Below are 56,031 nucleotides of genomic sequence, written 5' to 3'. Positions count from 1 at the left end.
CGTTTGTCACTCTGAAAGTACCTGGCTTGTCGCGATCGGTAGCCGCGATCACGTTATCAACGCCAGACATCCCCCTCACGACCGGTAGTTGTAGATTCGGGTTGTCCAGATCGGGAGGATTTGGTGGTGTCACACCCGCAATATCTAATGCCAACGTAATGGTGGCAGAAGGTGAGAGAGCGTTCGGGATACCAGTCCGCTCCATTTCACTATGGATCTTGGCTTCCACGGGATCATCGGCACCGTCAAATATCTTGGCAAGATCTGCGTAGCCCAGATCAAAGTTCAAATTGGCATTAGCCCATGGCTGTTTGGGAGTCTCGAAAAAATTGGTTTCGTCATCGGATCTGGTTACTACTACAAAGACGTTATCCCCGGCCTCCGCGTTTGTGATAAAGGCGTTTTCGACGATAGCCGCAATACCGCCGTCGAAGTTCTCCCAATAGAGTGCTTCGCTGTAATTTGGATCCGTTTCTGGCACCAGCGGGGCCTTTGTTAGCGATGGCGCTTGCGGCAATACCAATGTCAGAATGGGAGTAGGAACGGACTCCTCGCCCAGGTTCCCCAACCAGTCATCCCAGCGATAAGTCAGATTAACGCGCCCATTCGTGAATTGAAGCAACTCGCTGCTAGGAATATCGAACTTACCATCAGCAGGAACCTTGTCATTATAGACTTCAACTCTTGGTGAACCTTGCGTAGCGGAGCTCAACCAGACGGTCAGTTCGTCGTCAGGACGACGCCCGAAATAATCAACATTGGCCGTGAAATTCATATCCGCATTAGAACTTATCCAGGTCCGATCGATATTCCGCAGCGGAAGCGGCGTGCCATTGACGAAAACCGGAACTGGCGTCGGCCTGATTTTTCTCGGAGGGTTTTTCGTATTGACCGGCGCAAGCTGATCTACCGTAAATTCCAGAGTATTGGAGTCTTCCTTGTTACCACCCCCGCCTTTATAAAGCTCAATCATGAGTTCCCAGACAGTCGGACCGGGGGAGGTCGCCTTTTCAGCAAACAATCCGGCATCCAACGGCAGTGGGATGGTGCCAACCGGCCGATCGGCAACCGGCCCAAGGTCTATGGAGACTGGGTAATCTTTCCAGTCCACCTGTCCTTTTTCCCGGTATTTAACATCAATACTGTCGTCATCCAATTCGTCTTGCGTTCGAGTGAAATTGATGGTCAAAGTACCCGAATCCATTACAGATTTTGCTATAAAACCATCCGCGAGCGTATCAACTGCAATATCCGCAAAAGGCCCAGCGGCTGCTGAAATACCAATGGAAACTGGCCGTTGTTTTTTAGGTACAAATGTAATTCCCATTATCGTCTCTCCATGCGAGGTCAGGCCGAAAGGGCCAGGCTTACCAGGTGTTACTCGATCGATTTTCACCAATCCTTTTTCTGATTCAGCAATGATTCTCCCGCCGCGATACAATTGACAGACCACAATAGCGGAGTCGTCGTCAACCAAAGAACTGATATGGTTTTGGAACGGAACTACATAATAGAAGCCGTTCTTTATATCTGTAGCGGATAGTGTTTTTTCCCAGCGACCATAAGCCTCTGCCACCTCCGGGCCACTTCCGTTAAGACTCCGATATCCTCTCCATACAATCCATGCGACATCTAAGGGCTGGGCAATACTATCAAGAGGGCGAATTCGCAGAGTGCCACCATTGGTCAATGGCGGGCTCGTATTGTTATTCCAATAACCCCAGAGTGTTGCGTTCACCGCCAAGGGCTCCGCAAAGATCAATAGCGCTGTGTGATCGATGGTCAGCCGACGCGGTGGCGACTCATCCGGATTACCGCCACCTCTCTTCCAAAACTTGTAATAAACTTGCGCAACACCGTTAGTTGCCATTTGTTGCGGCGTCAGAGGCACGTAAATAAAAGGATCAACAATCCCGACTGGATAGGTCTGGTCGAAAATCGTTGTCTCTATCGCATTCTGAACCCAAAAAACCATCAATTGGTCATCGGATCCAGTGTCATCCGGGCGAGGAATAACGATACGAGTACCTTTTAACAAAATATCTCTGGGGATATATCCGTCCAGATCATTGTCATCGACACCCTCGACTGAGAGTGGTGCGGCAAATATACCGTTCCGAGAACTATTTCTGGAGGTATCGACTGAACTCATGATTTCCATCCACCATACCAACTCAAGTTCCGTTTATAAAAACGATTGCTGATCCGCTGAGCGAATTAAGCGCCTCCCCCTAAGATTCGCCAACTGTCAGATCTGACAGGTGTCGCTACCGTCTGTCGGAAATGGGCGCCTATCCTTTCACCAGCAGCCAGGTCTTCACTTGACGCAACCAAAGAAAGTGGTGTTTCCTGAAACCGGTTTCAGACAAAAAGAAGAAAGCCGTGAATGACTTCTCCACTGCCCAGCGCAGCCGCGTGACCATGCTCGACGTCGCCGTACGCGCTGGGGTGTCCAAGGCCAGCGTCTCGCGTTTTATCGGCGATGACCGCGCCCTGCTCTCAGATGCCATTGCCCTGCGCATCGAGCGCGCGATTGCCGAACTCGGCTACCGCCCCAACCAGATGGCGCGCGGCCTGAAACGCGGACGTACGCGCCTGATCGGCATGCTCGTGGCCGATATCCGCAACCCCTATTCGATTGCCGTGATGCACGGGGTGGAAACCGCCTGCCGTGCGCACGGCTACAGCCTGGTGGTTTGCAACACCGACCGCGATGACGAGCAGGAGCGCCAGCATCTGGCGCTGTTGCGCTCGTACAACATCGAAGGGCTGATCGTGAACACGCTGGGCCATCACCGGGACGAACTGCACGAACTGCGCCGCGAGATGCCGCTGGTGCTGGTGGATCGCAAGGTCGACGGGCTCGACAGCGACATGGTCGGGTTGAACAACTCGCAAGCAGTAGAGATGGCGCTCGCGCATCTCGAACAACGCGGATATCGGGATCTTTTGCTGGTCACCGAACCGTATGACGGCACCAGCTCGCGGATCGAGCGGGTCAGCAGTTTTCAGGCGCAGATTACTCAGCGCGCGACCCTGACTGGGGCGGTGCTGGAAACCGGTGATGATCTGAACGCGCAACTTCAAAACTTTTTAAACACACCCGGTGATGGCCCGAAAGCGCTGTTTTGCGCCAATGGCGTGGCGGCGTTGGCGGCAACGCATGCGCTGCGCGCGCTGGGCGTGCGTCTATTTGAAGATGTCGGGTTGATTGCCTTGGATGATCTGGATTGGTATCCGTTGGTGGGCAGCGGGATCACCGCGCTGGCACAGCCGACGCAAGAGATTGGCGCGTGGGCGTTTGAGTGTCTGCTCAAGCGCTTGCGCGGGGATGATGAGGTGGCGCGGATGGTGGATTTTGCCCCTGTGCTGATTGAGCGGGGTTCGACCCGAGGGATTGACGGCGTCTGATCTGGCGCTTTCGCGAGCAGGCTCGCTCCCACAGGTTGATCCCATTCCATTGTGGGAGCGAGCCTGCTCGCGAAGGCCTGCAGAAGAACACTGCAGAACTACTTGATATTTTTTTGAACAAAAATGAAACCGGTTTCAGAGGTCAATAACAATGAATAAACCAGCCGTTTCCATCAGTCTGTCCAGCTACGGTGCCGAGCTTGTGCGCCAGCGTGGGCAGGATTCCTTTATTGAGATCCTCGCGGCCTCCGGCGCCAATCGTATCGAGTGGCGCGAAGAGTTGCTGACCCGGGAAGACCCCGCGCAACTGGCTCAGGCTACCCAGGCGCACGGCCTGCAAAGTATTTATTCCTCACCCACCGAACTCTGGCTCGCAGGGCAAGCGCAGCCAAATCCCGAACTGATTACCGCGCTGCAACAGGCCCAGGCATTCGGCTCGAAATGGCTGAAAGTGTCCCTCGGTTATTTCACCGACAACTCTGATTTGCAGGCACTGGCCGAGCGACTCAAGCAAAGCCCGGTGCAACTGCTGGTGGAGAACGATCAAACCTTACATGGCGGGCGCATCGAGCCGTTCCAGCGTTTCTTCGCCGCCGTCGAGCAGCACAACCTGCCGATCAAGATGACCTTCGACATTGGAAACTGGCACTGGCAGGACCAGTCTGCCGCCAGCGCCGCTCGCGCGCTGGGGCGTCATGTCGGTTACGTGCATTGCAAAGCCGTGGCGCGCCGCGCCGACGGCAAACTGGTTGCGGTGGCGCCGGCCGTCAGCGACCTGCATCTGTGGGAACAACTGCTGCGGCACATGGACCAAGGCGTTATGCGCGCCGCCGAATACCCGCTGCAAGGCGATGACCTGGTGCAACTGACCCGCGAACACGTCGCCGCCCTCGCCCGCCTCGGTCAATCGCGCCTGGAGCCAGCCCATGTCTGAGATCGATATCCTTTCTTTCGGAGAAACCATGGCAATGCTGGTCGCCGAGCAGACCGGCGATCTGGCCAAGGTCGAGCAGTTTCACAAACGGATTGCCGGGGCCGACAGCAACGTCGCGATCGGCTTGTCGCGCTTGGGTTTCAACGTCGCGTGGCTGAGCCGGGTCGGCAACGATTCACTCGGTCGCTTTGTGGTCGAGACGCTGGTCAAGGAAGGTCTGGATTGCAGCCACGTCGAGGTCGATAAAAACCATCCGACAGGCTTTCAGTTCAAATCGCGTAACGACGACGGCAGCGACCCGCAGGTGGAGTATTTCCGCCGTGGTTCGGCGGCCAGTCATCTGTCGCCGCACTCCATCAACGACAACCTGCTCAGCGCCCGCCATTTACACGCCACTGGTATTCCTCCAGCGCTATCCGCCTCGGCGCGGGAAATGTCCGTCGAACTGATGACCCGCATGCGCGCCGCCGGACGCAGCGTGTCGTTCGACCCGAATCTGCGCCCAAGCCTGTGGGCCAGCGAGGCCGAGATGATCCGCGAAATCAACCGCCTCGCCGCCCTCGCCCACTGGGTGCTGCCGGGGTTAAGCGAGGGCCGCTTGCTCAGCGGTTTCGACGACCCGGCCGACATTGCTGCGTTCTATCTGGATCAAGGTGCGGAGGCGGTGGCGATCAAGCTCGGGCCTGAGGGCGCTTATTACCGCACGCAGCTGGATCAGGGTTTTGTCGCTGGCGTGCCGGTGACCAAGGTGGTCGATACCGTAGGCGCCGGTGATGGCTTTGCGGTGGGGATGATCAGCGCCCTGCTCGAGCATCAGAGTTTTGCCGAGGCCGTGCAGCGAGCGAACTGGATTGGCAGTCGCGCGGTGCAGAGTCGCGGGGATATGGAGGGGTTGCCTTCCCGCTTGGAGTTGACCGCTGAATTCGCGAGCAGGCTCGCTCCCACAGGGGAACGCATTTCACATGTGGGAGCGAGCCTGCTCGCGAAGAGGCCCGCCTGATTACCGCAAATCAATGAACCTGCTGCGACAAAAACAACAAGCTCAGGAGTCACACCGATGAAAACTGCAACCCTCGCCACCCGCCGCTGGTGGTACATCATGCCGATTGTGTTCATCACATATAGCCTGGCCTATCTCGATCGCGCCAACTACGGTTTTGCCGCCGCGTCGGGCATGGCCGAAGACCTGATGATCACGCCGGGCCTGTCCTCGCTGCTCGGCGCGCTGTTCTTTCTCGGCTACTTTTTCTTCCAGGTGCCCGGCGCGATCTACGCGCAAAAGCACAGCGTGAAGAAGCTGATTTTCGTCAGCCTGATTCTCTGGGGCGGGCTCGCCACGCTGACTGGCGTGGTATCCAACGCCTATTGGCTGATCGTCATTCGCTTCATGCTCGGCGTGGTCGAAGCGGCGGTGATGCCGGCGATGCTGGTCTATCTGTGCCATTGGTTCACCCGTGCCGAACGCTCGCGGGCCAACACATTTCTGATCCTTGGCAACCCGGTGACCATGCTGTGGATGTCGGTGGTGTCGGGCTATCTGGTACAGCATTTCAGCTGGCGCTGGATGTTCATCATCGAAGGTCTGCCGGCGGTGTTGTGGGCGTTTATCTGGTGGCGTCTGGCCGATGATCGACCAGCTCAGGCCAAGTGGCTCAATGAGCAAGAAAAGCACGATCTGGAAAGCGCGCTGGCCGCTGAGCAGGTCGGGATCAAAGCCGTGAAGAACTACGCCGAGGCGTTCCGTTCGCCGAAGGTGATCATCCTGGCGCTGCAGTTTTTCTGCTGGAGCATCGGCGTCTACGGATTCGTTTTGTGGCTGCCATCGATCCTCAAGGCCGGCGCGCAAATGGACATGATCGAGGCTGGCTGGCTCTCGTCGCTGCCCTATCTGGCGGCGGTGCTGGGCATGCTCGCGGTGTCGTGGGGTTCGGACAAATTGCAGAAGCGCAAACGCTTCGTCTGGCCGCCGCTGCTGATCGCTTCGATTGCGTTTTATGGCTCGTATGCCTTGGGCGCCGAACATTTCTGGTGGTCGTACACGCTGCTGGTGATTGCCGGCGCCTGCATGTACGCGCCGTATGGGCCGTTTTTCGCCATCGTTCCCGAGATCCTGCCGGCCAACGTTGCCGGTGGCGCCATGGCGCTGATCAACAGCATGGGCGCGCTCGGCTCGTTCGGCGGTTCGTATCTGGTCGGCTACCTGAACAGCTCCACCGGCTCGCCCGGCGCTTCCTATTTATTGATGAGCGGCGCGTTGCTGTTGTCGGTGGTGTTGACCATTTTCCTCAAGCCCGGCGCCAGTGATCGCGTCGTCGCCAAAGCCGCCGCCACACCGCGTGTGCCGGCGCATTCCTGAAAGGATTTTTTGCCATGAAAAAAAAGGTCGTGCTGTACAAGAAACTTTCGCCCGCGCTAATGGCGCGCCTGCAAGAGCAGTTTGACGTAACGCTGATCGAAAGCCTCAACGCCGATGGCCTCATGCAGTTGCGCGATGCCCTGCCCCGCGCCCACGGTTTGCTAGGCGCCAGCCTGAAACTGGATGCGGCGTTGCTGGATCTGGCGCCGCAACTGGAGGCGATTGCCAGCGTCTCGGTGGGTGTCGACAACTACGACATCGAGTATCTGAATCGGCGCAAGATTCTGCTGACCAATACCCCCGACGTGCTCACCGAAACCACCGCCGACACCGGTTTCGCCCTGATCCTCGCTGCAGCGCGGCGTGTGGTTGAACTGGCGAACATGGTCCGTGGCGGGCAGTGGAGCCGCAACATCGGCCCGGCGCATTTCGGCACCGATGTGCACGGCAAGACGCTGGGCATCATCGGCATGGGCCGCATCGGCGAAGCGTTGGCCCAGCGTGGGCATTTCGGTTTCGGCATGCCGGTGATCTACCAAAGCCAGTCGCGCAAGCCGGCGGTCGAGGAGCGGTTCGCTGCGCAATATCGCAGCCTCGAAGAGTTGCTCCAGCAGGCCGATTTCATTTGCCTGACTTTGCCTCTGACGGCGCAGACCGAACGTTTGATCGGCGCGGAACAATTTGCGCTGATGCGGCCGGAGAGCATCTTCATCAATATCTCGCGCGGTAAGGTGGTCGATGAGGCGGCGATGATCGAGGCGTTGCGCAGCAAGCGCATTCGCGCGGCAGGCCTGGATGTGTTCGAGCGCGAGCCGTTGAATCATGATTCGCCATTGTTGCAGTTGAGCAATGTGGTGGCGACGCCGCACATGGGCTCGGCGACCCATGAGACGCGTGAAGCAATGGCGCGCTGTGCGGTGGAGAATCTGTTGGCGGCGTTGAATGGGCAGCGGCCGGCGAATCTGGTGAATCCACTAAACTGATCGTTCCCACGCTCTGCGTACTGATCGTTCCCACGCTCAGCGTGGGAATGCAGCCCGGGACGCTCCGCGTCCCTTCCGAAAGCTGGAACGCGGAGCGTCCCTAGAGGCATTCCCACGCGGAGCGTGGGAACGATCAGCAAGGCGCCGGTTCAGGCAACACAAATCCATCAGGCACTGCGCGCCTGCAACAGCTGCACCGCACACAACGCAATCCGCGCGCAGGCATCCGCCAGTTTGACCCGATCCACCACCAGACCGATGCGAATATGCCCCGCCGCGCTCGGCCCGAACGCTTCGCCGGCCAGCACAGAGACGCCATAACGTTCCAGCAAGCGCTCGGCAAACGCCTGAGCGCCAAGGCCAGTCTGGCGCACATCGACCATCACGAACATGCCGCCATCCGGGCAAATCGGCTGCAACCCAGGGCAACCGTACAAACGTTCGCAGACCAGATCGCGGCGCAAGCGATACTCCTCGCGCATCTGCGTGACTTCCGGCAGATCGCTTTGCAGCGCCACTTGTGCGGCCTTCTGTACGAAATCCGGCAGACCGAAGAGCATGCTCAGCGACAGATTCACCAGATGCTCGGCCAAGGGTTTCGGGCCGATCATCCAGCCGATGCGCCAACCGGTCATCGCATGGGATTTCGACAGACTGTTGATCGTCGCGGTGCGCTCGGCCATGCCCGGCAGGCTCGCCGGGCTGATGTGCTCGCCTTCGTATAAAAGCTCGCTGTACACCTCATCGCTGATCAGCCACAGGTCATGGCGAATGCACAGCGCTGCCAGTTCCTGCCAGATCAGCAAGGGCAGACTCGCGCCGCTGGGATTGTTCGGGCTGTTAAGCAGTATGGCGCGAGTTCGCGGGGTGATGCGCGCGGCGACATCGGCGGGGTCGACACGAAAACCGTTCTCCGGGCGCACCGGCACGGCAATTACCTTGGCACCGCAAGCGCCAAACACTCCTTCGTAGGTAACGTACATCGGCTCGGCGACGATCACTTCATCGCCCGGATCGAGCAGACACTGCGCCACCGAATACACCGCGCATTGCGCGCCGGGCAGGACAATCACCTGATCAGGATCAACCCGTTGACCACTGCGCTGGCGATGACGCTCGGCAATCAGACTGCGCAGCTCGAACCGCCCACGCACATCGGCGTAATGGGTGTCGCCGGCCAACAGGCTATCGATCGCGCCGTGGACGATCGGCAACGGCGTATCGAAATCCGGATCGCCGACGCTCAACAACAAAACATCGACGCCTTCGGCGCGCAGTTCCAGCGCTCGGTCGTGAATCTGCCAGGCAGCGGCACCCTCCCCGGCGATTCGTTGGGTCAAGGCTGAATAGCGCATGTACGTCTCCTGTTAGCGCGGTTTCCAGCCTTCACCGTATCTCAAATCACGAAACGCGCCACCATGGCGTTCAAATCCACTGCCAGTCGCGACAGTTCGTGGGTCGCGGCGCTGGTCTGGTTGGCGCCGGCGGCCGATTGCGTGGCGAGGTCGCGAATGTTGACCAGGTTGCGATCGACTTCGCGGGAGACTTGCGCCTGCTCTTCCGAAGCGCTGGCGATAACCAGGTTGCGCTCGTTGATCTGGTGAATCGATTGCGTGATCTGCTCCAGCGCCACGCCGGCCGCGCGGGCCATTTCCAATGTGGACTGGGTGCGCTGATTGCTTTGCTGCATCGACGAAACCGCTTCTCCGGTACCGTTCTGGATGCCGGCGACCATTTTTTCGATTTCCTGAGTCGACTGCGCGGTGCGATGGGCCAAGGCGCGCACTTCGTCAGCCACCACGGCAAAACCACGGCCAGCCTCGCCGGCACGCGCCGCTTCAATTGCAGCGTTGAGCGCCAAGAGGTTGGTCTGTTCGGCGATGGCCCGAATCACGTCCAGCACCTTGCCAATGTCACGACCTTGCGCGGCGAGGCCTTCAATCATCTGCGCGGTGTTCTGCACGTCGTGAGTCATGGTCTGGATCGCGTCGACGGTTTTCACCACCTGATCGCGACCTTCGCGGGCGGCGTGGGTCGACTGGTTTGACGCTTCGGAAGTCGACACGGCGTTGCGCGCCACCTCTTCCACCGCAGCGGTCATCTCGTTGACGGCGGTGGCGGCCTGTTCGATTTCGTTGTTCTGCTGCTGCAGGCCGCGCGACGCTTCTTCGGTGACGGCGCTGAGTTCTTCGGCAGCGGCGCCCAGTTGCGTGGCGGAACCGGCGATCTGCTCGATGGTTTTGCGCAGGTTGGTCTGCATCGCGGCCAAGGCTTCGAGCAGGCGCGCCGGTTCATCCTTGCCGTCAACTTCGATGGCTTTGCTGAGGTCACCGTCGGCAATGGTTTGCGCAGCGAGCACGGCGCGGTTGAGCGGCGTGACGATGCTGCGGGTCAGCAACCAGGCGAGCAACACGGTGGCCAGTGCCGCAATCACGGCGACGATGATGATCCCGGTGATCGCGCTGTCATAGTTTTCACCGGCCTTGGTGGCCGCCGCTCTGGCCCCGGCCGTATTCATGCCGATCAGCTTGTTGAGCTGCTCGCCCATCTGATCGGTGCCTTCCTTGATGCGCGTGTTGATCAACGCGCGCATCGCTTCCAGATCGCCCTTGCGCGATAGCTCAATCATCTGATTCTGCGCTTGCAGGTAATTATCGAGCGTCGTCGAAAACGTCTGGAAGACCGCGCGCTCTTCAGGGCCTGCCGGCAACGCAGCGTAGCTGGCCTGCGCTTTGCGCACCTTGTCGACCAGCACCGCGATGCGGGTTTCTGCCTCTTGCAGGCTGGCCGGTTCGCGATTGACCAGCACACGGAACGAAAGAATGCGCATGCGCAGGACGTTTTCCGTGACCACGCTGAGGTGGGTCACGCTTGGCAACTGGTTGGTGTCCATGTCGATCGACGCCTGACGAATGACCGTCATGCGGCTGACGGCGAACACGCCGAGGACAATCACCAGCAAGGCGATAAAGGCAAAACCGAGGAAAGCACGGGGCGCGATATTCAGGTTACGCAGGGACATGGTCGGACTCTCGAAAGAAAGAAACTACGAGCGTCCATGCCGTGAGCACTGGCCCATAGCGGGCGACAGTCCGGCAGCACTGAGTTGTGGTTTTGTGTGCGCCTGACCGTTGTATCGGCCAGGCTTGAGGAAGGTTTCGGGTCGGCGGTAAATATTTTTCAGGCTGAGGCGAGTTGCCAGACCCGGGCGATGTCGGTGGCGCGTTCACGCAGCAGGCGCGGGGCTTCGGCGCAGGCCTGGTCCAGAGTCATCGGCCCGCTGGTAACAGCAAACGCGGCGTCGATGCCGTGTTGATAGAGCTCCTGATAGCCCTCGCCCAAGGTCCCGGCAATCACGATCACCGGCACGGCGTATTGTTTGGCAATTCGCGCCACCCCGAACGGTGTTTTGCCGCGCAGGGTCTGCGCATCGAAGCGGCCCTCTCCGGTGATGACCAGATCCGCATCTTTGACCGCCTCAGCGAGCCCGACCAGTTCCGCCACCACCTCGACGCCTGCCTGAAACTGCGCGCCGAGAAAAGCCTTGGCGGCAAAGCCCAGACCACCCGCCGCGCCGCTGCCCGGTTCATCGCGCACGTCCTTGCCCAATGCTTGCGCGCAAAGCTCGGCGAAGTGCCCAAGCGCCTGATCGAGCTGCTCAACCTGCGCGGGCGATGCGCCCTTCTGCGGGCCGAAAATGGCCGAGGCGCCATGGGGGCCGCAGAGCGGATTATTGACGTCGGCGGCGATGTCGAAACGCACATCGGCCAGACGTGGATCAAGTCCACTCAGGTCCAATCGCGCCAGTTGCGCCAAGGCCAGGCCGCCGGGCACCAGCGACTGATTCTGCGCATCCAGCAACTTCACACCCAATGCCTGCATCGCCCCGGCACCGCCGTCATTGGTCGCGCTGCCGCCGATCGCCAGGATCACCCGTTGCGCGCCGGCATCCAGCGCTGCACGAATCAATTCACCGGTGCCAAACGTGCTGCTGATGCAGGCATCGCGCTGTCCCGGCGGGACCAGTTGCAGACCGCTGGCCTCGGCCATTTCGATGATCGCGGTGTGGTTGTGCGGTAGCCAGCCCCATGCGGCTTCGACCGGTGCGCCCAACGGGCCGCGCACGCGGGTGCGGCGCAATTCACCTTCGCAGGCCGCGAGAATCGACTCGACCGTGCCTTCGCCGCCGTCGGCCATCGGGCATTTGACCAGCGTCGCCTGTGGCCAGACCTGGGCCAGTCCGAGGGCAATGGCTTCGGCAACGCCTTGGGCACTCAGGCTGTCCTTGAACGAGTCGGGGGCGATGACGATCTTCATGGGAATTCTCCGGTTGCAGTGGCATTCATGCTGCCAGTCGGCCTGCGCCTTGACGCCGGTCGGGTGCACAAGTGGCGTCGACGTTTATTGTTCATTTCCACAAAAGACTTGCGTTGGATGTTCCGGCCTCTTCGCGAGCAGGCTCGCTCCCACATTTGAAATGCATTCCAAATGTGGGAGCGAGCCTGCTCGCGAAGGGGCCATTGAACACACCGATCAATTCGAATCAGTCTGCGGCAACAGCTGCACCCCCAGATACAACGCCAGCATCCCGTCCAGCTTCAACGGATCAATCCCGCTCAACTCGGCAATCCGTTCCATGCGATAGCGCAGGCTGTTGCGATGGATACCCAGCGCTTCGGCACAGGCCTGGCTCTGCCCGTCGTGCTCGCACCAACTGCGCAGGGTCGCCAGCAACTGGCCGTTGCTGTCCTTGGCGATAACCTTGCGCAGCGGCTTGAGCAGTTCGTCCAGCGCATCATCGTTGCGATGTCGCCATAGCATGACCGGCAAGCGATAACGATTGAGCGTCAGCAGTCTCGAATTCGGCAGCACGTCACGACCATACGCCAGCAAGTCGCCGACCCGTCGATAACAGCGGCGCAACCCGGCCAGGCCATCCGCCTGCCCGCCGACGGCGATGCGCAAAATCTTCCAGCCGAGGCCATCGAGCTTTTCCAGCAGTCGATCATGCTCGACGTTCTGGCTCGCCGGGCGACACCACAACAGCGAAGACTTCGCCGAACTCACGCACCAACTGTCGGGATACCGCGAGGTCAGCCACGCACTCAGTGCCTCGACGGTTTGCCCCGGCCCGTGCTCAAGCCCCAGTTCAAACAGATACGGCACCCGGGTCAATTGCGGCTTGAGCCCAAGCTGCTGCGCCTCATCGATCAGGCGCGGCGAATCCCCCGCCTCGCTCAACAGCAGCGCCAGCAGATCATCGCAACGCTGCCGTCGCCATTGCTGCTCGGCCTGCTGATTGCGCTGGCCGACGAGCATTTCGGCGGTCATGCGCACCAGCTCGGCGTAGGTGCGCAATTGCTCCGGCTCGCCAGTGATGCCAAGCACGCCGATCAAGCGCTGATCGAGCAACAGCGGCAGGTTGATGCCCGGTTGCACGCCTTTGAGGTGCACCGCCGTCTGCGCATCGATTTCCACCACGCGCCCGTTGGCCAGCACCAGTTGCGCGCCTTCATGCCGGGTGTTGATGCGTTCCGGTTCGCCGCTGCCGAGGATCAGGCCCTGACTGTCCATGACATTGACGTTGTACGGCAAAATGGCCATGGCCCGGTCGACGATGTCCTGGGCAAGGTCGTGATCGAGTTCGAACATAGCGGCGGCAATCCTTCATTTCAGGCACGGACGGTTGTTCAGCCGCACAGGGTCTGGCGGCAAACCCTGTGCTCAGGCACAAAGACAATCCGGCCAAAGGTGGCCGAGACTCTCAGGGCGATCAACGTTACCCTTTGCATCGCAAAAAATCATAATAAAGAGAGAGCCGCTATGTCGCAGAGCGCCGCAGCTACCCAGACCATCGACGACGGTAAAAACGCCGTCTACAAACGCATCACCCTGCGTTTGATTCCCTTCATTTTCATCTGCTATCTGTTCAACTACCTCGACCGGGTCAACGTTGGCTTCGCCAAACTGCAGATGCTCGACGCACTGAAATTCAGCGAAACCGTGTACGGCCTCGGCGCCGGCATCTTCTTCATCGGTTACGTGCTGTGCGGCGTGCCGAGCAACCTCGCACTGACCCGCTTCGGTCCACGGCGCTGGATTGCCCTGATGATGATCACCTGGGGCACGCTGTCGACCTGCCTGTTGTTCGTCACTACCCCGACCGAGTTCTACACCCTGCGCTTTTTCACCGGTGCGGCTGAGGCGGGTTTCTTCCCGGGCGTCGTGCTGTACCTCTCGCAGTGGTTCCCGACCTTCCGCCGTGGCCGGATCATGGCGTTGTTCATGTCGGCGATCCCCGTCTCCGGTCTGCTCGGCAGCCCGTTTTCCGGCTGGATCCTTAACCACTTCGCCGCCGGCCAAGGTGGCCTGGCCGGTTGGCAGTGGATGTTCCTGCTGCAAGGCATTCCGACCGTGATCCTTGGTGCGCTGGCATATTTCCTGTTGAGCGACAGCTTTGCCAACGCCAAATGGCTGACCGCCCACGAACGTTCGGTGCTCGAAGCCGACCACGCCGAAGACCTCGCCAACAAACCGAAAACCGCCACCGACTCGCTGCTTGCGGTGTTCAAGAATCCTGCGATCTGGGCCTTCGGCCTGATCTATTTCTGCATCCAGAGCGGCGTGTACGCGATCAACTTCTGGCTGCCGTCGATCATCAAGAACCTCGGCTTCAGCGATAACCTGGTGATCGGCTGGCTGAGTGCGATTCCGTATCTGCTCGCGGCGGTGTTCATGCTGGTCGTCGGCCGCTCGGCGGACTTGCGCAAGGAGCGCCGCTGGCACTTGGTGGTGCCGATGCTGATGGGCGCGATCGGGCTGGTGATCGCAGTGAACTTTGCGGCCAATCCGACGATTGCGATTCTCGGCCTGACCATCGCGACCATGGGCGCACTGACTGGTCTGCCGATGTTCTGGCCGGTGCCGACCGCCATGCTGAGCGCGGGCGCGGCGGCTGGCGGTCTGGCGCTGATCAACTCGATGGGGCAGATGGCCGGGTTCCTCAGCCCGTATCTGGTGGGTTGGGTCAAGAACAGCACTGGCTCGACGGACGCGGCGTTGTATGTGCTGGCGGCGGTGATCGTTGGCGGGAGTCTGCTAGCGTTGCGGATGACGCGGACGTTGCGGGCTTGAGCTCGCGTGCATGACCAAAACGGCCCTCACGGGCCGTTTTTTTATTCGGTTTCACTCGCACGATGATGTTCGGCGAGCAGACCAGCGTCGAAGCCGATCAGAGCCGTTGTAACAAAATGTCTATACTTTGCCGTTCCATGGAACCGTGCTTACGCAGCCGCGCCTAATGGTCGCTCGCTCGAATAAGTCTGCCAAGGATAGTCAATGTTCAATCGGCCCATCGATTTTGTCCGCAAACCATTGCGCGCGATGTTTAACGCGTTCGATAACAAGGAAGCATTCGACACCTCGCGGTCCCTGGAGGCCGCCAGCTGTGAATCGCACAGGGCAGGTCTCCGATATCGTGCCGACATCGATGGCCTGCGGGCTGTCGCTGTCCTGCTGGTGCTGATATTTCACGCTGGGATGACGTTATTCCCGTCCGGTTTTATCGGCGTGGATATCTTCTTCGTGATCTCCGGGTATCTCACCACTTCTATCATCATGAAGTCGCTGGAGAACGGCACGTTCAGCTTCACGGGTTTTTACGTCAGGCGCATCTGGCGCTTGCAACCGGCCGTTGTTGCGCTGTTGGTTGTGACCTTGCTGGTTACCACGCTGCTTTATCTGCCCGATGACTACGTCGACTTCCTGAAAAGCGAGAAGTACACCTCATTACTGATCTCCAACCAGTATTTTTCCAAGGTGACTTCCGGTTACGCCACGCCCGATGCCGCGAGTCTTCCGCTGTTGCACACCTGGTCACTGGCGATCGAATGGCAGTGGTACCTTCTGCTACCGTTGGGTATCTGGCTGCTGCATCGCTATGTGGCGAAACGGGCTTTGAGCAGCGCGGTACTGGGTTTGACACTTTCAGCCACGGCGCTGGCGCTGTATCTGTCGCAGGTCGCTCCCGACCTGAACTATTACTTTTTTACCGCGCGCATCTTCGAATTGATGATTGGATCGTGCGCCGTCATGTTCAGCGCGGACAGGTTTCGCCTGAGTCGTATCAGCGCTTCGCTCATCTGCGTGGTTGCGCTGGTCACGATCGCCTATTGTGCGGTCCAGTACGATATCCTCAGCGGATTCCCCAACTATCACGCGGTCGCGGCATGCGTCGCCACGGCCCTGCTGCTGGTTCGCGGCATAGGTAATGTGAGCATCACCTCGGATGTCCTTGCATTCAAACCGCTGGTGTTCATTGGCACCCTTTCCTATTCGCTGTATCTGTGGCATTGGCCGATTCTGGCGGTGCTGGCCTACCTCGGCGTCGATCTAAGCCCAGCGGTGACAGTCGGCTATTTCGCCGCCACGTTCGCGATGGGCTACCTCTCCTTCTGGCTTATCGAAAACAGGTTTCGCAAGGTTCGGGCCGGGTTCGGCAAGACCGTACTGCTGTTGATACTGCTTCCCGCCATCGGCCTGTCGCTGCTGCACTCCGCCGGCAGGAATCATGACGGATGGCCGAACCGTTTTGGTGACGATTCGATCGCGATGTTCAGCACGCTGAAGGCATTCGTACCGAGCCATCGTGAGGACTGCCTGGGTAACAGCGAAAAGGTTGATCCTGACTGCGTCCTGGGCGCGCCGCTGGCCAAGCCGCAAGCTTTGCTGATCGGAGATTCCTATTCGAATCACTACTGGGGATTTATCGAAACGCTGGCCAAGGATGCCGGCCTGTCGGTTCTTGCCCAAGGCTATCCGGCCTGTCTGACCCTGCCCGGCATCTATCTCTACGACTGGTACAAGGCCAAAAACGCGCTTTATGAAAAGTGCCATACGGCTGCACAACACTATTACCACCTGATTGCGGACAGCCATTTCCAGTACGTAATCATTGGCCAGTTCTGGGAGGCCTATCTCACAGCCACGATTGTCACGAAACTCGATGACCCACGCAGCCTGGAACTGACGCAGCAACGACTTGAGGTCGCGGTTCGCCAGGCACTGGACATCATCGTCGACTCGGGTGCCACGCCGATTGTGCTGATGAGCACATTGCCCATGCCCGCCAGAATCAATGAATGCCTGCTCAGACAAGTCAAGTTACGCGGGATGCTCGGCAGCGCTGAACAAAGCCGTTCATGTGCCGCGGTGACATGGTCAGGCCTTGAGGACCCCTTGTTGACCAGACTTTTCGGCCAACTGCAGGTTGAATATCCACAACTGATCGTCCTTGATCCAAAAAAAGTGCAATGCACGGACGGTACTTGCCTGACCAGCGTCAATGGCGTGCCGGTGTACCGCGACATTGGCCATGTGTCCGATTATGCCTCGTACAAATTTGGTGAGCTGTACCTCAAGCACTTCGGCAATCCATTCAAAAGCGGTCCAGTCGGCGTCCATTAACGCTGGTCCATTTGCCATCTATGCTCCATCTGCCAGCCTCTTTTGACGAGGCTGGCATGACCGGATGGACGTGATATGTTTCGAATAATGAGCATCTGCTCAATATTCAGCACAGAAACCACGTATCCTGCGCGCCCCGTTCAACCATCACGTCGCGAGAACAGTTTGTCTAAAGGTATCGCTCTATCGGTTTCAGCCTCGGTGCTGTTTGCCGTCATGTATTACTACACGTCGCTGCTGACACCTCTGAGCGGCGTGGAAATCTTCGGCTGGCGCATGCTCCTGACCGTGCCGTGCATGACCGTGTTCATGCTGGTTTCCGGGGAATGGCGGCGGGTGCTGGAGCTGTTCCGATTGATGGCAGCCAGGCCGAAGCTGATCGCCGGGCTGCTGGTTTCTTCCGCCCTCCTCGGCGTTCAGCTGTGGCTGTTCATGTGGGCACCGCTCAATGACTACAGCTTGGATGTATCGCTGGGTTATTTCCTCTTGCCACTGGCTATGGTGCTCACCGGGCGGATTGCCTATGGCGAGAGCCTGTCTTACCTGCAGAAAATCGCCGTATTTTTTGCCAGCCTCGGCGTGTTGAACGAGTTGTATCAGGTGGGTGGTTTTTCCTGGGCGACACTGGTGGTCGTGGTCGGTTATCCGCTGTACTTCGTACTGCGCAAATACCTGAAAACCGACAACCTCGGTGGCCTGTGGGTCGACATGACCCTGATGCTGCCGGTCGCTTACTGGTTTGTGCAGGGCGGCGAACAGGGCTTGGCCGTTTTCGATCAATATCCTGGACTGATGTGGCTGATTCCGCTGCTCGGCCTGATCAGCGCTTCCGCGCTGGTGGTGTACATCATCGCCAGCCGCTTGCTGCCGTTCAGTCTGTTTGGTTTGTTGAGTTATGTTGAACCGGTGTTGTTGCTTGCGGTGGCGTTGTTGCTGGGAGAAAGCATCAAGTCGGGCGAGTGGCTGACTTACATCCCGATCTGGCTGGCGGTTGTGGTGCTGGTTTTCGAAGGCTTCAAACACTTGACGCGCCAACGCCGCTCTTGAATGCAACACAAGACAAATGTGGGAGCGAGCCTGCTCGCCAAGTCGTCAGACCAGTCAACATGACTGTTAAATGAAAGTCCGCATTCGCGAGCAGGCTCGCTCCCACAGGTTTCGTATGAAGCAAAAAAATCCCGGCGCTGCATTTCTGCAGGCCGGGATTTTTTCATTTCAGATTACTCGGTGGTCAACACACCACGACGCACCTGGTCACGCTCGATCGATTCGAACAGAGCCTTGAAGTTGCCCTCGCCGAAACCGTCGTCACCCTTGCGCTGGATGAATTCGAAGAACACCGGCCCCATCAGAGTTTCCGAGAAGATCTGCAGCAGCAGACGCTTGTCGCCCTGCTCCGAGGCACCGTCGAGCAGGATGCCGCGTGATTGCAGCTGATCGACCGGCTCGCCGTGGTTCGGCAGGCGACCTTCAAGCATTTCGTAGTAGGTGTCCGGCGGCGCGGTCATGAAGCGCATGCCGATTTTCTTCAGCTGATCCCAAGTCTTGATCAGGTCGTCGGTGAGGAACGCGACGTGCTGGATACCCTCACCATTGAACTGCATCAGGAACTCTTCGATCTGCCCGGCGCCCTTGGACGACTCTTCGTTGAGCGGGATGCGGATCATGCCATCCGGTGCGGTCATGGCTTTCGAAGTCAGACCGGTGTACTCGCCTTTGATGTCGAAGTAACGGATTTCACGGAAGTTGAACAGCTTCTCGTAGAAGTTCGCCCAGTAGGCCATGCGACCGCGATAAACGTTGTGGGTCAGGTGATCGATGATCTTCAGGCCGGCACCGACCGGATTGCGATCAACGCCTTCGATGAACACGAAGTCGATGTCGTAGATCGAGCTGCCTTCGCCGAAACGGTCGATCAGATACAGCGGCGCGCCGCCGATGCCTTTGATCGCCGGCAGGTTAAGCTCCATCGGACCGGTTTCGATGTGGATCGGCTGAGCGCCGAGTTCGAGTGCGCGGGAATAGGCCTTCTGCGAATCCTTCACGCGAAACGCCATGCCGCAAACGGACGGGCCGTGTTCGGCGGCGAAGTACGAGGCGACGCTGTTGGGTTCGTTGTTGAGAATCAGATTGATCGCGCCCTGACGATAGAGGTGCACGTTCTTGGAACGGTGGGTCGCGACTTTGGTGAAGCCCATGATCTCGAAGATCGGCTCCAGCGTGCCAGGAGTCGGCGCTGCGAACTCGATGAACTCAAAGCCCATCAGGCCCATTGGGTTTTCGTATAAATCTGCCATGGTGACGCCTCATCATTTCTTATCAATTAACCAGGGTTATTTGTCAGGAAAGTGATGTAGAGGGAGGCGCACAGGAGATGCCACGCACGCTGCGCGCGAGGAAGTCTCCGTAGATCAGTTGGAACCCGAATATCTTCATTGTCGACCCAAGGCTCTTGCGGGCGAGGCTTCTGCTGCCAGAAGACGATTATTATTGTATGCGTAAATCGATTCTACACAGCGTAACGAGACCTGTCTGCCCTCTGTATAAAATCCGCTTTTTTTCGTACGGCGCAAGAGCCATCTGCGATCTATTCTCCCCTCTGGCTCAATTTTTTATCGGGCCGGACTTCGACGCCACAGGATGTGTCCATGCCGCTGACCCACAGACCCCGCCGCAAACGCAGGACCCGCATCGTCGTGACTGTGCTCAGCGGTCTGCTGCCGATCGTACTGGGCAGTGGGATTCTTTATATGCAGGCAGAACGCACACTGCAGCAAAGTGCCGGGGAAACGGCCGAACAAGCGCTGCGACAGTTCGATTTGATGCTCGATAACACGGCAGAAGCCGCTCGGGTCCTGCTGCCGCTTGCCGGGAAAAATTGCGAAGAGGTGAAACTGGCCCTGCGCGAACAAGTGACCCGCCGCCCCTTCGTACGCTCGACCAATCTGGTCTGGGACAACAATCTCTACTGCAGCTCACTCTTCGGGGCGTTCCAGGAAGCCGTCAATGCCGGGGACTATCATCAAGGCAAACTGTGGTTGATGAACGGCAATCCGGTGACGCCTGATACGGCATTGTTGATCTACCGTCTCAGCGACGGTCGTGGTGGCGCGCTGACCACACTGGATGGCTATCACTTGAGCAACATCCTGCGCCTGATCGGCCGCCAGACATTACTGACGTTGCAAGTCGGCGATAACTGGCTGTCCGCCGACGGCAAAGTTCATCAGGGATCACTGCCTGCCCCGCCGGTCGCGCACAGCCTGCTGGATTCCGAGCGTTACGGTTTCAAAGTGTCGGCGGGTTTCCCCAAGGGCGAAGTCCGGCGTTACATGGCGGCTGAATATCCTCCGCTGTTCAGTCTGTTGATTTTCTTCGGCGCAATCTCCGGAGCCATTGGCCACTTCGTTCAGAAGCGATCGACCTCGCCCAGCCACGAAATGATGCGCGCACTCGAGGCCGGGGAATTCATTCCGTACTTCCAGCCCGTGGTTCACGGCGACAGCAAGCGATGGTCGGGTGCCGAAGTGCTGATGCGCTGGAATCACCCGAAAGAGGGGCTGGTACGCCCGGATCTGTTCATTCCATTTGCCGAGCACTCAGGTCTGATCGTGCCGATGACCCGCGCGCTGATGCAACAGACTGCGGCCCTGCTGGGACCGCACTCTGTGAACTTCGCCAAGCCTTTCCATATCGGCATCAACATCAGCGCCAGCCACTGCCAGGATCTGGAGCTGGTCGAGGATTGTCGTGACCTCTTGGCGGCGTTTGCGCCCGGCAGCGTCGAACTGGTGCTGGAATTGACGGAGCGCGAACTGATCGAGCCGAGCGACATCACGCTTAAGCTGTTTGAGCAATTGCATGCACTGGGAGTAAAAATCGCGATCGACGACTTTGGTACCGGGCACTCGAGCCTTGGTTATCTGCGCACCTTCAACGTCGACTTTCTAAAGATCGATCAGAGCTTCGTGGCCATGATCGGTGTAGACGCGTTATCGAGGCATATTCTCGACTCCATCATTGAACTGTCGGCCAAACTGGACTTGGGCATTGTTGCCGAAGGTGTCGAAACTCAGGCCCAGGCTGATTACCTGACCGAGCATAACGTTAACTTTTTGCAGGGCTATTTGTACGGTAGACCGATGCCTGGCGCTGATTTCCTCGAAGCATTAACTCATCATTAAATCGCCGACACTGCCCGCCGAACAACCGCACCAAATTGATACAAAAAGTCATTGTTGTTACATGGCGACAACATCAGGATTTACTCTTGTCGCATTAACTACTACAATTTTTTCAACCTGAGCCAGACTGGCAGGTGAGCCAATTATCACCGAGTCGCTTCCAGGCTCTTGGCTTATAGCTTTGTTTGCGGTTGGTATCAGCCAAACACACTATTGGAGTAAAGATATTGTCCAGACTCGCTGAATTTCGCGCAGCTGAAAAGGCCCTTCAGGAACAGCTCAAACAGCTGGAATCGCTGAAGAACGATGCCGGGCTGAAGAAAGAAATCGAATTCGAAGAAAAGCTCCAGGGACTGATGAAAACCTATGGCAAAGGCCTGAAAGACATCATCGCCATCCTTGATCCAAACCCGGCAAAGTCCGGTCTGCAGCAGTCCGCAGCGCCCAAGACCCGCCGCGCCCGTGTGGTCAAGGTTTATCAGAACCCGCACACGGGCGAGCTGATCGAAACCAAGGGCGGCAACCATCGCGGTCTGAAAGCCTGGAAAGAGCAGTACGGTGCAGCCACCGTGGATTCATGGTTGCGCGGTTAATCTGGCGCCAACAAAAAGCCCTGCCTGATGCAGGGCTTTTTTATTGACAATATCTAACAAATGAAATGATTTTCATCGAACAAGTTGGAAATTTGTGTAACGCTTCTGAATCATCAGGCTAAACATTTTGCTGCGCGATGTTACCTCGAGCGCTTGATCAAACTATGTGCTTAATCCTTTCCGGTAAGCGGACTGCTGCGAGTTAGTACGAACGTTTATAATTTCAGGCTTTTGCGCGCCGCTTCTATATCGTCGACGCTCGCCTTATAAACCTCGGCCTGTCCGGCATATGAAAGTACGTAAGCCTTGTCTGTTTCCACAGCTGCCACCAACGTTTGTGATAATACGTGTCGACCGTTCTCGGTGACCGTGCAGGTCGTCTCCAGCCCGGACAATGAGCCAAGCGCAGCCGGATGAATTCTGTTGCAGACGCTCTGATAACCACTGCGGAAGAAATCCTTCTGGATCGATTTGCGCATTTCCAGCAGCACGCCTTGCAAATTGACCTGATGCCCCGCCTCCACTTGCGTCATCGTCAACTCCATCACCATCACCTGATTGCCATCAGCATCGAGCTTCACCGCCCGTTGCCGCGAGACTGGCGGCGCGGTTTCCGGCAATGCTTCAACCTCCCAGCCCGTCGGCCAAGTGATACTTGGTTCGGCCATTACGGGTAAAACCACAGCCGACGACAAAGCAAAAAAAACAAACACGGATTTCAACAGTCGGATCATTGCCGGACGCACTCATGGATAGAAAGCAAAGTCTGAGCCCCGCCTTCGCGCAGGGCAAGCCCGCCTTGCATTTGGCGATGCCGGCCGGCATGCGTATCATTGCGCCCATTCACTCGCCCATTGTTATTGGAGGGCCCATGAGCCTCAACGAACTGAACACTTTCCCCGGCGTGACTGCCACGCCAGACAGCGCAACCCGCAACTTCGTGTTCAACCACACCATGCTGCGCGTGAAGGACATCACCAAGTCGCTGGATTTCTACACCCGCGTACTGGGTTTCTCGCTGGTCGAGAAGCGTGATTTCCCGGAAGCCGAGTTCAGCCTGTACTTCCTCGCGCTGGTCGATAAATCACAGATCCCGGCCGACGACGCTGCGCGTACCGAATGGATGAAATCGATCCCGGGCATTCTCGAACTGACCCACAACCACGGCACCGAAAACGATGCCGACTTCGCCTATCACAACGGCAACACCGACCCGCGCGGTTTCGGCCACATCTGCATTTCGGTGCCGGACATCGTCGCAGCGTGTGCACGCTTTGAAGAGCTGGGTTGCGATTTCCAGAAGCGTCTGACCGATGGCCGGATGAAGAGCCTGGCGTTCATCAAGGATCCGGATGGTTACTGGGTTGAAATCATCCAACCTGCGCCGCTGTAAAAGCTGAAAGCCCCTCACCCTAGCCCTCTCCCATAGGGAGAGGGGACTGATTGCGGGATGTTGGAGAATTACGCCGACTTGAACGATTGGCGGTGAATCCATAATCGACCGGCTCTCTCAGGTCGATGGATGACTTCAGACACCTCGGTCGGCTCCCTCTCCCTCGGGAGAGGGCTGGGGTGAGGGGTGGCTTTCCACGCGCAATAAAAAACCCATGATCGCTCATGGGTTTTTTCATTTTCGACCTGGCAGTTACGCCGGGGCCGAAGTCCGGATCAAGTGATCGAACGCACTCAACGAAGCCTTGGCGCCCTCGCCCACTGCGATCACGATCTGCTTGTACGGCACAGTCGTCACGTCGCCCGCTGCAAAGATCCCCGAGATCGAAGTCTCGCCACGGTTATCGACAATGATCTCGCCACGCGGCGACAGCTCGATGGTGCCCTTCAGCCAATCGGTGTTCGGCAGCAGACCGATCTGTACGAAGATGCCTTCCAGCTCAACCGTACGCAGCTCATCTGTGGTGCGATCCTTGTAACGCAGGCCGTTGACCTTCTCGCCATTGCCGGTGACTTCAGTGGTTTGCGCACTGGTGATCACGGTGACGTTCGGCAGGCTGTGCAGCTTGCGTTGCAGCACGGCATCGGCACGCAGTTGCACGTCGAATTCCAGCAACGTTACGTGCGACACGATACCGGCCAGATCGATGGCCGCTTCAACGCCGGAGTTACCGCCGCCGATCACCGCCACGCGCTTGCCTTTGAACAACGGGCCGTCGCAGTGCGGGCAGTACGCCACGCCCTTGTTGCGGTATTCCTGCTCGCCCGGAACGTTCATTTCGCGCCAGCGTGCGCCGGTGGCGAGGATCACGCTCTTGGCTTTCAAAGTTGCACCGCTGGCGAAGTGGACTTCATGCAGCTCACCGTTCTTGCCCGGGATCAGCTTGTCGGCGCGTTGCAGGTTCATGATGTCGACGTCGTACTGCTTGACGTGTTCTTCCAGCGCCGTGGCCAGTTTCGGCCCTTCGGTTTCCTGCACGGAAATGAAGTTCTCGATGGCCATGGTATCGAGCACCTGACCGCCGAAACGCTCAGCCGCGACACCGGTGCGGATGCCTTTACGTGCGGCATAAATAGCCGCCGAAGCACCAGCAGGGCCCCCACCGACGACCAGCACGTCAAAGGCTTCTTTGGCGCTGATCTTCTCAGCCTGACGGACGATGGCGCCGGTGTCGAGCTTGGCGAGGATTTCCTCAAGGCCCATACGGCCCTGGCCGAAGTTCTCGCCGTTGAGGTAGATGCTCGGCACGGCCATGATCTTGCGATCATTGACTTCGTCCTGGAACAGCGCGCCGTCGATGGCGACGTGGCGGATGTTCGGGTTGAGCACGGCCATCAGGTTCAGCGCCTGGACGACGTCCGGGCAGTTCTGGCAAGACAGCGAGAAGTAAGTCTCGAAGCTGAACTCGCCTTTGAGCGAGCGAATCTGCTCGATGACTTCAACGCTGGCCTTCGACGGGTGGCCGCCGACTTGCAGCAGCGCCAGCACCAGCGAGGTGAATTCATGGCCCATTGGAATGCCGGCGAAACGCAGGCTGATGTCGGCTCCAGGGCGATTGATCGAGAACGATGGCTTGCGGGCATCGTCACCGCTGTCGATCAGGGTAATTAGGCTCGAAAGACTGGCAACGTCTTTCAGCAGGTCCAGCATTTCACGGGATTTCGCACCGTCGTCGAGGGATGCAACGATCTCGATCGGTTGGGTGACCCGTTCCAGGTACGATTTCAACTGGGCTTTAAGATTGGCGTCCAACATACGGGCGATTTCCTTTATTTGAGGCGAAAAAAAGCCCGAGCGAATCTCGCCCGGGCATTTTTATTGGGCGGTGCAGCTAACTTAAGAAGGTGCGGCGTGCCGCCCTGCGTTGCATGTCACAGACTTAGATCTTGCCGACCAGGTCCAGCGACGGAGCCAGAGTGGCCTCGCCTTCTTTCCACTTGGCCGGGCAAACTTCGCCTGGGTGTGCAGCGACGTACTGAGCAGCCTTGATCTTGCGCAGCAGCTCGGAAGCGTCACGGCCAACGCCGCCATCGTTCAGTTCAACGATTTTGATCTGGCCTTCAGGGTTGATCACGAAGGTACCACGGTCAGCCAGACCAGCTTCTTCGATCAGCACGTCGAAGTTGCGCGAGATGACGTGGGTCGGGTCGCCGATCATGGTGTATTCGATTTTGCCGATGGCTGGCGAAGTGTTGTGCCAGGCAGCGTGAGCAAAGTGGGTGTCGGTCGAAACGCTGTAGATTTCCACGCCCAGCTTCTTGAACTCAGCGTAGTTGTCGGCCAGATCTTCCAGCTCGGTTGGGCAAACGAAAGTGAAGTCGGCTGGGTAGAAGAACACTACGGACCACTTGCCTTTCAAGTCAGCATCCGAGACTTGAACGAAGTCGCCGTTTTTGAACGCGGTAGCTTTGAACGGTTTTACTTGGCTGTTGATGATAGGCATCGATGACTCTCCGTCAGGGGTTATGAAGTTGATGGGTGAATCCTACCCACTCACTCGACGGAAGGCTCATTGGCAAACCTGATGCTGCTGATTTGTTTTCGCTATTAGCTGACTGTATTAATAGAAGAAAACGATCTCTACGCTTGATCCGGCTTATCCATAATCCGAGCCATTCCCTGGAATGGGCTTACCTCAACATAGCGCATGGCGGATTTCATGTCCTTCCAGCCAACGTAACTCATCAGTGATTTTAGATCCCAGCCGCTTTGATGCGCCCATGTGGCAAAGCCACGCCGCAGTGAATGGCTGGTGTAGTTGGCGGCGGCAATCCCGGCGCGCTGCAACGCCTGGCGCAGCAGCGGAATGATGCTGTTGGCGTGCAGGCCCTCCTCGCTCAGATTGCCCCACCGATCAATGCTGCGGAACACCGCGCCGCGTACCAGCGCAGCCTCTGTAATCCAATCGATATAGGCCTGCACTGGGCACAGCTTGAGCAGCGCCGGGGCCTGGTAGGTCTGCCCGAGGTTTTCCCGGTCGCCCTTGCTGCGCGGCAGATACAAAGTGATGCCCTTGCCAGCGCTCGCCTGCACATGCTCGATCTGCAGGCGGCACAACTCATCGCTGCGAAAGCCGCGCCAGAAGCCCAGCAAAATCAGCGCACGATCCCGATAAGCCTTGAGCAACGTCGGGCGGTCCTGATCCTGGCGGGCGGTCTGCGCCTCCTGCTCCAAACAATCGATCACGCGCTGCAGATCCTGCAGTTGCAGCGGCTCAGCCTGTTTTTCCTGCGCCGGGTGCAAAGCACGAATGCCCTTGAACACCTTGCGCACTACTGGCGCCTTGGTCGGATCGGCAAAACCCTGACTGTTGTGCCACTGCGCCAGTGCCGACAGACGCAGCTTCAGAGTGTTGATCGACAGCACGCCAGCGTGCTCCACCAGATAGCGCGCAACGCTGTCGGCAGTAGCCGGCAGAAATCCGCCCCACGTCACCTCGAAGTGCTCGATCGCCATGCGATAGCTGCGGCGAGTGTTGTCGCGGGTGGCGGCTTGCAGATATCGATCGATGTCGCTCATGGCAGTTTTCTCGCTGGCGTACGGGTTCACTCATGCAGTTGCGCATTTTGCCGCCTGACATTGGGTAATACCAGTATATCCCGTGTGTTTTAATTCAAATATTTACCTATATTTTCAGCATGGTACACTGCGTACTGTAGTGGCATGTACCACAGTACGTAATCGTAGGAGTTCACATGGCCCGTGGCGGCATTACCAAAGCACTGGTGCAAATCGCGCGCACAGCGATCCTGGCTCGCGGCGAACACCCAAGCATCGATGCAGTACGCATCGAAATGGGCAACACCGGCTCGAAAACCACGATCCATCGCTACCTGAAAGAACTGGATGACGGCGCGCAGCCAGCAGAAACGTCAGCAGAACCGATCGATGATGAGCTGACCGCCCTCGTCTCTCGCCTCGCCCAGCGCCTGAAAGAACAGGCGCAGGAGCCTATCGAGCAAGCCCGCGAACAGTTCGAAGAGCAACGCGAAGCACTGGAGACCGAGCTGAAACAGGTTCGCCAGGCGCTGGAAAAACTCGAGCACGATCACGACATTAAAGGCGCCGCACTGCAACGCGAATCCGAGGCGCTGAGTAACACCCGCTCGATGCTGCAAACCGAACAGACGCGCAACGCCGGTCTCAACCAGGCACTGGCCGATTTTGAATTGCGCTTGCAGGACAAGGACGAGCAGATCCGCTCACTGGAAGAAAAACACCTGCACGCCCGCGATGCGCTGGAGCATTACCGTAACGCCACCAAGGAACAGCGCGAGCAGGAACAGTCCCGCCATGAAGGGCAGCTTCAGCAGATTCAGGCGGAACTGCGTCAAGCTCAGCAGAGTGCACTGGTGCGTCAGGATGAGATCACACAGTTGCACCGCGACAACGAACGTCTGCTCACCGAGAACCGTGGCACCCAGCGCGAGCTGAACTTGTTGCAGGATCAGCTCAAGCAGAGCAATCAGCGGCAGGATCAATTGCTCGAGCAGGCGACGCGCACGGATAGCGAGCGCACCCTCCTCCAGGAACGTCTGCGCGTCGCGACGCTGGAAAGCCAGGCGCTCAAGCAGAGCGTCGACGAACAGACGCAGCTCAATCAGTCATTGGAAAAGGAGTTGCTCAAGGCTCAGGCGAGCTTGGAAGAGAGCCAGCGTCTGGCGGCTACCGTTGCGGCAGCGCCAGACTCAGCCAAAGCGAAGGACGCTTAAGCGCTGACCGGCGTGCGCATGGTCACAAACTCTTCGGCAGCCGTCGGGTGCACCCCGATGGTGTCGTCGAAGTCGCGCTTGGTCGCGCCCGCCTTCAAGGCAATCGCCAGACCTTGCACGATCTCGCCAGCGTCCGGGCCGACCATGTGGCAGCCAAGCACCTTGTCGGTCTTGGCGTCGACCACCAGCTTCATCAGGGTTTTTTCCTGACAGTCAGTCAGGGTCAGCTTCATCGGCCGGAAGCGACTTTCGAAAATGACCACTTCGTGGCCACAATCGCGCGCTTCTTCTTCGCTCAAACCGACTGTGCCGATGTTCGGCAGGCTGAACACGGCGGTCGGAATCATCTTGTAGTCCACCGGGCGGTATTGCTCCGGCTTGAACAGACGCCGCGCCACGGCCATGCCTTCGGCTAGCGCGACCGGTGTCAATTGCACGCGACCAATGACGTCGCCCAGCGCCAGAATCGACGGCTCGGTGGTCTGGTACTCGTCGTCGACTTTGATGAAGCCCTTGTCGTCCAGTTGCACATCGGTATTTTCCAAGCCCAGATTGTCCAGCATCGGACGCCGGCCGGTGGCGTAGAACACGCAGTCGGCTTCGAGTACACGACCATCCTTGAGCGTTGCTTTCAAGCTACCGTCAGCCTGTTTGTCGATGCGTGCGATGTCGGCATTGAATTGCAGGTCGAGGCCGCGCTTGGTCAATTCTTCTTGCAGGTGTTTGCGCACCGCCCCATCGAAACCACGCAGGAACAGATCGCCGCGATACAGCAGCGTGGTGTTGGCACCGAGGCCATGGAAAATCCCGGCGAACTCGACCGCGATATAACCGCCGCCAACCACCAGCACACGCTTGGGCAACTCTTTCAGGAAGAACGCCTCGTTCGAACCGATCGCATGCTCATGCCCCGGGATTTCAGGGATCTGCGGCCAGCCGCCGGTGGCAATCAGAATGTTCTTTGCCGTGTAGCGCTCGCCATTGACCTCAACCTCGTGCGGCCCGACGATTTTCGCGTGCGCCTCGTGCAGGGTCACACCGCTGTTGACCAACAGATTGCGATAAATGCCGTTGAGGCGATTGATCTCGCGATCCTTGTTGGCGATCAGCGTGGCCCAGTCGAAGTTGGCCTCGCCCAGGTTCCAGCCGAAACCGGACGCCTGTTCGAAGTCCTCGGCAAAGTGCGCGCCGTAGACCAGCAGCTTTTTCGGCACGCAACCGACGTTGACACAGGTGCCACCCAGGTAACGGCTCTCGGCCACCGCCACTTTCGCCCCGAAGCCGGCGGCAAACCGCGCAGCCCGCACACCGCCGGAACCGGCACCAATCACATAAAGGTCAAAATCGTAGGCCATTTCTATCTCCTCGGCAGGCCATCAGCATACCCGCAGTCATCCATTGGGCAAGCACTGCCATCCATATAAGGGCGGAAAATGAAAAAGCCACCCGGAGGTGGCTTTCTTTTGCAGACGAGGCAAACGCTATCAGTAAGCTTTGCCAGTCTTGTAGAAGTTTTCGAAGCAGAAGTTGGTCGCGTCGATGTAGCCTTCAGCGCCACCGCAGTCGAAACGCTTGCCCTTGAACTTGTAGGCCATCACGCAGCCGTTCTGGGCCTGCTTCATCAGGGCGTCGGTGATCTGGATTTCGCCGCCCTTGCCTGGCTCGGTCTGTTCGATCAGGTCGAAGATGTCCGGGGTCAGGATGTAGCGACCGATGATCGCCAGGTTCGACGGCGCGTCTTCCGGCTTAGGCTTCTCGACCATGCTGTGTACGCGGTAGATGTCGTCGCGGATCATTTCGCCAGCGATTACGCCGTACTTGTTGGTTTCCTGCGGATCGACTTCCTGGATGGCGACGATCGAGCAACGGAACTGCTTGTACAGCTTGACCATCTGGGTCAGCACGCCGTCGCCATCGATGTTGACGCACAGGTCGTCCGCCAGAACCACGGCGAACGGTTCGTCACCGATCAGCGGGCGGCCAGTCAGGATTGCGTGGCCCAGACCTTTCATTTCGGTCTGACGGGTGTAGGAGAACGAGCACTCGTCCAACAGCTTGCGGATACCGACCAGGTACTTTTCCTTGTCGGTGCCCTTGATCTGGTTTTCCAGCTCGTAACTGATGTCGAAGTGGTCTTCCAGAGCACGCTTGCCACGGCCGGTGACGATGGAAATCTCAGTCAGGCCCGCGTCCAGTGCTTCTTCAACGCCGTACTGGATCAGTGGCTTGTTTACCACCGGCAGCATTTCTTTAGGCATGGCTTTGGTCGCTGGGAGGAAGCGAGTGCCGTAACCGGCTGCTGGAAACAAGCATTTCTTGATCATATAAGTCCTTGAAAAGGCTGTGTGTACGAGTTTCGAGGCAGTCTAATCAGGCGGCGTGCGCCTTACAATGCCCCGCGCTGGCTAACCAATGCCAACATAGAGAAATATTCGCGCGGATAGTTCCATCCGGGTATTTCAGCGGCGGAGTCAGCGTAGCTCAAGATCCGGGCAAACAGGATCACCATACGCTTATCAGCCCCCAATGCGAGCATTTGCCGCTATCATGGCGCCTTTGAACCACCGAACGAGAATGACCAGATGGCTGCGGTAAAAATCATCAACGGGTATGTGATCGACAAGAAAGACGGCAAGTGGACGCTGACAACCACTAATGGCGAACATATCGCCGGGCCTTTCGACAGCGAGCAGATGGCGACGGATGTAGCCTCGGTGTTCACCGATACACCTGCTTCTTCCAAGCGCCGCGGCAAAGATCAGGACTGATCCTGCCAGCACTTGCGCCAAGCCCTGCCAGAACGCAGGGCTTTTTTGTGCCTTGTTGGCAAACAAGTGGCCAATCGCTATAACCTTTTCATCGCGGCGCTGTCAGAGCATCCAGTCCCCCAACTGAAGATCACGTAACCATGAACCTGAACAAACTGCAGCCGCTTCTCGCGGTATTGGTATTGAGCGGCTGTGCCACTTCGCAGCCCACCTATCTGAACAATGGCGAACAGGGTTTGAGCATCGACTGTTCCGGCGAAGCCAACTCCTGGGCCATGTGCTACGAAAAGGCCGATGCCTCCTGCGCTGGCACCGGTTATCGCATCGTCGGCACCGATGGCACGCCGGCGCCCAAGGAAGATGACAAAACCCTCGGCGTTGACGTTGGCAATTACAAGACCCGCAACGTCGTGGTCGTCTGCAAGTAAGCCTTACATGTGGATTTCGGCGAACTTGATCCCGAGGCCACGGACGACCTCGATCAGATCATCGAGCCGATTGAAGGACTCGACTTCGTCATTGTCATCCACCAAAAAGTAGCTGCGACCTGCACTCTTCTTGAAAAACACGATCCATTCACCGGGATTCGCCGGGTTCTGGATGACATGGGTGGCAGAGATAAGGCCCTCTGCGTGGCGCTCCCGCACATGCTCTCGCTTCATCGCGACTCCATAAATGACAATGCCGCCACAGCAGGACTGTGACGGCATCGGGTGCTGATGTTCGCTAGTCTATCAGCCGGAAATACAGGCGTTCGCGGCTTTCTGCACATCGTGAGGGCGAACCGGCACATTGGACATGCGTTCATGCAGCTTGATGCTGCTGCCGCCGGCGCGATCTTCGATATCAAACACGGCTGCCGGGCCTGAAGAAAGCTTGCCCGGGACGATGACTCGTACTCCGTCTTTCTGCGGCTGCACCTGCAACGCACCACGACTGTCAGCGAGCTTGTCGGTCAGACACTGCGCATACTCCTGGGGCTTTTTGCCGGAGATCACGCTCATGGTTGGCAGCGTTTCATTGATTTCGGAAACATTTGCACAACCGGCCATCGCCAGAATCAACGGCACACACACCACACCCCACTTCATATGAATCCTCCGTCAAAGACCGTCCGACAGCACAAATGCCACTTTTCTCCGGGGCCTTGTGCATTTAACCCGCCTGCCATGGCGAAGTTCTGTTCAAAATTTGTCAAAGCAACGCCCGACGGCCAGATAATAACCCGTGCGGGCTGATAAACTGCGCCCATCGACAAGCTATCGTTTTGATTTAGTAGAAAAAGCCCTTCTGGAGGCGCCCATGAAATTCATTCACCAGCGCGAGCACCTCAACGAAGACGACATCGTCGTCATCCAATGCTCGCAGATGTGCAACATCCGTTTGATGAACGACGCCAACTTCCGCAGCTTCAAAAACGGCGGCCGTCACACCTACCACGGCGGCGCGTTCGACACTTTCCCGGCGCGTATCACCGCGCCGAGCACCGGCTTCTGGAACATCACCATCGACACCGTCAACCGCCGCGCAATCAGCGTGACTCGCAAGCCGACGCTGACCCACTCGATCAAGATCATCCGTCGCTCCAGCACTAAACTGAGCTGAGACGCACAGCCTATTCTGAAAGGGAAACATGACCGTGGCGCAAAAAACCAAATACGTCATCAAGTACAAACTGGACGGTGAACAGCGTTTCGAATTCGCTGAACTGGAAACCGGCACTGACGAGGAAGCGAAAGCGGCGCTGAAGAAAATGCACGCTGACGAAGAACTCAGTGACATCAAGGTCAGCAAAGCGCTGTAACCGAATCATGCAACCGACCACGTTTGACCTGTTCGCCGACAACGAACCCGTACAGCAAGCCCGCGCCGAGCAGATCGGCGAACAATCGTGGGTGCTGCGCGGATTCGCCTTGCCGCAGGTCGAGCAACTGCTGACCGAGCTCGAAGCCATTCTTGCCGCCGCCCCGCTACGCCACATGGTCACGCCCGGCGGTTTCAGCATGTCGGTTGGCACCAGCAGCTGCGGGCAGTTGGGCTGGATCACTGATCGCAGCGGTTACCGCTATTCCAGCGTCGATCCTCTCAGCGGCTTGCCGTGGCCATCGATGCCGGCGGTGTTTGCCGATTTGGCCCACGAGGCGGCGAAACGCGCCGGCTTCCCGGATTTTCAGGCCGACTCCTGCCTGATCAACCAATACGTCCCCGGCGCCAAGATGTCGCTGCATCAGGACAAGGACGAAAAGGGTTATGCCGCGCCCATCGTTTCGTTGTCGCTGGGGTTGCCGGCGATGTTTCTGTTTGGCGGTTTTGAACGCAGCGATAAAACCCGGCGCATCCCGCTGCTGCATGGCGACATGGTGGTCTGGGGCGGCGTGGACCGTCTGCGCTATCACGGCGTGCTGCCAGTCAAACCCGGCCAGCACCCGCTCTTGGGCGAACGCCGCATCAACATCACCTTCCGCGTTGCTGGCGATCAGTAAAAGTTTGACCGCAAGGCGCGGAGTGTCGCGGGTTACGATGCTGGTTAACCTGACTCAAACAGGTCAACGGATTCCCTCTCATGGACACGCTTTCGAAGACGATCAGAACTGAAGACGATCCACGCTGGGCCGCCGTGGTGGCGCGCGATCCGCGTGCGGACGGGCAGTTTGTCTACGCAGTAAAAACCACCGGCGTTTATTGCCGACCGAGCAGCCTTGCGCGTTTGCCGAAACCGCAGAACGTCATATTTTTCGAAACAGCCGAAATGGCCGAAGCTGCCGGATATCGGCCGAGCAAACGCGCCAGCAAGGACCAGAATGACGCGCAGCACGCGGCGATCATCGCAGCGGCCTGCCGGCAAATCGAAGCGTGCGAGACATTGCCCGCGCTCGACAGCCTCGCCGCCAGCGCGGGCCTCAGCCCTTTTCATTTCCATCGAGTATTCAAAGCCGCGACCGGCCTGACGCCCAAGGCTTACGCCATGGCGCATCGTTCACGCAAGCTGCGTGCACGCCTGGCGGACGGCGGCTCGGTGACCGACGCGCTGTATGACGCCGGATTCAATTCCAACAGCCGCTTCTACGAATCAGCCGATCAACTGCTGGGCATGAAGCCCACCGACTACCGCGCCGCCGGGCAGAACAACGACATCCGCTTTGCCGTTGGCCAATGCTCGCTTGGGGCGATTCTGGTGGCGCAAAGCGAACGGGGGATCTGCGCGATTCTGCTCGGCGACGATCCGCATCAGCTGGTCTGCAACCTGCAGGATCAGTTTCGCAAGGCCAACCTGATCGGCGCCGACCGCGAATTTGAACAGTTGATCGCCAGCGTCGTCGGTTTTGTCGAAGCGCCCGCGACGGGCCTGAACTTGCCGCTGGATATACGCGGCACCGCGTTTCAGGAGCGGGTCTGGCAGGCGCTGCGGGAGATTCCCGCAGGCCGCACCGCCAGTTATGCCGAAATCGCGCAACGTATCGGCGCGCCGACTTCGATGCGTGCGGTGGCCCAGGCTTGCGGGGCCAACCGCTTGGCGGTGGCGATTCCCTGCCACCGCGTGGTACGCAGCGATGGCAACCTTTCCGGCTACCGCTGGGGCGTCGAGCGCAAACGCCAATTGCTTGAGCGCGAACTCAACGATTGACGTCGACCATCACCCTGCCCCGCAGTTTCCCGGCGAGCAGTTTGGGCGCAGCCTCAAGGGCTTCGCTCAAACTGATTTCGTGACTGATCAATTGCAGCAATGAGATATCCAGATCCTTGGCCAGCCGGTCCCAGGCCTCGATACGGCGTGCTTTGGGCTGGGTCACGCTGTTGATTCCAGCCAGCGTCACGCCGCGCAGAATGAACGGCGCTACCGAGGCCGGGAAATCCATGCCTTGCGCCAACCCGCATGCCGCAACCACGCCTTCCGAACGCGTGCTGGCGCAAGCGTTGGCCAATGTATGGCTGCCGACCGAATCGACCACCGCCGCCCAACGCTCCTTCGCCAATGGCTTGCCCGGTTCGGACAAGGTGGCGCGATCGATGATTTCGGCAGCGCCCAATTGCTCCAGATATTCATGCTCGGACACGCGGCCGGTGGATGCCACCACGCGGTATCCCAACTTGCTGAGCAAGGCGATGGCAAAGCTGCCGACCCCGCCGTTGGCGCCAGTGACCAACACTTCACCGTGATCCAGCGCCAGAATGCACAGCATCGCCGTGTAGCCGGCGGTGCCGATGGCCATGGCTTGCGCCGGGGTGAAAGCTTCGGGCAGTGGAATCAGCCAGTCACCGTTGAGCCGGGCCTTTTGCGCCAGTCCGCCCCAGTGGCTTTCACCGACGCCCCAACCGTTGAGCAGCACCCGATCGCCCGCCTTGAAATCAGCATGGGAACTGGACTCGACGGTCCCCGCTAGGTCGATCCCCGGCACCATGGGAAACTTGCGCACCACCGGGCTGCTGCCGGTAATCGCCAGGCCGTCTTTGAAATTCAGGGTGCTGTACGCGACGTTCACGCTGACATTGCCTTCGGGCAGTTGCTGCTCATCGATTTGCTGAAGATTGGCGCGATAACCGCTGTCGTCTTTGTCGATCAGGATGGCGTTGAACATGACGGCCTCTCGAAAATGATTTGAAACAAGCATGCCTTGAAATAGCACATCGCAACACATTGCCACACTCGACTTTGCGCTAACGGCTCGATCAGCCGGGTAAATCCCCGGCAGGCGGCTATGCTTTTTCGACGGTTGTGTTTTCCCGGTTGCGCCTTGCAAACCGGTGTGTCGATGGAGCTGACGATGCCTTTCCTGAGCGCTTTACCCTCGCTGCTGATGTTATGTCTGCTGACACTTGGCAATGCCTGGGCAGCCGCACCGGCGGCAAAGCCGAACGCGGCGCCAAGCGAGCCGACATGGCCGCAGGTGATCAGCAGCGCCAAGAGCAAGCTGACGGTGTATCAGCCGCAGCTCGACAGCTGGGACGGCTATACGCTCAATGCCCGCGCGGCTGTCGAAGCCACGGCTGCCGATGGCAAGTCCACCTACGGCATCGTCCAGTTCAGCGCTCACACCCTCGTCGATAAAGCCACCCGCTGGGTCGCGCTCGATCAGTACAAAATCATCAAGGCCGATTTCCCCGCCGATGCCAAACAGGCCGACACGTGGCTCGCCATTCTGGAAAAAGATGCCGAGAGCCGCAAGAAAACCATCTCCCTTGATCAACTGGAAGCGGCGGTCGGCGTGCTCAACGCTGAACAGAAAGCCGACAGCGCGCCCTTGGAAAACACGCCGCCGACCATCATCAGTTCCGACCGTCCGGCAATCCTCGTATACATCGACGGCGAGCCGGCCTATCGGCCGGTTGAAGGAACGGAGCTGCAACGGGTGATCAACACGCGCCCACTGCTGCTCAAGGATGCCCAAGGCAGACATTACCTGCACGTATTCGACGGCTGGATGGTTGCCGATCAATTGGCCGGCGATTACACGCGCCTCGCCGCATCGCCGGCCAGTCTGGAAAAAGCCAAACAGGCGGCGATCAAGAGCCGCCAGGTGGACCTGCTCACCGGGCAAAGCGATCCGAAGGACAAGATTCCCAGCCTGGCCAAGCCGCCGCAGCCGAAAATCTTCCTCGCCACCACGCCAACGGAACTGTTGGTGACCGACGGCGCCGCGCAATGGCAACCGATTCAGGGCACCAGCCTGTTGTACGTGAGCAACACCACCGGGCACATTTTCAAGGAAATCGGCGACCAGAACAGTTACGTGCTGATCTCCGGGCGCTGGTTCCGCGCCAGCGACATGAGCGGGCCATGGACCTTTGTCCCGGCAGACAAACTGCCGGCCGACTTTGCCAATATTCCTGACGACAGCGCCAAAGAGAACGTCAAGGCCTCGGTAGCCGGCACGCCACAGGCGCAGGAGGCGGCCATTGCGGCCACGATCCCGCAGACGTCGGCGATCAACAAGAGCGCGGTGAAGATGACGACACCGCAATTTGACGGCGAGCCGCAGCTCAAAGCGATCAGCAATACGCCGCTGCAATACGTGGTCAACAGCGCCACTCCGATCATTCGAGTCGACAACGACAGTTGGTGGGCGGTGGAGAACGGCATCTGGTTCAGCGCCACCTCACTGAACGGGCCGTGGAGTGTGGCCTCTTCAGTACCAGCGGTGATTTATTCGATTCCGCCCAGCTCGCCGATGCACTACCTCACGTACGTGAAGGTTTACGAATCCAGCGGCGATACCGTGGTGGTCGGCTACACGCCGGGCTATCAAGGCTCGACGCTGGACCCGGCGACTGGCGTTGTGGTGTACGGCACCGGTTATCCGTATACGCCGTGGGTCGGCAATGTCTGGTACGGGCCGCCGGTAACCTATGGTTTCGGCGTCGCGATTCGTTACACGCCGTGGACTGGCTGGACTTTCGGCTTCGGATTCGGCTGGAGCTGGGGCGGCAACACCGTCGCCATGGGCTGGGGCTGGGGCGCCTATCCGTGGTGGGGAAATTACGGCTGGGGCTACGCGTGGGGTCCGCGTCTGTACCCGGCGCCGCTGGCCTGGGGTGGCGCCGCTTACGGTTATCGCGGCGGCGCGGTGGCCTGGGGTCCGGGGGGCTGGGCCGGAACCACCGGCAATCTTTATCATCAGTGGGGTGATCGCGCGACGGTCAGCCGTTATGGCGCCGGTTACAACGCCTGGACCGGCAATCGCTGGGCCGGCCAGGTTGGCGCCTCGTACAACTCGCGTACCGGCATTGCCGCCGCCGGGCAACGTGGCGCGGTGCACAACGCCTACACCGGCAACTACGCTGCCGGGCGCAGCGGCGTGGCAGTCGGCCCGAACGGCGGCGCCATCGCCGGAGAACGGGTTAGCGCTGGCGACGTTCGCAGCGGCACTCACGTCAGTGCCAATCGCGGCGCCGTTTACAACCCCAATACCGGCAACACCACGCAATACGGCGGTATCCATGGCCGCGACGGCGGCGCCGCACGAGCCGGCGACAACGTTTATGCCGGGCGCGACGGCAACGTCTACAAGAAAACCGACAACGGCTGGCAGTCGGTGGCCGGCAGCGGCGCCAACCGCACCAGACCCGCGAACAACAATGCGCAATTGCAGAATCTCAACCGCGAATCCGCCGCACGTAATCTCGGCAATCAGCGCACGCACAACTTCAACCATTCTTCACAAATGATGAACCGTTCGTTTGGCGGTGGCGGCGGCGGATTGCACCGACGCTGAAAAACTGCACGTGATGTTCAGAATTTCAGACTGGCCCCGCATCCGGTTTTGCTGTTAAAAACCGCGTGCCGTCCCTGCCCGTTTCATCGTTCGGAGAATTGCTATATGAGCCAGTGGCCAGACACCCGCATCCTTGATCTTCTCGGTATCGAACTGCCGATCATCCAGGGCCCGATGGCCGGGGCGACCAACTCTTCGATGGTGATTGCCGTGTGCAATGCCGGTGGCCTCGGTTCAATGCCCGCAGCCATGCTGAGCAGCGAGCAACTGCGCGAAGAACTGAAAACGATTCGCCAGCACACCACCAAACCGTTCAACGTCAATTTCTTCTGCCACCAGCCACCGGCGCCTAATGAACAGCGGGCCCGTGACTGGAAAAACCTGCTCGAACCTTACTACCGCGAATTGGGTGCCGATTTCGAGGCGCCGACGCCGGTGTCCAACCGTGCTCCGTTCGACGAGGCCGCGTGTGCCGTGCTCGAAGAATTCCGTCCCGAAGTGGTGAGTTTTCATTTCGGGCTGCCGGAGAAAAATCTGCTTGATCGGGTCAAGGCGACCGGGGCGAAAATCCTTTCGTCTGCGACTACGGTCGAAGAAGCGATCTGGCTGGAGCAACACGGCTGCGATGCGATCATCGCCATGGGTTATGAAGCCGGCGGCCATCGCGGGATGTTTCTCAGCGATGATCTGAGCACCCAGGTCGGCACCTTCGCCCTGGTGCCGCAGGTGGTCGACGCGGTGAAAGTGCCGGTGATCGCGGCGGGCGCGATCAGCGATGCGCGGGGTGTTGCAGCGGCGTTGATGCTCGGCGCCTCGGCGGTGCAAGTCGGCACGGCGTACCTGTTCACGCCGGAAGCCAAAGTCAGCGCCTCACACCACAAGGCCCTGCGCACCGCCAAGGAAAGCCAGACCGCCATCACCAACATTTTTACCGGACGTCCGGCGCGGGGCATTGTCAATCGGGCGATGCGTGAACTCGGCCCGATGTCAGCGCAGGCGCCGGCCTTCCCCTTGGCTGGCGGTGCGCTGATGCCGCTGCGGGCCAAGGATGACGCCGATTTTGCCAACCTCTGGGCCGGACAGGCGCTGACGCTCGGCAAGGATATCGGCAGCGCTGAACTGACCCGGCAACTCGCCGAAGGCGCCTTGGCGAAACTCAACCGTCATTGAATTTACGCGGCGAGCGGATTGATTCCCTCGCCACTTGGCGACGTATCGCTATATATTTCCGTATACAGCGATTGCGCCCGTGTATCGGCGTTATCCAAAGCAAAGCATTTACCGCGGATCACGGAGCCTTTACATGACACTTGCTGCCACACGCCTCGCCCCTGCCTGCTTCGCTTCACTCCTTGCAATGTTCAGCATCGGCGCCGCGCAAGCTGACGAAGTGCAAGTGGCGGTCGCCGCCAACTTCACCGCGCCAATCCAGGCCATCGCTGCCGACTTCGAAAAAGACACCGGCCACAAACTGGTCGCCGCTTACGGCGCCACCGGCCAGTTCTATACCCAGATCAAGAATGGCGCACCGTTCCAAGTGTTTCTCGCTGCTGACGACGCGACCCCGGCAAAGCTTGAGCAGGAAGGCGAAACCGTCAAAGGTTCGCGCTTCACCTACGCCATCGGCACGCTAGCGCTGTGGTCAGCGAAAGAAGGCTACGTAGATGCGCAGGGCGAAGTGTTGAAAACCAACCAATACCAACACCTTTCAATCGCCAATCCAAAAGCTGCGCCATACGGTCTCGCCGCCACCCAGGTGCTGGAAAAACTCCAGTTGAGCGAAGCCACGAAAAGCAAAATCGTCGAAGGCCAGAACATCACGCAGGCCTACCAGTTTGTCTCCACCGGCAACGCCGAACTGGGCTTCGTCGCCCTGTCGCAAATCTACAAGGACGGCAAAATCAGCAGCGGCTCGGCATGGATTGTCCCGGCCGCTCTGCATGATCCGATCAAACAGGACGCGGTGATCTTGAACAAAGGCAAGGACAGCGCTGCTGCCAAAGCCCTGGTCGATTACCTCAAAGGCCCGAAAGCCGCTGCGGTGATCAAATCCTTCGGATATGAACTGTAAATGTCGCTGACCAATGCCGACTTCGCCGCGATCTGGCTGACCCTGAAACTGGCGTCACTGACCACTGCAATCCTGCTGGTGATCGGCACGCCGATCGCGCTGTGGCTATCGCGCACCTCGTCGTGGTTGCGCGGGCCGATCGGCGCCATCGTTGCCCTGCCGCTGGTGCTGCCGCCGACGGTGATCGGTTTTTATCTGCTGCTGGCGCTGGGGCCGCACGGTTTTCTCGGTCAGTTCACTCAATGGCTGGGGCTGGGCACGTTGACGTTCAGTTTCACCGGGCTGGTCATCGGTTCGGTGATCTACTCCATGCCGTTCGTGGTGCAACCGCTGCAAAACGCTTTCTCGGCGATTGGCACCCGCCCGCTCGAAGTCGCGGCGACCTTGCGCGCCAATCCCTGGGACACGTTCTACAGCGTGATCCTGCCGCTGGCGCGCCCCGGCTTCATCACCGCAGCGATCCTCGGCTTCGCCCACACCGTGGGTGAGTTCGGCGTGGTGCTGATGATCGGCGGCAACATCCCCAACAAGACCCGCGTGGTCTCGGTGCAGATTTACGACCATGTCGAAGCGCTGGAATATGCCCAGGCGCACTGGCTGTCCGCGGCGATGCTGGTGTTTTCGTTTCTGGTGTTGCTGGCGCTGTACTCCAGCCGCAAGACCCGCGCAGGCTGGAGCTGATCGATGATTGATGTACGCCTGAAACGCACTTATCCGGGGTTCGAACTGGATGTCGATCTGCAAGTGCCGGGCCGCGGCGTCACCGCGCTGTTTGGCGATTCCGGCTCGGGCAAAACCACCTGTCTGCGCTGCATCGCCGGGCTGGAACGCGCCGAGCAGGGTTTTGTGCGGATCAATGACGAGCTTTGGCAGGACAGTGCCAAGGGCATCTTCGTCCCGCCGCATAAACGTGCGCTTGGCTATGTGTTTCAGGAAGCCAGCCTGTTCGCGCATCTGTCTGTGCTGGCCAATCTGGAATTTGGTCTAAAACGCATCGCCAAGTCGCAACGCCGGGTCGATATGAACCAGGCCACAGAACTGCTCGGCATCAGCCATTTGCTCGAGCGTCATCCACAGCATCTGTCCGGCGGCGAACGACAGCGCGTCGGCATCGCCCGCGCCCTGCTGACCAGCCCGAAACTGTTGCTGATGGACGAACCACTGGCGGCTCTCGACAGCCGGCGCAAGAGCGAAATCCTCCCATACCTGCAACGCCTGCACGACGAACTGGATATTCCGCTGTTGTACGTCAGCCATGCGCAGGATGAAGTCGCACGTCTGGCCGATCATTTGGTATTGCTCCGTGATGGCAAAGCCCTCGCCAGCGGCCCGATCGGCGAGACCCTCGCACGCCTGGATCTGCCCTTGGCAATGGGCGATGACGCCGGGGTAATCATCGAAGGCCAGGTCAGCGCCTACGACGCCACCTATCAATTGCTCAGCCTGCAACTGCCGGCCACTGAAATGAACATTCGCGTCACCCATGCGCCGATGGCCGTGGGCCAGGCCCTGCGCTGCAAAGTGCACGCGCGCGACATCAGTCTGGCGCTGAACAACGATGCAGCCAGTAGCATTCTCAATCGTCTGCCCGTTACGGTCGTCAGCGAACAGGCCGCTGACAACAGTGCCCATGTGCTGATCCGCCTCGATGCCGGCGGCACGCCGCTGCTGGCGCGGATCACCCGCTTCTCGCGTGATCAACTGAGCGTGCATCCGGGCCAGCGGCTGTGGGCGCAGATCAAGGCGGTGGCGGTGCTCGCGTAAATCATTCGGCACGACGGCCAGCGCCTGCGGTCAATCAGTTACAGACTGCCGTATGACCGAAGGAAACCGCCATGCCCGATACCGTGCTGACAGATGCTCTGCCTGCCGATCTGCATTACGTCGATGACACTCAGCCTGGTATCACCCGGAAAAAACTGCGCGGCAAGTTCGTCTATTTCGAACCGTCGGGCCAGCGCATCACCGACCCGGACGAAATCAAACGCATCAATGCCCTCGCGGTGCCACCGGCCTACACCGATGTGTGGATCTGCGCCGACCCGTGCGGCCATTTGCAGGCCACCGGCCGTGATGCACGCGGGCGTAAACAGTACCGTTATCACGCCCGCTGGCGCGAAGTGCGCGACGCCGACAAATACTCGCGCCTGCGCGACTTCGGCATGGCCCTGCCCAAACTGCGGCGCAAGCTCGAGGCGCTGCTCGATGAGCCGGGCTTCAGCCGCGACAAGGTCATGGCCACGGTCATTACCTTGCTGGACGCCACGCTGATCCGCGTCGGCAATACCCAATACGCACGGGACAATCGCTCTTACGGTTTGACCACGTTGCGCAGTCGGCATGTCGAGGTCAACGGCAGCGCGATCCTGTTCCAGTTCCGTGGCAAGAGCGGCATTGAGCATCAGATCACCGTTAAGGACCGCCGCCTGGCGCGAATCATCAAGCGCTGCCTGGAAATTCCCGGGCAAAACCTGTTTCAGTATCTTGATGAAAATGGCGAACGGCACACCGTCACCTCCTCCGACGTCAATGCCTATCTGCAAAAGCTCACCGGCGCGGCGTTCACCGCCAAGGACTATCGCACCTGGGCGGGCAGCGCCCTGGCGTTGTCGGTGCTGCGCGAGTTGCAGCATGAGTCGGAAACCGAAGCCAAGCGCCATGTGGTAGAAGCGGTGAAGAACGTCGCCAAACAGCTGGGCAACACGCCGGCGGTGTGCCGCAAGTGCTACATCCACCCCGCAGTGGTCGAACATTTCATGCTCGGCGCCCTCGCCGAACTGCCCCGTCCGCGCGTGCGCAAAGGCCTGCGCGCCGAGGAAGTAGCCTTGGCGATGTTTCTCGAGCGGATGTGTGAGGTAAGCGAGGCGTCTTGATCTCCAGCGTAACGCTCGCTCCAAAGGTTTCGCCGACGAGTTGAACTGGGTATTTTTTGCACGATCACACAGGTCTTCTATAGTTGATCTGAAGGTTCGCGCCACGCGGACTTTTGTTGCAACTCAGCCGTTTCAGCGAACGGAGGTGTTTCATGTCCGAAAAAGAGTCCATCACCACCCTCCTCACCCTGCTCGACGCCCGCCAGGCGCGCCTCGCAGCCGCCTGCAAAGAGATCGCCGACTGGGTCGATCATCAGGGCGGGCATCCGACAGCGTTGCGCATTCGCGACCGGCTGCACGACATCGAAAAAGATGCGCCGCTGATTCGCGATACGCTCTCGACGCTCAAACCGATCGACCGGCCGTTGCCACGGTTCAGATAGGCCTAGCGTAGAGGTCCTCTCTGCATCGGCGCAGAGAGGACGCCGATTGGTACTTTTCCGACCGACTCAGTCGCCCTTGCCCGTACGGCCGCCTCCATGGCTGTGCTGCCCGCCGACGCGTGCCTTCTCGGCCCGATCAACTTTCACGTTGACTGGACTCTCGCCTTTCTTGCCGGCTTCCTTGATTTTCTGTGGGTCTTCAGCGAACGGTTGATCCTTGTGATGATTGGTCATCTCAATGTCCTCAGAATAATTATATACATACACTTAACAGACTCTAGTTTCAGCCGATTACAGTTCAACTTCGCACCGACAAATGGTCAGAAATCCGAAGCGAAGCGGTAACAAGCTTCAACCTCTCTTGCACATCAACCAGCAACTTGAAAAGTTATACGAAGCGGCGCAGAAAACCGCAGGCTGTATAAGTTTCATCACAAAGTTACCGTTCATCGGCCTGAGGAAAAATTTTCAAAACATTTTTCGCCGGCTCGTAATCGGAGTAGATGTCCGGTGCGACAACGGACATAACTAGCGAAACGTTAATTGATATCGGAGAGCTATCATGACCACAGGAAATAAAAATCCAGGTAACTTCGCAAACGATCGTGAAAAGGCATCTGAAGCCGGCAAGAAAGGCGGTCAGTCGTCGGGCGGCAACTTTGCCAATGATCGTGAAAAAGCATCCGAGGCTGGCCGCAAAGGCGGGCAGAACAGCCACGGCGGCGGTCGCAAGTCCTGAGCAAGCGGTACAAGGGCAGCCTCGCTGCCCTTTGAAATCAGCTGATGGAGCGTAATCATGAGAACGGTACCGGCTTTTGCACGAGGCGAAGTGCAACGAAACAAGGGAGCGGAAGTGTATCCCGAAGCAGCGCGCAGTTCGCACGTGACCAGGTCGGACAGTCCGTCGGTGTCACCTTGTGTCGAACGACAGCAAATCAGTCCAAGGCACCGGGAAAGTGTTCAGCAGGAATGTTATGAACGCCGGGAACTTGCAGTAAATTCGGAAAACTCCCGGACACCGGATACAACGCCGACTTATGAGCGCTCCTCTTAGCACAAAGGTCTAACTTGTAGTCACAAGACAAGCCAGACCAACTAAAGCAAACGACATCAGTAAACTTTATGAGCATTCGCGAACAACGACGGCACGTAGTTTGTGCATCCTTGATTGGCCGAGTGCCTATATAGAGAAAATGAGGAAGTTTGAAATGGCACAAGATAAACAACAAGGCAGCATGTCGGTTAACGAAGCAGGCAAGAAAGGTGGTGATGCCACTTCGGCTTCGCACGATAAAGAGTTCTATCAGGAAATCGGCAGTAAAGGCGGCCAGAACAGTGGCGGCAACTTCAAGAATGATCCTGAGCGGGCCTCCGAAGCCGGGAGCAAAGGTGGCCAGAACAGCGGTGGCAATTTTGCCAACGACCGGGAAAAAGCCTCTGAAGCTGGCAGCAAGGGCGGCCAGAGCAGCGGCGGCAACTTTGCCAACGATCGGGAAAAAGCCTCTGAAGCTGGACAGAAAGGTGGTCAAAACAGCCATGGTGGCGGGCGCAACAGTTGATGCGTCGGGTGCAGGGGAGCGCGGCTCCCCTGCCCACTTTCATTCAAGCGAAATTACAGCTATTGCTTAGGAGTCCTGACCAGCCGAGGGAATCGCCATGCCTGTTCATGTCATCAACTTCACCGGCCCGATCAATGCCTCGACGTGCGGCCAATTGATCGATAAAGCCTCGCTCGCCGTAAAGGAAGATGCACCGCGACTGATCGTCAACATCGCCACCATGGGCGGCGAATGCAGTTACGGTTTCACGATGTACAACTTCCTGTTGGCCCTGCCTATTCCGGTACACACCCACAATTTGGGAACGGTTGAATCGATGGGCAACATTGTCTTTCTGGCCGGCCAGCGCCGCACCGCCTGTACCCACAGCAAGTTTCTGTTTCACCCATTTCATTGGCACCTGCAAGGTTCGGTCGATCACTCGCGCATGTCGGAATACGCCATGAGCCTGGATTACGACTTGCACCTCTACGCCCAGATTGTCGCCGAGCGTACGAGCAACGGAAAAAATGCGCTGGAGACAGAGAAATATCTGACAGCAGCGCCGCGCATCATCAATCCTGAAGAAGCCATGCATTCAGGCCTTATCACGGCGATTGAAAACACCGAGGTTCACGCGGACTTTGTCTGCTCCTGCATCTACTCCTGATCGTCCCACTTGATAACGCGTCGTAGCGGGCGCGTTCCTGTCTTAACAGCCGTCAATTCAGCCATAAATTCCAGACGAACTTGTACAGAATCGATCTGCCGTACAGGCCTGCAAAGCGCCCAACCAGCCGGTCATCACGCCCGTTTCAATTTCTCTGAATTATTCATTTCGCCAGATATCCCTCTTCTTAACAGCCGGAGGAAATGTATGAGCGGAGAGGATTTGTACGTGATTGATTACCTGCTTCACGGGAAGCCCAGGTCATTCGTCATTCGTACAAAAACCATGAACAATGCCGAAGCGTGGCAATGGGCAAGTTGTGACGCGGGTATCGCGCCCATCCCCCGCCCCGGCCGACCTCCGTTGAAACGTTTTTCCAAGCCGATGGCGGAACGCTTTGGCGTGACCGAGGTGCAATGGCGAGAATCAGTACCTCTGGTCTGGGAGGAGGATCACGTGAAATGACAGAACGCACATTGAAATTCGGTTTCGGCCGCTCGTGGGATGACGAGATGGCGGAGAATGCCTCGATGTTCCGCGAGGCCGATCTGCTCGAAGAAGCGGCTTACAGAATCATCGAGAACGACACGGACAATCCTGAAGCCTGGGCCCGTTTCAGCGAAGCCAAGGCTATGGCCGACGCCAAACGAACGGCGGCCTATCAGGACTGGATGCGCATCAAGCGCGCGATGAGCAAGCCGCGCTCGAAATAGCGGACTGGCGCCTCATGGCTTGAGGATCAGCAGCGGTTCGCCTTTCGGGACAACGTAAGTGGCCAGTTCGACGCCTTTCTCGTTGCCGACGTTTTTGGCCACATGCGCGACGCCCGCCGGAATGAACAACGAATCACCGGCCTTGAGTATCACCGGCGCCCGCCCTTCGAGCTGATACTCGAACGTGCCGCTGATGACATAGGCGACTTCCACGCCGGGATGAGCATGCCGAGGCGAGGTGACGCCAGCGTCGAAATCGATACGCGCCTGAATCACTTCGCGATTGTCAGCACCGAGATCCTGACGAACCAGATCGGTGCGGCTCAGACCTTTCTGCCAGCTCGTTGCCGGCGCATCCGCCGCATGGGCGAAGCCGGTCAGGGAGGCGAAGACAACGGCAGAAGCCAGAAACAGTGGACGGTACATGGTGATGCCCTCTTGAGCGTAGTGTTGGTGTGAGGGCTACTTTGGGCTCGGCATGTAGGGCGGATGTGTCTCGAAGGCGCAGTTTGGTGTTGCCATGTGTATCGGCTGGGGGTTGATACATGCTTATACAAACGTGTTGCGGTACCTGACCGGGCCATGGCCGGAGGGAATCTGTAAACTGCCGCAATCTTCATTCACTCAAACAAGAGATGCCCATGGCCAATCAAGACATCATCTTCACGCCGGATCCCGACACCGATTCGATTTCTTCCGACGTTGCCACCTTCGGCGGCATCATGGTTTCCACGCAGATTCCAACCCGCGCCGATGGCAGCCTGGAACTCGGCGGCATCACCGAGCAAAGCGAGTGCACCCTGCAAGCACTGAAAGTCGCACTGGAACGTGCCGGCAGTTCGATGGACCGGGTGCTGCACCTGACCATTTACCTGACCGACATGGGCGATCGCGGGGCTTTCAATGAAGTGTACAAACGCTATTTCGCCAAGCCTTGGCCGGTGCGGGCGGCGGTAGGCGTGGCCTCGCTGGCGGTTGAAGGGATGCGTGTAGAAGTGACGGCGATGGCAGCCAAGGGCTGATCGAATTTGCGGATGTCACTCAATGATTTTCGGATGACACACCGCTTTCGCGAGCAGGCTCGCTCCCACAATGGATGTATTCCGCCCCGTAGCTAACCCTGTGGGAGCGAGCCTGCTCGCGAAGAGGCCGGCACATTCAACACAATAGCTTGCCGATCTTTGCCAATCGCCAGCCACCATCGGGCAGCACACACGTGCCCACCAAGCGTTTCACGGGTAGAATGCGCCCCTTGCCCGTGACCGCCTGACTAAAAAAACTATGTCCTTGCCCAAGCATCACCTGGAATTGCTCAGCCCTGCCCGCGATGTCGCCATTGCTCGCGAGGCCATCCTGCATGGCGCTGACGCCGTGTACATCGGCGGCCCGAGCTTCGGCGCACGCCACAACGCCTGCAACGAAGTCAGCGAAATCGCCGAACTGGTCGAGTTTGCCCGCCGTTACCACGCGCGTATTTTCACCACCATCAATACCATCCTGCACGACAACGAGCTGGAGCCGGCGCGCAAGCTGATCCATCAGTTGTACGACGCCGGTGTCGATGCGCTGATCGTCCAGGATCTGGGCGTGATGGAGCTGGACATTCCGCCGATCGAGCTGCACGCCTCGACCCAGACCGACATCCGCACCCTCGAGCGAGCGAAGTTCCTCGATCAGGCCGGTTTCTCCCAGTTGGTGTTGGCCCGTGAGCTGAACCTGAAAGAAATCCGCGCCATCGCCGATGAAACCGATGCCGCCATCGAGTTCTTCATCCACGGCGCGCTGTGCGTGGCCTTCTCCGGCCAGTGCAACATCTCTCATGCGCAAACCGGCCGCAGCGCCAACCGTGGCGACTGCTCCCAGGCCTGCCGCTTGCCCTACACCCTCAAGGATGAAAAGGGTGGCGTGATCGCCTACGAAAAACACCTGCTGTCGATGAAAGACAACAACCAGAGCGCCAACATCCGCGCACTGGTCGAGGCCGGCGTGCGTTCGTTCAAGATCGAAGGTCGCTACAAGGACATGGGCTATGTGAAAAACATCACTGCCTATTACCGCCAGCGCCTGGACGACGTGCTTGAAGACCGCCCGGACCTGGCCCGCGCTTCCAGCGGCCGCACCGTGCATTTCTTCCTGCCCGATCCGGAAAAGACCTTCCACCGTGGCAGCACCGATTATTTCGTGACCGATCGCAAGATCGACATCGGCGCCTTCGATTCGCCAACATTCACCGGCCTGCCGGTCGGTACAGTGGAAAAAGTCGGCAAGCGTGACATGCAGGTCGTCACCCATGAGCCGCTGTCCAACGGTGACGGTCTGAACGTACTGGTCAAACGCGAAGTGGTCGGTTTCCGCGCCAACATCGCCGAGGCCAAAGGCGAGTTCGAAGAAGACGGCGAGAAGCGCTACCGCTACCGCGTCGAGCCGAACGAAATGCCTGAAGGCCTGTTCAAGCTGCGTCCAAGCCATCCGTTGAATCGCAACCTTGATCACAACTGGCAGCAGGCGTTGCAGAAGACCTCTTCGGAACGTCGTGTGGCCCTGAGCTGGTTCGCTCGTCTGCGCGAAGAACAGCTGGAAGTGACCGCGACCAGCGAAGAAGGCATCAGCGCCGGCGTTACCCTCAACGGGCCGTTTGGTGTTGCCAACAAGCCTGAGCAAGCGCTGGAGCAATTGCGCGACCTGCTCGGCCAGCTCGGCACCACGCAGTATCACGCCACTGACATCAAGCTGGATGCGCCGCAAGCGTTCTTCATTCCCAACTCGCAGCTCAAGTCCCTGCGCCGCGAAGTCATCGAAGCGCTGACTGCGGCACGTGTCGCCGCGCATCCGCGTGGCAGCCGCAAGGCCGAAACCACGCCGCCGCCGGTGTACCCGGATTCGCACCTGACCTTCCTCGCCAACGTCTACAACCAGAAGGCGCGCGACTTCTACCACCGTCACGGCGTCAAGCTGATCGATGCGGCGTACGAAGCTCACGAAGAGCCAGGCGAGGTGCCGGTGATGATCACCAAGCATTGCCTGCGGTTCTCCTTCAACCTGTGCCCGAAACAGGCCAAAGGCGTCACCGGTGTGCGCACCAAGGTCGCGCCGATGCAGTTGATCCACGGCGATGAAGTGCTGACGTTGAAGTTCGATTGCAAGCCGTGCGAGATGCACATCATCGGCAAGATGAAAGGCCACATCCTCAACCTGCCGCAGCCGGGCAGCGTGGTCGGCCACATCAGCCCTGAAGACCTGATGAAAACCATCCCGCGCGCACCGCACTGAGTGACCGGCGTGCGCGGTGCTTCGGCAACGCGCACGCCTGCTTGGCTCAAGTGCGGTAAATCGCAGGCATAAAAAAACGCCAACTTCTTGCGAAGTTGGCGTTTTTTCGTAGATGGCAGGGGCGGCTGGATTCGAACCAACGCATGGCAGGATCAAAACCTGCTGCCTTACCGCTTGGCGACGCCCCTGTAGCTCTGGTCAGCGGCTCCGTTAGGATCGCTGTGAGAACGGGGCGCAATTTAACAACATTCATTTCGTTTGGGAAGCCCGAGATGAAATATTTTTTGTTTTAAAACAGCGACTTATTATTTTCGCGCGAAAACAATGGGTTTCGCCTCCGTGTATCACACTGTGTACGCGCCCCGCCGCCATACACGCCCTTGCAAAACTGCCGTCCGGGGACACAGAACGGATACGTCGCTACGCTTCAATGCACCCAGGGTTTCAAGGGTTCATCCAGCCCCTTGGCCACAGGCTCGCAAAGGAGACGTCAGCATGAAACAGGCTCTGCATACCTCTAAAATCAAAGCCGCACTCGGTTTGTCGGTCTTGGCGCTGTCACTGCTCGGCGCCGTCGGCAGCGCTCAGGCGCAAACCACTGAACCGGCCGCCGTCAGCTATTCCGCGCCCTCTCCTTTCGGCCCGCTGAAGCACATCAAGGCTGGCTTGCTCGACGTGGCCTACGCCGAAACCGGTCCTGCCGATGGGCCGGTGGTGATCCTGCTGCACGGCTGGCCCTACGACATTCACAGCTATGACGAAGTCGCACCACTGCTCGCGGCCAAGGGTTACCGCGTGCTGATGCCGTATGCACGGGGTTATGGCGATACGCAGTTCCTGTCCAAAGCCACTCTACGCAACGGCCAACCGGCGGCATTGGCCAGCGACATCATCGACTTCATGGATGCGCTAAAGATCAAGCAAGCAGTGCTTGGCGGCTACGACTGGGGCGCGCGTTCAGCGGGCATCGTCGCAGCGCTGTGGCCAGAGCGCGTCAAGGCGCTGGTGGCGGTCAGCGGCTATCTGATCGGCAATCAGGCCGCCGGGCAGAATCCACTGCCGCCGAAAGCCGAATTGCAGTGGTGGTACCAATTCTACTTCGCCACCGAACGCGGCCGCGCCGGCTATGAAAAGAATACCCACGACTTCGCCAAACTGATCTGGCAACTGGCGTCGCCGCAGTGGAAATTCGACGACGCCACATTCGACCGCAGTGCCAAAGCGTTGCAGAACCCCGATCACGTCGAGATCACCGTGTTCAACTACCGCTGGCGGCTGGGCCTGGTGCAGGGCGAGGCGAAATATGCCGCGCTGGAAGAGAAGCTTGCGACTGCCCCGTCGATCAGCGTGCCGACGATTACCCTGGAAGGCGATGCCAATGGAGCGCCACATCCCAAGCCTGAGGACTATGCCAAGCGTTTTACCGGGAAATATCAATTCAGGTTGATTGAGGGTGGGATTGGGCACAATTTGCCGCAGGAGGATCCGACGGCGTTTGCGCAGGCTGTGGTTGATGCGGATCACTTATAGGCGCAGCCCGGCTGCCGCTCCGTCTGTCGCAGGATTTGAACCAGAGGGGGGCGATCGAGTCTGAACTGATGCGATATCAATCCCCCCTACGGAAGCTATCATGCTTTTAAAAAACAAGAGTCTCGTTGCTGTCATGTCCTGCGCCATGATGCTCGCAGCCGCCCCACTTCTCCCTGCTGACCTCTCGATCATGAATTCTGCCTATGCAAAGGACGGCGGTGGCGGTGGTAATGGCGGCGGTGGCGGTAATGGCGGCGGCGGTGGAAATGGCGGGAACGGCGGTGGTCACGGTGGTGGCACAGGCGGCGGTCACAGCGGATCGGATCACGGCAGCGCCAACAGCAACGGCCGAGGCAATGGACTCAGCAGCGATCATGCCGGCAAGGCTGTCCGCGACCGCGGTGAAAGCGGCAATCACTATGGCAGCGTTCGCAATGACGACAGCGGGCACGGCTCAACGACTTCGGGCATCGCCCAGTCCCGAGATACTCGCGGCGTGACCAAAGCTGCTGCCATCTCCAGCTCGACGCCTGGGGAGCACAATTCCAAAGGACTGAGCAACGCCGCAACGTCGAACGCAAAGAAATCCCGTTGATCGGCTGTGGATCAAGCACGCAAGCATAAATAAAACAGGGCGCCCGACAAGGCGCCCTTTTTTTGCGCTTCGTTCTTGACCGGAGTCAGCGTGATTAACGGCTGGTCCTATTTGACCAGCCGTTTTTCCTTCGAAGGCCTATAACCGAAGTACGAGCTATAGCACTTGCTGAAATGGCTCGGTGAAACAAAACCGCAAGCCACCAGCACTTCCACCTGCGACAGCTCGGTGTGTTGCAGCAGGCGCCGTGCTTCGGTAATGCGCAGTTCCAGGTAATAGCGCTGCGGCGTGGTGCCCAGTTGTTCCTTGAACAAGCGCTCGAGCTGGCGCCGTGAGCGGCCGGCGTAGACCGCCAGTTGTTCCAGCTCCAGCGGTTCTTCGAGGTTGGCGTCCATCAGCTTGATCACTTCCCGCAACGGCGCGCTGACGCAGATGTTTTCATCCGGTTTGATGCGCCGGTAGCGCGACTCTTCGAAGGCGAGGATGTCTTCGATGCCCTCGACCAACGCCTTGCCGTGCAAGCCCTTGATCCAGTCCAGCGCCATGTGGAAGGCCCCGGACGGGCTCGACGCGGTAAGGCGGTCGCGGTCGATCACATAGGGTTCGCTACTGACGTGGGTGCTCTTGGCGATTTCGGTCAGTGCCGGGCGATGTTCCGGGTGGATCGAGCAGCGATAGCCATCGAGCAAACCGGCGCGACCGAGAAACCACGAACCGTTCCACAATCCGGCCAGACTCACGCCCCGCTCCGCCGCAGCCTTGAGCAAGCCGATGAATTCGTCGCTGGCGCGCAGTTCGGTGCGATAACCGCCGCACACTACCAGCAGATCCAGTTCGTTAAGCGCAGCAGAATCCAGGCGCGCATCGGGGCGGATGACCAGGCCCAGATCGCTGATCACCTCGCCATCGCCCAGACCGAAGGTGCGCGACGAAAAAAGTCCCGGGCGCAACAGGTTGGTGGTGACTACGGTGTCCAGCGCCTGGGTGAAGGCCGGAAGGGAAAAGTGTTCGAGCAAGAGGAAACCGGTGCGGGTCACTCCGGTGTTATCGGGGCTCTGTTCATTCAGATAGCGAAGGTTCTTGCCCTTCATGCCACCGCTGAATTGACGTCGTTCAATCAAGGTCGGGTCCATCGGTCGTTGTTATGCGGCGATAGTTGGCCGGTTCTGCGCAAGAGTCAATCATGGCCGTGACTGGTGCGTCACGATTGGTGCTGCCGCCGCCATCAGCCCAACCACCCAATCAATAAAAACCCGCAACTTCAGGCTGACATGCCGGTTCGGCGGATAGGCCATATAAAGCGGCATCGGCTCAAGCTGCCAGCCTTCAAACAACTGCACCAACTCGCCCCGCGCCACATGCGCATCAGACATATACGTCGGCAACCACAACACCCCCATGCCGGCCAGTCCCGCCGCCAGATAGGCGTTGCCATCATCCACCGCAAGCACATGCCGGCCTTTGATCAGCAGGCGCTCGGTGCCGTTGTGCAACGTGTACGGAAGAGGTTGACCAGTGCGAGCCCAGAGGAAAGCGACGACGCGGTGATGGGAGTCTTGCAGTTCCAGTGGGTGCTCAGGCGTCCCTTCGCGATCCAGATAAGCCGGCGCGGCGAAAACACCCAAGGGCAGATCTGCTAGCTTGCGCGCCATCAACGATTGATCGAGCAGCTCGCCGCCGCGCACCACGCAATCGACGTTCTCATCGATGATGTCGACGATGCGGTCGCTGACGCCCATGTCGATCTGGATGTCCGGGTAGCGCGCGTGAAAATCCGGCAAGGCTGGCACCAGAATATGCCGCGCGAACGGGCTCGGCACGTCGATGCGCAAACGCCCTCGCGGCCGTGCGGCGGCACCGGGCAGGCTGGTTTCGGCGTCGTCCATGTCGGCGAGCAGCTTGATCACCCGCTCGTAATACGCCGCGCCATCAGCGGTGACGTTGACCTTGCGTGTGGTGCGGTTGAGCAGCTTGACCCGCAGCCGCGCCTCCAGTTGCTGCACCAGTTGCGTCACCGTGGTCTTGCTCATGTGCAAGGTTTCGGCAGCTTTGGTGAAACTGCCCGCCTCGACCACCCGGGCAAAGGCCTGCATCGCATCGAACCGGTCCATCCACGCCCCTCGATTGTTTGGGATTTGCAAACAGTGAACGCCAAGCTTGCGCGTTTATCCGCGCACTGCAAATACCTAAAGTCGTTCCCATCAACCCCTGATGGAGTCAGCCCCATGTCCAAGCGCGATGTAGTGTTCCCACCCGCCCGCCATGCCTTGTATGAGCGTCACCGTTACTCACCGGCGATTCGCTCCAACGGTTTCCTGTTTGTCTCCGGACAAGTCGGCAGCCGTGAGGATGGCTCGCCCGAGGCCGATCTGCGCGATCAGGTGCGCACCGCCTTCCACAACCTCAACGCGATCCTCGCTGCGGCCGGTTGCAGCTTCGATGATGCGGTGGATGTCACCGTGTTCATGGTCGATCCGCACTCGACGTTCGAAACGATCTGGACTGTGGTGCCGGAGTTCTGGGGCGAAGCGCCGTTTCCGACCATCACCGCTGTCGGCGTGACCTGGCTGGCGGGTTTCGATTTCGAGATCAAGGTGATTGCCAAATTGCCCGAGGCGGCTTGACCGCAACCGCACATAAACAGACACACCGTGCCGGCACGGAGGCTGGCCAATCTCCTCGCGAATGCGTATAACCTCGCCGTTTCGTCTACCCTGACGTGGCGCGCCGCCTGGTAGCGGCTGCCCTTCGAATGTTGACGCTTACGAAACGGAGAATTCTATGTTCAAGCGTACCCTCGCCCTCACCGCCGGTCTGGCGCTGTCCTTTTCTGCCCTGATGACGCAAGCCGCTGATGTGTTGCGCGTCAGCGCGATTCCCGACGAAGCCCCGACCGAGCTGCTGCGCAAGTTCGAACCGCTGGGTGCCTATCTTGAGCAGCAGTTGGGCATGAAGGTGCAGTTTGTGCCTGTCGCCGACTACCCGGCGGTGGTTGAAGCGCTGGCCACCGATCGCCTCGACATGGCCTGGCTCGGCGGTTTCACTTTTGTGCAGGCACGTTTGAAGACCGACGCCACCACCCCAGTGATCCCGCTGGTGCAGCGCGAGCAGGACGCGCAGTTCACCAGCAAATTCATCACCGCCGACCCGAACGTGAAAAGCCTCGCCGACCTCAAGGGCAAAACCTTCGCCTTCGGTTCGGTGTCGTCCACCTCGGGCAGCCTGATGCCGCGTTACTTCATGCTGAAGAACGACGGCATCAAACCTGAAGGCTATTTCAGTCGTGTCGCCTACTCCGGCGCGCATGACGCCACCGTTGCCTGGGTGCAGGCCGGCAAGGTCGATGCCGGTGTGTTGAACGCCAGCGTCTGGCAGAAACTGGTCGACGCCGGCAAGGTCGACACCAGCAAAGTCAAAGTCTTCGCCACCACCCCTACCTACTTCGATTACAACTGGACCGTGCGCGGCACCCTTGATCCGAAGCTGGCCGCGAAGATCAAGCAAGCCTTCCTCGACCTCGACCCGGCCAATCCTGAGCAGAAGAAGATCCTCGATCTGCAGGCCGCCAGTCGCTTCATCGAGACCAAGCCCGAGAACTACAAGGGCATCGAGGAAGCCGCCCGCGCTGCCGAATTGCTGAAATGACCCTACGCCTCACCCAGGGCAGCCTGCGCCATGCCAATGGCGTCGATGCCCTTCGCAACATCGACGTGCAGATTGGCGCTGGCGAACAGGTAGCGATCATCGGCCCGTCCGGCGCGGGCAAGTCGAGCCTGCTCAATCTGCTGGCCACCGCGCTCAAGCCGAGCAGTGGCGACATCGAAGTGCTCGGCGAGCGCGCCTGGCACTTGTCGGCGCACCAGCGTCAGCGCCTGCGTGCGCGCATCGGCCTGGTGCATCAGGCGCCGCCGATTCCGCCGCGTCAGCGGGTGATTACGGCGGTGCTGGCCGGCAAGCTCGGTCAGTGGAGTCTGGGCAAAAGTCTGCTGAACCTGCTGCATCCACTGGATGTGGCGGGCGCTCGCGCGGCGTTGGCGCGGCTGGACTTGGGCGACAAACTGTTCGCCCATTGCCAGCAATTGTCCGGCGGGCAATTGCAACGCGTCGGCATTGCGCGAGTGCTGTATCAGGCGCCGGAAATATTGCTTGCCGACGAACCTGTCTCAGCCATGGACCCGGTGCTTGCCGGCCATACGCTGTCGATCCTTTCGCGTCACGCCCGCGAGCACAACGTCACACTGGTGGCGAGCCTGCACGCGGTAGATCTGGCCTTGGCGCACTTCCCACGGATCATCGGCCTGCGCGACGGGCAGATTCT

Annotated in this window: 56 protein-coding genes and 1 tRNA gene (2 of these 57 only partly in view); 37 read left to right on the top strand and 20 right to left on the bottom strand. The window is 59.0% G+C overall.

Annotation, left to right across the window (positions count from 1 at the left end):
• On the bottom strand, positions 1 to 2,152 hold the 5' portion of the coding sequence (locus JWU58_RS12665) for a hypothetical protein (RefSeq protein WP_206422087.1). 680 nt of this gene lie to the left of the window's left edge; 2,152 of the gene's 2,832 nt are visible here — the first part of the coding sequence; its start codon is at positions 2,150 to 2,152; its stop codon lies beyond the left edge, outside the window.
• Between the two features lie 230 nt (positions 2,153 to 2,382).
• Between JWU58_RS12665 and JWU58_RS12660 the strand changes: the two genes are divergently transcribed.
• The 5 genes from JWU58_RS12660 to JWU58_RS12640 all read left to right on the top strand — a co-directional run bounded on the left by JWU58_RS12660 (position 2,383) and on the right by JWU58_RS12640 (position 7,684).
• A complete protein-coding gene (locus JWU58_RS12660; protein WP_277425672.1) occupies positions 2,383 to 3,411 on the top strand; it encodes a LacI family DNA-binding transcriptional regulator in 1,029 nt (342 codons plus the stop codon).
• Positions 3,412 to 3,562: 151 nt separating this feature from the next.
• Positions 3,563 to 4,345 (top strand): sugar phosphate isomerase/epimerase family protein, encoded by a 783-nt coding sequence (locus tag JWU58_RS12655; protein ID WP_206422086.1) that lies wholly within the window; start codon positions 3,563 to 3,565, stop codon positions 4,343 to 4,345.
• The gene (locus JWU58_RS12650; RefSeq protein ID WP_123442351.1) at positions 4,338 to 5,345 is read left to right on the top strand and encodes a sugar kinase; all 1,008 of its coding nucleotides are present in this window, start codon (positions 4,338 to 4,340) and stop codon (positions 5,343 to 5,345) included. The genes JWU58_RS12655 and JWU58_RS12650 overlap by 8 nt, the downstream gene beginning before the upstream one ends.
• 57 nt (positions 5,346 to 5,402) lie before the next feature.
• Complete coding sequence (locus tag JWU58_RS12645) at positions 5,403 to 6,701, top strand: MFS transporter (RefSeq protein ID WP_016774902.1); 1,299 nt, start codon at positions 5,403 to 5,405, stop codon at positions 6,699 to 6,701.
• A 14-nt stretch (positions 6,702 to 6,715) separates the two neighbouring features.
• Positions 6,716 to 7,684 (top strand): 2-hydroxyacid dehydrogenase, encoded by a 969-nt coding sequence (locus JWU58_RS12640; protein ID WP_206422085.1) that lies wholly within the window; start codon positions 6,716 to 6,718, stop codon positions 7,682 to 7,684.
• A gap of 167 nt (positions 7,685 to 7,851) precedes the next feature.
• On the opposite strand, the gene JWU58_RS12635 is transcribed toward JWU58_RS12640, so the two are convergent.
• From JWU58_RS12635 to JWU58_RS12620, 4 genes are all read right to left on the bottom strand, one after another.
• Complete coding sequence (locus JWU58_RS12635; RefSeq protein WP_206422084.1) at positions 7,852 to 9,039, bottom strand: pyridoxal phosphate-dependent aminotransferase; 1,188 nt, start codon at positions 9,037 to 9,039, stop codon at positions 7,852 to 7,854.
• Positions 9,040 to 9,080: 41 nt separating this feature from the next.
• Positions 9,081 to 10,706 (bottom strand): methyl-accepting chemotaxis protein, encoded by a 1,626-nt coding sequence (locus JWU58_RS12630; protein WP_110645411.1) that lies wholly within the window; start codon positions 10,704 to 10,706, stop codon positions 9,081 to 9,083.
• A 158-nt stretch (positions 10,707 to 10,864) separates the two neighbouring features.
• Positions 10,865 to 12,001, bottom strand: coding sequence for a glycerate kinase (locus JWU58_RS12625; protein ID WP_206422083.1), 1,137 nt, complete (start codon positions 11,999 to 12,001; stop codon positions 10,865 to 10,867).
• A 216-nt stretch (positions 12,002 to 12,217) separates the two neighbouring features.
• Positions 12,218 to 13,336 (bottom strand): sugar diacid recognition domain-containing protein, encoded by a 1,119-nt coding sequence (locus JWU58_RS12620; protein WP_206422082.1) that lies wholly within the window; start codon positions 13,334 to 13,336, stop codon positions 12,218 to 12,220.
• A 171-nt stretch (positions 13,337 to 13,507) separates the two neighbouring features.
• On the opposite strand from JWU58_RS12620, the gene JWU58_RS12615 reads away from it, so the two are divergent.
• The 3 genes from JWU58_RS12615 to rarD all read left to right on the top strand — a co-directional run bounded on the left by JWU58_RS12615 (position 13,508) and on the right by rarD (position 18,196).
• Entirely contained in the window at positions 13,508 to 14,818 is a 1,311-nt protein-coding gene (locus JWU58_RS12615; RefSeq protein ID WP_206422081.1) for an MFS transporter, read from the top strand.
• Between the two features lie 204 nt (positions 14,819 to 15,022).
• Positions 15,023 to 17,149 (top strand): acyltransferase family protein, encoded by a 2,127-nt coding sequence (locus tag JWU58_RS12610; RefSeq protein WP_206422080.1) that lies wholly within the window; start codon positions 15,023 to 15,025, stop codon positions 17,147 to 17,149.
• Between the two features lie 165 nt (positions 17,150 to 17,314).
• Complete coding sequence (gene rarD / locus JWU58_RS12605; protein WP_071172591.1) at positions 17,315 to 18,196, top strand: EamA family transporter RarD; 882 nt, start codon at positions 17,315 to 17,317, stop codon at positions 18,194 to 18,196.
• A gap of 173 nt (positions 18,197 to 18,369) precedes the next feature.
• Here the strand turns inward: rarD and hppD are convergent, their stop codons facing one another.
• Complete coding sequence (gene hppD / locus JWU58_RS12600) at positions 18,370 to 19,446, bottom strand: 4-hydroxyphenylpyruvate dioxygenase (protein ID WP_016774910.1); 1,077 nt, start codon at positions 19,444 to 19,446, stop codon at positions 18,370 to 18,372.
• Between the two features lie 351 nt (positions 19,447 to 19,797).
• Here hppD and JWU58_RS12595 point away from each other — a divergent pair, with 351 nt between their 5' ends.
• A complete protein-coding gene (locus JWU58_RS12595) occupies positions 19,798 to 21,333 on the top strand; it encodes an EAL domain-containing protein (protein ID WP_123442344.1) in 1,536 nt (511 codons plus the stop codon).
• A 227-nt stretch (positions 21,334 to 21,560) separates the two neighbouring features.
• The gene (locus JWU58_RS12590; protein WP_016774912.1) at positions 21,561 to 21,926 is read left to right on the top strand and encodes a histone-like nucleoid-structuring protein, MvaT/MvaU family; all 366 of its coding nucleotides are present in this window, start codon (positions 21,561 to 21,563) and stop codon (positions 21,924 to 21,926) included.
• A gap of 215 nt (positions 21,927 to 22,141) precedes the next feature.
• On the opposite strand, the gene JWU58_RS12585 is transcribed toward JWU58_RS12590, so the two are convergent.
• Positions 22,142 to 22,660, bottom strand: coding sequence for a DUF4946 domain-containing protein (locus JWU58_RS12585; RefSeq protein WP_071172593.1), 519 nt, complete (start codon positions 22,658 to 22,660; stop codon positions 22,142 to 22,144).
• Positions 22,661 to 22,797: 137 nt separating this feature from the next.
• Between JWU58_RS12585 and gloA the strand changes: the two genes are divergently transcribed.
• Positions 22,798 to 23,319, top strand: coding sequence for a lactoylglutathione lyase (gene gloA, locus JWU58_RS12580; protein WP_016774914.1), 522 nt, complete (start codon positions 22,798 to 22,800; stop codon positions 23,317 to 23,319).
• 252 nt (positions 23,320 to 23,571) lie between these two features.
• On the opposite strand, the gene ahpF is transcribed toward gloA, so the two are convergent.
• The 3 genes from ahpF to JWU58_RS12565 form a co-directional block, all read right to left on the bottom strand.
• Positions 23,572 to 25,134 carry an alkyl hydroperoxide reductase subunit F gene (gene ahpF, locus JWU58_RS12575; protein WP_130927771.1) on the bottom strand — a complete coding sequence of 521 codons (1,563 nt, stop codon included), beginning with the start codon at positions 25,132 to 25,134 and terminating at the stop codon, positions 23,572 to 23,574.
• A 124-nt stretch (positions 25,135 to 25,258) separates the two neighbouring features.
• The gene (gene ahpC / locus JWU58_RS12570; RefSeq protein ID WP_016774916.1) at positions 25,259 to 25,822 is read right to left on the bottom strand and encodes an alkyl hydroperoxide reductase subunit C; all 564 of its coding nucleotides are present in this window, start codon (positions 25,820 to 25,822) and stop codon (positions 25,259 to 25,261) included.
• Positions 25,823 to 25,959: 137 nt separating this feature from the next.
• Positions 25,960 to 26,898, bottom strand: a complete 939-nt coding sequence (locus JWU58_RS12565; protein WP_130901588.1) for a site-specific integrase — start codon at positions 26,896 to 26,898, stop codon at positions 25,960 to 25,962.
• A gap of 176 nt (positions 26,899 to 27,074) precedes the next feature.
• Between JWU58_RS12565 and JWU58_RS12560 the strand changes: the two genes are divergently transcribed.
• Entirely contained in the window at positions 27,075 to 28,091 is a 1,017-nt protein-coding gene (locus tag JWU58_RS12560; protein WP_206422079.1) for a DNA-binding protein, read from the top strand.
• On the opposite strand, the gene gorA is transcribed toward JWU58_RS12560, so the two are convergent.
• Positions 28,088 to 29,446 carry a glutathione-disulfide reductase gene (gene gorA, locus JWU58_RS12555; protein ID WP_206422078.1) on the bottom strand — a complete coding sequence of 453 codons (1,359 nt, stop codon included), beginning with the start codon at positions 29,444 to 29,446 and terminating at the stop codon, positions 28,088 to 28,090. The genes JWU58_RS12560 and gorA overlap by 4 nt on opposite strands.
• A 129-nt stretch (positions 29,447 to 29,575) precedes the next feature.
• Positions 29,576 to 30,415, bottom strand: a complete 840-nt coding sequence (gene galU / locus JWU58_RS12550; protein ID WP_024013124.1) for a UTP--glucose-1-phosphate uridylyltransferase GalU — start codon at positions 30,413 to 30,415, stop codon at positions 29,576 to 29,578.
• A 258-nt stretch (positions 30,416 to 30,673) separates the two neighbouring features.
• On the opposite strand from galU, the gene JWU58_RS12545 reads away from it, so the two are divergent.
• Together JWU58_RS12545 and JWU58_RS12540 are read left to right on the top strand one after the other, a co-directional pair.
• On the top strand, positions 30,674 to 30,859 hold the full coding sequence (locus tag JWU58_RS12545) for a hypothetical protein (RefSeq protein ID WP_016774922.1): 186 nt from the start codon (positions 30,674 to 30,676) through the stop codon (positions 30,857 to 30,859).
• A gap of 140 nt (positions 30,860 to 30,999) precedes the next feature.
• A complete protein-coding gene (locus tag JWU58_RS12540; protein WP_071172599.1) occupies positions 31,000 to 31,287 on the top strand; it encodes a hypothetical protein in 288 nt (95 codons plus the stop codon).
• Positions 31,288 to 31,290: 3 nt separating this feature from the next.
• Here the strand turns inward: JWU58_RS12540 and JWU58_RS12535 are convergent, their stop codons facing one another.
• Together JWU58_RS12535 and JWU58_RS12530 are read right to left on the bottom strand one after the other, a co-directional pair.
• Entirely contained in the window at positions 31,291 to 31,521 is a 231-nt protein-coding gene (locus JWU58_RS12535) for a hypothetical protein (protein ID WP_016774924.1), read from the bottom strand.
• Positions 31,522 to 31,593: 72 nt separating this feature from the next.
• Positions 31,594 to 31,950, bottom strand: coding sequence for a hypothetical protein (locus tag JWU58_RS12530; RefSeq protein WP_071172600.1), 357 nt, complete (start codon positions 31,948 to 31,950; stop codon positions 31,594 to 31,596).
• A 211-nt stretch (positions 31,951 to 32,161) separates the two neighbouring features.
• Here JWU58_RS12530 and JWU58_RS12525 point away from each other — a divergent pair, with 211 nt between their 5' ends.
• The 4 genes from JWU58_RS12525 (at position 32,162) to ada (ending at position 34,484) form a co-directional block, all read left to right on the top strand.
• Positions 32,162 to 32,464 carry a DUF1883 domain-containing protein gene (locus JWU58_RS12525; protein ID WP_007912251.1) on the top strand — a complete coding sequence of 101 codons (303 nt, stop codon included), beginning with the start codon at positions 32,162 to 32,164 and terminating at the stop codon, positions 32,462 to 32,464.
• A gap of 28 nt (positions 32,465 to 32,492) precedes the next feature.
• Entirely contained in the window at positions 32,493 to 32,663 is a 171-nt protein-coding gene (locus JWU58_RS12520) for a hypothetical protein (protein ID WP_016774926.1), read from the top strand.
• A gap of 7 nt (positions 32,664 to 32,670) precedes the next feature.
• Positions 32,671 to 33,342: a DNA oxidative demethylase AlkB gene (alkB, locus tag JWU58_RS12515; RefSeq protein WP_123442339.1), complete on the top strand. Its 672-nt coding sequence runs from the start codon at positions 32,671 to 32,673 to the stop codon at positions 33,340 to 33,342.
• An 80-nt stretch (positions 33,343 to 33,422) separates the two neighbouring features.
• On the top strand, positions 33,423 to 34,484 hold the full coding sequence (gene ada / locus JWU58_RS12510) for a bifunctional DNA-binding transcriptional regulator/O6-methylguanine-DNA methyltransferase Ada (RefSeq protein WP_206422077.1): 1,062 nt from the start codon (positions 33,423 to 33,425) through the stop codon (positions 34,482 to 34,484).
• On the opposite strand, the gene acuI is transcribed toward ada, so the two are convergent.
• Positions 34,474 to 35,436: an acrylyl-CoA reductase (NADPH) gene (acuI, locus tag JWU58_RS12505; protein ID WP_206422076.1), complete on the bottom strand. Its 963-nt coding sequence runs from the start codon at positions 35,434 to 35,436 to the stop codon at positions 34,474 to 34,476. The genes ada and acuI overlap by 11 nt on opposite strands.
• A gap of 186 nt (positions 35,437 to 35,622) precedes the next feature.
• Between acuI and JWU58_RS12500 the strand changes: the two genes are divergently transcribed.
• From JWU58_RS12500 to JWU58_RS12470, 7 genes are all read left to right on the top strand, one after another.
• Complete coding sequence (locus JWU58_RS12500; RefSeq protein ID WP_206422075.1) at positions 35,623 to 38,070, top strand: autotransporter; 2,448 nt, start codon at positions 35,623 to 35,625, stop codon at positions 38,068 to 38,070.
• A 105-nt stretch (positions 38,071 to 38,175) separates the two neighbouring features.
• Complete coding sequence (locus tag JWU58_RS12495; RefSeq protein ID WP_206422074.1) at positions 38,176 to 39,240, top strand: NAD(P)H-dependent flavin oxidoreductase; 1,065 nt, start codon at positions 38,176 to 38,178, stop codon at positions 39,238 to 39,240.
• Positions 39,241 to 39,427: 187 nt separating this feature from the next.
• Complete coding sequence (gene modA / locus JWU58_RS12490; protein ID WP_241196173.1) at positions 39,428 to 40,141, top strand: molybdate ABC transporter substrate-binding protein; 714 nt, start codon at positions 39,428 to 39,430, stop codon at positions 40,139 to 40,141.
• Complete coding sequence (gene modB / locus JWU58_RS12485; RefSeq protein ID WP_206422072.1) at positions 40,142 to 40,822, top strand: molybdate ABC transporter permease subunit; 681 nt, start codon at positions 40,142 to 40,144, stop codon at positions 40,820 to 40,822.
• 3 nt (positions 40,823 to 40,825) lie between these two features.
• Positions 40,826 to 41,905: a molybdenum ABC transporter ATP-binding protein gene (gene modC / locus JWU58_RS12480; RefSeq protein ID WP_206422071.1), complete on the top strand. Its 1,080-nt coding sequence runs from the start codon at positions 40,826 to 40,828 to the stop codon at positions 41,903 to 41,905.
• Between the two features lie 71 nt (positions 41,906 to 41,976).
• Positions 41,977 to 43,014 (top strand): DNA topoisomerase IB, encoded by a 1,038-nt coding sequence (locus tag JWU58_RS12475; RefSeq protein ID WP_073476691.1) that lies wholly within the window; start codon positions 41,977 to 41,979, stop codon positions 43,012 to 43,014.
• A gap of 152 nt (positions 43,015 to 43,166) precedes the next feature.
• Positions 43,167 to 43,397 carry a hypothetical protein gene (locus JWU58_RS12470; protein ID WP_016774936.1) on the top strand — a complete coding sequence of 77 codons (231 nt, stop codon included), beginning with the start codon at positions 43,167 to 43,169 and terminating at the stop codon, positions 43,395 to 43,397.
• 66 nt (positions 43,398 to 43,463) lie between these two features.
• On the opposite strand, the gene JWU58_RS12465 is transcribed toward JWU58_RS12470, so the two are convergent.
• The gene (locus JWU58_RS12465; protein ID WP_110645428.1) at positions 43,464 to 43,631 is read right to left on the bottom strand and encodes a con-10 family general stress protein; all 168 of its coding nucleotides are present in this window, start codon (positions 43,629 to 43,631) and stop codon (positions 43,464 to 43,466) included.
• Between the two features lie 328 nt (positions 43,632 to 43,959).
• Between JWU58_RS12465 and JWU58_RS12460 the strand changes: the two genes are divergently transcribed.
• The 5 genes from JWU58_RS12460 (at position 43,960) to JWU58_RS12440 (ending at position 46,318) form a co-directional block, all read left to right on the top strand.
• Entirely contained in the window at positions 43,960 to 44,136 is a 177-nt protein-coding gene (locus JWU58_RS12460; RefSeq protein WP_016774938.1) for a con-10 family general stress protein, read from the top strand.
• A 469-nt stretch (positions 44,137 to 44,605) separates the two neighbouring features.
• Positions 44,606 to 44,956: a con-10 family general stress protein gene (locus JWU58_RS12455; RefSeq protein WP_123442331.1), complete on the top strand. Its 351-nt coding sequence runs from the start codon at positions 44,606 to 44,608 to the stop codon at positions 44,954 to 44,956.
• A 97-nt stretch (positions 44,957 to 45,053) separates the two neighbouring features.
• Complete coding sequence (locus tag JWU58_RS12450; protein WP_016774940.1) at positions 45,054 to 45,605, top strand: ATP-dependent Clp protease proteolytic subunit; 552 nt, start codon at positions 45,054 to 45,056, stop codon at positions 45,603 to 45,605.
• A gap of 207 nt (positions 45,606 to 45,812) precedes the next feature.
• On the top strand, positions 45,813 to 46,070 hold the full coding sequence (locus JWU58_RS12445; RefSeq protein WP_016774941.1) for a DUF6555 family protein: 258 nt from the start codon (positions 45,813 to 45,815) through the stop codon (positions 46,068 to 46,070).
• On the top strand, positions 46,067 to 46,318 hold the full coding sequence (locus JWU58_RS12440) for a hypothetical protein (protein WP_024013135.1): 252 nt from the start codon (positions 46,067 to 46,069) through the stop codon (positions 46,316 to 46,318). The genes JWU58_RS12445 and JWU58_RS12440 overlap by 4 nt, the downstream gene beginning before the upstream one ends.
• Positions 46,319 to 46,330: 12 nt before the next feature.
• Here the strand turns inward: JWU58_RS12440 and JWU58_RS12435 are convergent, their stop codons facing one another.
• Positions 46,331 to 46,744 (bottom strand): cupin domain-containing protein, encoded by a 414-nt coding sequence (locus JWU58_RS12435; RefSeq protein WP_016774943.1) that lies wholly within the window; start codon positions 46,742 to 46,744, stop codon positions 46,331 to 46,333.
• Between the two features lie 215 nt (positions 46,745 to 46,959).
• Between JWU58_RS12435 and JWU58_RS12430 the strand changes: the two genes are divergently transcribed.
• A complete protein-coding gene (locus JWU58_RS12430) occupies positions 46,960 to 47,340 on the top strand; it encodes a RidA family protein (protein WP_024013136.1) in 381 nt (126 codons plus the stop codon).
• A 259-nt stretch (positions 47,341 to 47,599) separates the two neighbouring features.
• Positions 47,600 to 49,588, top strand: coding sequence for a peptidase U32 family protein (locus JWU58_RS12425; protein ID WP_206422070.1), 1,989 nt, complete (start codon positions 47,600 to 47,602; stop codon positions 49,586 to 49,588).
• 113 nt (positions 49,589 to 49,701) lie between these two features.
• On the opposite strand, the gene JWU58_RS12420 is transcribed toward JWU58_RS12425, so the two are convergent.
• Positions 49,702 to 49,776 (bottom strand) — tRNA-Gln (locus JWU58_RS12420).
• A gap of 307 nt (positions 49,777 to 50,083) precedes the next feature.
• Between JWU58_RS12420 and JWU58_RS12415 the strand changes: the two genes are divergently transcribed.
• Entirely contained in the window at positions 50,084 to 51,118 is a 1,035-nt protein-coding gene (locus tag JWU58_RS12415; RefSeq protein ID WP_206422069.1) for an alpha/beta fold hydrolase, read from the top strand.
• A 100-nt stretch (positions 51,119 to 51,218) separates the two neighbouring features.
• On the top strand, positions 51,219 to 51,713 hold the full coding sequence (locus JWU58_RS27270; protein WP_185015356.1) for a hypothetical protein: 495 nt from the start codon (positions 51,219 to 51,221) through the stop codon (positions 51,711 to 51,713).
• 107 nt (positions 51,714 to 51,820) lie between these two features.
• Here JWU58_RS27270 and JWU58_RS12405 read toward each other — a convergent pair whose 3' ends face one another.
• The gene (locus tag JWU58_RS12405; RefSeq protein WP_206422068.1) at positions 51,821 to 52,846 is read right to left on the bottom strand and encodes a GlxA family transcriptional regulator; all 1,026 of its coding nucleotides are present in this window, start codon (positions 52,844 to 52,846) and stop codon (positions 51,821 to 51,823) included.
• A 48-nt stretch (positions 52,847 to 52,894) separates the two neighbouring features.
• Positions 52,895 to 53,824: a LysR family transcriptional regulator gene (locus tag JWU58_RS12400; RefSeq protein ID WP_206422067.1), complete on the bottom strand. Its 930-nt coding sequence runs from the start codon at positions 53,822 to 53,824 to the stop codon at positions 52,895 to 52,897.
• Positions 53,825 to 53,938: 114 nt separating this feature from the next.
• On the opposite strand from JWU58_RS12400, the gene JWU58_RS12395 reads away from it, so the two are divergent.
• From JWU58_RS12395 to JWU58_RS12385, 3 genes are all read left to right on the top strand, one after another.
• Positions 53,939 to 54,337: a RidA family protein gene (locus JWU58_RS12395; protein WP_041480136.1), complete on the top strand. Its 399-nt coding sequence runs from the start codon at positions 53,939 to 53,941 to the stop codon at positions 54,335 to 54,337.
• Positions 54,338 to 54,494: 157 nt separating this feature from the next.
• The gene (locus tag JWU58_RS12390) at positions 54,495 to 55,358 is read left to right on the top strand and encodes a putative selenate ABC transporter substrate-binding protein (RefSeq protein ID WP_056789576.1); all 864 of its coding nucleotides are present in this window, start codon (positions 54,495 to 54,497) and stop codon (positions 55,356 to 55,358) included.
• On the top strand, positions 55,355 to 56,031 hold the 5' portion of the coding sequence (locus JWU58_RS12385; protein ID WP_056789573.1) for a phosphonate ABC transporter ATP-binding protein. Its footprint extends 121 nt past the window's final position; 677 of the gene's 798 nt are visible here — the first part of the coding sequence; it begins with the start codon at positions 55,355 to 55,357; its stop codon lies beyond the right edge, outside the window. The genes JWU58_RS12390 and JWU58_RS12385 overlap by 4 nt, the downstream gene beginning before the upstream one ends.

Origin of the sequence: Pseudomonas atacamensis, from assembly GCF_017167965.1 — a bacterium.
In the GTDB taxonomy this organism is placed as follows: Bacteria; Pseudomonadota; Gammaproteobacteria; order Pseudomonadales; family Pseudomonadaceae; genus Aquipseudomonas; species Aquipseudomonas atacamensis.
This window is presented reverse-complemented; position numbering and strand designations above follow the sequence as displayed.

Coding starts and splice junctions, on each gene's coding strand:
- JWU58_RS12500 (WP_206422075.1), top strand. CDS start 35,623: ATGCCTTTCCTGAGCGCTTTACCCTCGCTGCTGATGTTATGTCTGCTG.
- JWU58_RS12650 (WP_123442351.1), top strand. CDS start 4,338: ATGTCTGAGATCGATATCCTTTCTTTCGGAGAAACCATGGCAATGCTG.
- JWU58_RS12390 (WP_056789576.1), top strand. CDS start 54,495: ATGTTCAAGCGTACCCTCGCCCTCACCGCCGGTCTGGCGCTGTCCTTT.
- JWU58_RS12460 (WP_016774938.1), top strand. CDS start 43,960: ATGACCACAGGAAATAAAAATCCAGGTAACTTCGCAAACGATCGTGAA.
- modC (WP_206422071.1), top strand. CDS start 40,826: ATGATTGATGTACGCCTGAAACGCACTTATCCGGGGTTCGAACTGGAT.
- JWU58_RS12610 (WP_206422080.1), top strand. CDS start 15,023: ATGTTCAATCGGCCCATCGATTTTGTCCGCAAACCATTGCGCGCGATG.
- JWU58_RS12405 (WP_206422068.1), bottom strand. CDS start 52,846: ATGGACCCGACCTTGATTGAACGACGTCAATTCAGCGGTGGCATGAAG.
- JWU58_RS12585 (WP_071172593.1), bottom strand. CDS start 22,660: ATGATCCGACTGTTGAAATCCGTGTTTGTTTTTTTTGCTTTGTCGTCG.
- JWU58_RS12445 (WP_016774941.1), top strand. CDS start 45,813: ATGAGCGGAGAGGATTTGTACGTGATTGATTACCTGCTTCACGGGAAG.
- ada (WP_206422077.1), top strand. CDS start 33,423: ATGGACACGCTTTCGAAGACGATCAGAACTGAAGACGATCCACGCTGG.
- JWU58_RS12560 (WP_206422079.1), top strand. CDS start 27,075: ATGGCCCGTGGCGGCATTACCAAAGCACTGGTGCAAATCGCGCGCACA.
- JWU58_RS12465 (WP_110645428.1), bottom strand. CDS start 43,631: ATGACCAATCATCACAAGGATCAACCGTTCGCTGAAGACCCACAGAAA.
- JWU58_RS12635 (WP_206422084.1), bottom strand. CDS start 9,039: ATGCGCTATTCAGCCTTGACCCAACGAATCGCCGGGGAGGGTGCCGCT.
- JWU58_RS12620 (WP_206422082.1), bottom strand. CDS start 13,336: ATGTTCGAACTCGATCACGACCTTGCCCAGGACATCGTCGACCGGGCC.
- JWU58_RS12525 (WP_007912251.1), top strand. CDS start 32,162: ATGAAATTCATTCACCAGCGCGAGCACCTCAACGAAGACGACATCGTC.
- JWU58_RS12455 (WP_123442331.1), top strand. CDS start 44,606: ATGGCACAAGATAAACAACAAGGCAGCATGTCGGTTAACGAAGCAGGC.
- JWU58_RS12535 (WP_016774924.1), bottom strand. CDS start 31,521: ATGAAGCGAGAGCATGTGCGGGAGCGCCACGCAGAGGGCCTTATCTCT.
- ahpF (WP_130927771.1), bottom strand. CDS start 25,134: ATGTTGGACGCCAATCTTAAAGCCCAGTTGAAATCGTACCTGGAACGG.
- JWU58_RS12435 (WP_016774943.1), bottom strand. CDS start 46,744: ATGTACCGTCCACTGTTTCTGGCTTCTGCCGTTGTCTTCGCCTCCCTG.
- JWU58_RS12530 (WP_071172600.1), bottom strand. CDS start 31,950: ATGAAGTGGGGTGTGGTGTGTGTGCCGTTGATTCTGGCGATGGCCGGT.
- JWU58_RS12640 (WP_206422085.1), top strand. CDS start 6,716: ATGAAAAAAAAGGTCGTGCTGTACAAGAAACTTTCGCCCGCGCTAATG.
- JWU58_RS12625 (WP_206422083.1), bottom strand. CDS start 12,001: ATGAAGATCGTCATCGCCCCCGACTCGTTCAAGGACAGCCTGAGTGCC.
- JWU58_RS12520 (WP_016774926.1), top strand. CDS start 32,493: ATGACCGTGGCGCAAAAAACCAAATACGTCATCAAGTACAAACTGGAC.
- JWU58_RS12475 (WP_073476691.1), top strand. CDS start 41,977: ATGCCCGATACCGTGCTGACAGATGCTCTGCCTGCCGATCTGCATTAC.
- JWU58_RS12425 (WP_206422070.1), top strand. CDS start 47,600: ATGTCCTTGCCCAAGCATCACCTGGAATTGCTCAGCCCTGCCCGCGAT.
- JWU58_RS12430 (WP_024013136.1), top strand. CDS start 46,960: ATGGCCAATCAAGACATCATCTTCACGCCGGATCCCGACACCGATTCG.
- JWU58_RS12415 (WP_206422069.1), top strand. CDS start 50,084: ATGAAACAGGCTCTGCATACCTCTAAAATCAAAGCCGCACTCGGTTTG.
- JWU58_RS12655 (WP_206422086.1), top strand. CDS start 3,563: ATGAATAAACCAGCCGTTTCCATCAGTCTGTCCAGCTACGGTGCCGAG.
- alkB (WP_123442339.1), top strand. CDS start 32,671: ATGCAACCGACCACGTTTGACCTGTTCGCCGACAACGAACCCGTACAG.
- JWU58_RS12565 (WP_130901588.1), bottom strand. CDS start 26,898: ATGAGCGACATCGATCGATATCTGCAAGCCGCCACCCGCGACAACACT.
- JWU58_RS12645 (WP_016774902.1), top strand. CDS start 5,403: ATGAAAACTGCAACCCTCGCCACCCGCCGCTGGTGGTACATCATGCCG.
- galU (WP_024013124.1), bottom strand. CDS start 30,415: ATGATCAAGAAATGCTTGTTTCCAGCAGCCGGTTACGGCACTCGCTTC.
- hppD (WP_016774910.1), bottom strand. CDS start 19,446: ATGGCAGATTTATACGAAAACCCAATGGGCCTGATGGGCTTTGAGTTC.
- JWU58_RS12545 (WP_016774922.1), top strand. CDS start 30,674: ATGGCTGCGGTAAAAATCATCAACGGGTATGTGATCGACAAGAAAGAC.
- modA (WP_241196173.1), top strand. CDS start 39,428: ATGTTCAGCATCGGCGCCGCGCAAGCTGACGAAGTGCAAGTGGCGGTC.
- JWU58_RS12495 (WP_206422074.1), top strand. CDS start 38,176: ATGAGCCAGTGGCCAGACACCCGCATCCTTGATCTTCTCGGTATCGAA.
- JWU58_RS12470 (WP_016774936.1), top strand. CDS start 43,167: ATGTCCGAAAAAGAGTCCATCACCACCCTCCTCACCCTGCTCGACGCC.
- JWU58_RS12615 (WP_206422081.1), top strand. CDS start 13,508: ATGTCGCAGAGCGCCGCAGCTACCCAGACCATCGACGACGGTAAAAAC.
- JWU58_RS12630 (WP_110645411.1), bottom strand. CDS start 10,706: ATGTCCCTGCGTAACCTGAATATCGCGCCCCGTGCTTTCCTCGGTTTT.
- modB (WP_206422072.1), top strand. CDS start 40,142: ATGTCGCTGACCAATGCCGACTTCGCCGCGATCTGGCTGACCCTGAAA.
- acuI (WP_206422076.1), bottom strand. CDS start 35,436: ATGTTCAACGCCATCCTGATCGACAAAGACGACAGCGGTTATCGCGCC.
- gloA (WP_016774914.1), top strand. CDS start 22,798: ATGAGCCTCAACGAACTGAACACTTTCCCCGGCGTGACTGCCACGCCA.
- JWU58_RS12440 (WP_024013135.1), top strand. CDS start 46,067: ATGACAGAACGCACATTGAAATTCGGTTTCGGCCGCTCGTGGGATGAC.
- JWU58_RS12395 (WP_041480136.1), top strand. CDS start 53,939: ATGTCCAAGCGCGATGTAGTGTTCCCACCCGCCCGCCATGCCTTGTAT.
- JWU58_RS12400 (WP_206422067.1), bottom strand. CDS start 53,824: ATGGACCGGTTCGATGCGATGCAGGCCTTTGCCCGGGTGGTCGAGGCG.
- JWU58_RS12450 (WP_016774940.1), top strand. CDS start 45,054: ATGCCTGTTCATGTCATCAACTTCACCGGCCCGATCAATGCCTCGACG.
- gorA (WP_206422078.1), bottom strand. CDS start 29,446: ATGGCCTACGATTTTGACCTTTATGTGATTGGTGCCGGTTCCGGCGGT.
- JWU58_RS27270 (WP_185015356.1), top strand. CDS start 51,219: ATGCTTTTAAAAAACAAGAGTCTCGTTGCTGTCATGTCCTGCGCCATG.
- JWU58_RS12595 (WP_123442344.1), top strand. CDS start 19,798: ATGCCGCTGACCCACAGACCCCGCCGCAAACGCAGGACCCGCATCGTC.
- ahpC (WP_016774916.1), bottom strand. CDS start 25,822: ATGCCTATCATCAACAGCCAAGTAAAACCGTTCAAAGCTACCGCGTTC.
- JWU58_RS12540 (WP_071172599.1), top strand. CDS start 31,000: ATGAACCTGAACAAACTGCAGCCGCTTCTCGCGGTATTGGTATTGAGC.